The organism is Janthinobacterium sp. PC23-8 (genome assembly GCF_002250505.1).
Taxonomy (GTDB): domain Bacteria; phylum Pseudomonadota; class Gammaproteobacteria; order Burkholderiales; family Burkholderiaceae_D; genus Janthinobacterium.
This window is the reverse complement of the sequence record NZ_NJGY01000001.1, coordinates 2,948,095-3,002,985: the sequence shown is the minus strand read 5'-3', so window position 1 is coordinate 3,002,985 and position 54,891 is coordinate 2,948,095. Positions and strand designations below refer to the sequence as shown.

General features: G+C 60.1%; 63 protein-coding genes and 1 pseudogene (1 of these 64 only partly in view). 8 read left to right on the top strand and 56 right to left on the bottom strand.

Annotated features, from left to right (window positions below; all coding sequences use genetic code 11):
* Nucleotides 1-81: 81 nt before the first annotated feature.
* The 4 genes and pseudogenes from CD932_RS12910 to pilM all read right to left on the bottom strand — a co-directional run.
* Nucleotides 82-1,410, bottom strand: a pseudogene (locus CD932_RS12910) (type IV pilus secretin PilQ); the annotation flags it as partial.
* Between the two features lie 101 nt (nt 1,411-1,511).
* A complete protein-coding gene (locus tag CD932_RS12905) occupies nt 1,512-2,525 on the bottom strand; it encodes a pilus assembly protein PilP (RefSeq protein ID WP_094442976.1) in 1,014 nt (337 codons plus the stop codon).
* Between the two features lie 2 nt (nt 2,526-2,527).
* Nucleotides 2,528-3,115, bottom strand: coding sequence for a PilN domain-containing protein (locus tag CD932_RS12900; RefSeq protein ID WP_094442975.1), 588 nt, complete (start codon nt 3,113-3,115; stop codon nt 2,528-2,530).
* Nucleotides 3,112-3,738, bottom strand: a complete 627-nt coding sequence (gene pilM, locus CD932_RS12895) for a type IV pilus biogenesis protein PilM (protein WP_094442974.1) — start codon at nt 3,736-3,738, stop codon at nt 3,112-3,114. Before pilM ends, CD932_RS12900 begins: the two co-directional genes overlap by 4 nt.
* Nucleotides 3,739-4,008: 270 nt before the next feature.
* Between pilM and CD932_RS12890 the strand changes: the two genes are divergently transcribed.
* Entirely contained in the window at nt 4,009-6,354 is a 2,346-nt protein-coding gene (locus CD932_RS12890; RefSeq protein ID WP_094442973.1) for a penicillin-binding protein 1A, read from the top strand.
* A gap of 54 nt (nt 6,355-6,408) precedes the next feature.
* Here CD932_RS12890 and cyaY read toward each other — a convergent pair whose 3' ends face one another.
* Nucleotides 6,409-6,738 carry an iron donor protein CyaY gene (gene cyaY / locus CD932_RS12885; RefSeq protein WP_094442972.1) on the bottom strand — a complete coding sequence of 110 codons (330 nt, stop codon included), beginning with the start codon at nt 6,736-6,738 and terminating at the stop codon, nt 6,409-6,411.
* 40 nt (nt 6,739-6,778) lie between these two features.
* On the opposite strand from cyaY, the gene CD932_RS12880 reads away from it, so the two are divergent.
* Nucleotides 6,779-6,958 carry a lipoprotein gene (locus CD932_RS12880; RefSeq protein WP_094442971.1) on the top strand — a complete coding sequence of 60 codons (180 nt, stop codon included), beginning with the start codon at nt 6,779-6,781 and terminating at the stop codon, nt 6,956-6,958.
* Here the strand turns inward: CD932_RS12880 and CD932_RS12875 are convergent, their stop codons facing one another.
* The 5 genes from CD932_RS12875 to CD932_RS12855 form a co-directional block, all read right to left on the bottom strand.
* Nucleotides 6,959-7,588 carry a sulfite oxidase heme-binding subunit YedZ gene (locus CD932_RS12875; protein WP_094442970.1) on the bottom strand — a complete coding sequence of 210 codons (630 nt, stop codon included), beginning with the start codon at nt 7,586-7,588 and terminating at the stop codon, nt 6,959-6,961. It lies immediately after the preceding gene.
* A gap of 12 nt (nt 7,589-7,600) precedes the next feature.
* Nucleotides 7,601-8,578, bottom strand: coding sequence for a protein-methionine-sulfoxide reductase catalytic subunit MsrP (gene msrP, locus CD932_RS12870; RefSeq protein WP_094442969.1), 978 nt, complete (start codon nt 8,576-8,578; stop codon nt 7,601-7,603).
* Nucleotides 8,579-8,664: 86 nt separating this feature from the next.
* On the bottom strand, nt 8,665-9,816 hold the full coding sequence (gene ccsB / locus CD932_RS12865; protein WP_094442968.1) for a c-type cytochrome biogenesis protein CcsB: 1,152 nt from the start codon (nt 9,814-9,816) through the stop codon (nt 8,665-8,667).
* A gap of 46 nt (nt 9,817-9,862) precedes the next feature.
* Entirely contained in the window at nt 9,863-11,968 is a 2,106-nt protein-coding gene (locus tag CD932_RS12860) for a cytochrome c biogenesis protein ResB (RefSeq protein WP_094442967.1), read from the bottom strand.
* 175 nt (nt 11,969-12,143) lie between these two features.
* Nucleotides 12,144-12,815, bottom strand: a complete 672-nt coding sequence (locus CD932_RS12855) for a cytochrome c (protein ID WP_094442966.1) — start codon at nt 12,813-12,815, stop codon at nt 12,144-12,146.
* On the opposite strand from CD932_RS12855, the gene CD932_RS28815 reads away from it, so the two are divergent.
* Both CD932_RS28815 and yihA read left to right on the top strand, forming a co-directional pair.
* Complete coding sequence (locus tag CD932_RS28815; protein WP_176460819.1) at nt 12,781-13,053, top strand: hypothetical protein; 273 nt, start codon at nt 12,781-12,783, stop codon at nt 13,051-13,053. The two genes, CD932_RS12855 and CD932_RS28815, sit on opposite strands and share 35 nt — an antisense overlap.
* Nucleotides 13,001-13,750, top strand: coding sequence for a ribosome biogenesis GTP-binding protein YihA/YsxC (gene yihA / locus CD932_RS12850; protein ID WP_094442965.1), 750 nt, complete (start codon nt 13,001-13,003; stop codon nt 13,748-13,750). Before CD932_RS28815 ends, yihA begins: the two co-directional genes overlap by 53 nt.
* Before the next feature lie 57 nt (nt 13,751-13,807).
* Here yihA and CD932_RS12845 read toward each other — a convergent pair whose 3' ends face one another.
* The 5 genes from CD932_RS12845 to CD932_RS12825 all read right to left on the bottom strand — a co-directional run bounded on the left by CD932_RS12845 (nt 13,808) and on the right by CD932_RS12825 (nt 21,423).
* Nucleotides 13,808-14,719, bottom strand: a complete 912-nt coding sequence (locus CD932_RS12845) for a hypothetical protein (RefSeq protein WP_254926566.1) — start codon at nt 14,717-14,719, stop codon at nt 13,808-13,810.
* Between the two features lie 239 nt (nt 14,720-14,958).
* On the bottom strand, nt 14,959-18,069 hold the full coding sequence (locus CD932_RS12840) for an efflux RND transporter permease subunit (protein WP_094442964.1): 3,111 nt from the start codon (nt 18,067-18,069) through the stop codon (nt 14,959-14,961).
* Entirely contained in the window at nt 18,066-19,244 is a 1,179-nt protein-coding gene (locus CD932_RS12835) for an efflux RND transporter periplasmic adaptor subunit (RefSeq protein WP_094442963.1), read from the bottom strand. The genes CD932_RS12840 and CD932_RS12835 overlap by 4 nt, the downstream gene beginning before the upstream one ends.
* Nucleotides 19,245-19,342: 98 nt before the next feature.
* On the bottom strand, nt 19,343-20,698 hold the full coding sequence (locus CD932_RS12830) for an ATP-binding protein (protein WP_094442962.1): 1,356 nt from the start codon (nt 20,696-20,698) through the stop codon (nt 19,343-19,345).
* A complete protein-coding gene (locus tag CD932_RS12825) occupies nt 20,695-21,423 on the bottom strand; it encodes a response regulator (RefSeq protein ID WP_065310140.1) in 729 nt (242 codons plus the stop codon). The genes CD932_RS12830 and CD932_RS12825 overlap by 4 nt, the downstream gene beginning before the upstream one ends.
* Before the next feature lie 186 nt (nt 21,424-21,609).
* Between CD932_RS12825 and CD932_RS12820 the strand changes: the two genes are divergently transcribed.
* Nucleotides 21,610-22,161, top strand: coding sequence for a Spy/CpxP family protein refolding chaperone (locus CD932_RS12820; protein ID WP_094442961.1), 552 nt, complete (start codon nt 21,610-21,612; stop codon nt 22,159-22,161).
* A 67-nt stretch (nt 22,162-22,228) separates the two neighbouring features.
* Here the strand turns inward: CD932_RS12820 and dsbD are convergent, their stop codons facing one another.
* From dsbD to creB, 32 genes are all read right to left on the bottom strand, one after another.
* Complete coding sequence (gene dsbD, locus CD932_RS12815; RefSeq protein WP_094443618.1) at nt 22,229-24,154, bottom strand: protein-disulfide reductase DsbD; 1,926 nt, start codon at nt 24,152-24,154, stop codon at nt 22,229-22,231.
* Nucleotides 24,155-24,300: 146 nt separating this feature from the next.
* Nucleotides 24,301-24,693 (bottom strand): 50S ribosomal protein L17, encoded by a 393-nt coding sequence (gene rplQ / locus CD932_RS12810; RefSeq protein WP_094442960.1) that lies wholly within the window; start codon nt 24,691-24,693, stop codon nt 24,301-24,303.
* Between the two features lie 135 nt (nt 24,694-24,828).
* Nucleotides 24,829-25,806 (bottom strand): DNA-directed RNA polymerase subunit alpha, encoded by a 978-nt coding sequence (gene rpoA, locus CD932_RS12805; protein WP_008444343.1) that lies wholly within the window; start codon nt 25,804-25,806, stop codon nt 24,829-24,831.
* A 103-nt stretch (nt 25,807-25,909) separates the two neighbouring features.
* On the bottom strand, nt 25,910-26,533 hold the full coding sequence (gene rpsD / locus CD932_RS12800) for a 30S ribosomal protein S4 (RefSeq protein WP_038496998.1): 624 nt from the start codon (nt 26,531-26,533) through the stop codon (nt 25,910-25,912).
* 257 nt (nt 26,534-26,790) lie between these two features.
* Nucleotides 26,791-27,195, bottom strand: coding sequence for a 30S ribosomal protein S11 (gene rpsK / locus CD932_RS12795; RefSeq protein WP_010394475.1), 405 nt, complete (start codon nt 27,193-27,195; stop codon nt 26,791-26,793).
* 17 nt (nt 27,196-27,212) lie between these two features.
* Nucleotides 27,213-27,578 (bottom strand): 30S ribosomal protein S13, encoded by a 366-nt coding sequence (rpsM, locus tag CD932_RS12790; protein WP_094442959.1) that lies wholly within the window; start codon nt 27,576-27,578, stop codon nt 27,213-27,215.
* A gap of 14 nt (nt 27,579-27,592) precedes the next feature.
* On the bottom strand, nt 27,593-27,706 hold the full coding sequence (gene rpmJ, locus CD932_RS12785; protein ID WP_010394471.1) for a 50S ribosomal protein L36: 114 nt from the start codon (nt 27,704-27,706) through the stop codon (nt 27,593-27,595).
* A 42-nt stretch (nt 27,707-27,748) separates the two neighbouring features.
* Complete coding sequence (infA, locus tag CD932_RS12780) at nt 27,749-27,967, bottom strand: translation initiation factor IF-1 (RefSeq protein ID WP_005663428.1); 219 nt, start codon at nt 27,965-27,967, stop codon at nt 27,749-27,751.
* 18 nt (nt 27,968-27,985) lie between these two features.
* Complete coding sequence (secY, locus tag CD932_RS12775) at nt 27,986-29,320, bottom strand: preprotein translocase subunit SecY (protein ID WP_094442958.1); 1,335 nt, start codon at nt 29,318-29,320, stop codon at nt 27,986-27,988.
* A gap of 32 nt (nt 29,321-29,352) precedes the next feature.
* Complete coding sequence (gene rplO, locus CD932_RS12770) at nt 29,353-29,784, bottom strand: 50S ribosomal protein L15 (RefSeq protein WP_034753211.1); 432 nt, start codon at nt 29,782-29,784, stop codon at nt 29,353-29,355.
* Nucleotides 29,785-29,814: 30 nt separating this feature from the next.
* Nucleotides 29,815-29,994 (bottom strand): 50S ribosomal protein L30, encoded by a 180-nt coding sequence (gene rpmD, locus CD932_RS12765; protein ID WP_010394435.1) that lies wholly within the window; start codon nt 29,992-29,994, stop codon nt 29,815-29,817.
* A gap of 10 nt (nt 29,995-30,004) precedes the next feature.
* On the bottom strand, nt 30,005-30,523 hold the full coding sequence (gene rpsE, locus CD932_RS12760) for a 30S ribosomal protein S5 (protein ID WP_010394433.1): 519 nt from the start codon (nt 30,521-30,523) through the stop codon (nt 30,005-30,007).
* Between the two features lie 9 nt (nt 30,524-30,532).
* On the bottom strand, nt 30,533-30,895 hold the full coding sequence (gene rplR, locus CD932_RS12755) for a 50S ribosomal protein L18 (protein WP_010394431.1): 363 nt from the start codon (nt 30,893-30,895) through the stop codon (nt 30,533-30,535).
* A 13-nt stretch (nt 30,896-30,908) separates the two neighbouring features.
* Nucleotides 30,909-31,442, bottom strand: coding sequence for a 50S ribosomal protein L6 (gene rplF / locus CD932_RS12750; RefSeq protein WP_065310145.1), 534 nt, complete (start codon nt 31,440-31,442; stop codon nt 30,909-30,911).
* Nucleotides 31,443-31,452: 10 nt separating this feature from the next.
* Complete coding sequence (rpsH, locus tag CD932_RS12745; protein WP_094442957.1) at nt 31,453-31,848, bottom strand: 30S ribosomal protein S8; 396 nt, start codon at nt 31,846-31,848, stop codon at nt 31,453-31,455.
* 14 nt (nt 31,849-31,862) lie between these two features.
* Nucleotides 31,863-32,168, bottom strand: a complete 306-nt coding sequence (gene rpsN, locus CD932_RS12740) for a 30S ribosomal protein S14 (protein ID WP_010394423.1) — start codon at nt 32,166-32,168, stop codon at nt 31,863-31,865.
* 2 nt (nt 32,169-32,170) lie between these two features.
* Nucleotides 32,171-32,710, bottom strand: a complete 540-nt coding sequence (rplE, locus tag CD932_RS12735; RefSeq protein WP_010394421.1) for a 50S ribosomal protein L5 — start codon at nt 32,708-32,710, stop codon at nt 32,171-32,173.
* A 6-nt stretch (nt 32,711-32,716) separates the two neighbouring features.
* On the bottom strand, nt 32,717-33,031 hold the full coding sequence (gene rplX / locus CD932_RS12730; RefSeq protein ID WP_065310147.1) for a 50S ribosomal protein L24: 315 nt from the start codon (nt 33,029-33,031) through the stop codon (nt 32,717-32,719).
* Nucleotides 33,032-33,040: 9 nt separating this feature from the next.
* Nucleotides 33,041-33,409 carry a 50S ribosomal protein L14 gene (gene rplN, locus CD932_RS12725; RefSeq protein WP_008444317.1) on the bottom strand — a complete coding sequence of 123 codons (369 nt, stop codon included), beginning with the start codon at nt 33,407-33,409 and terminating at the stop codon, nt 33,041-33,043.
* 251 nt (nt 33,410-33,660) lie between these two features.
* Entirely contained in the window at nt 33,661-33,933 is a 273-nt protein-coding gene (gene rpsQ / locus CD932_RS12720; RefSeq protein WP_065310148.1) for a 30S ribosomal protein S17, read from the bottom strand.
* Nucleotides 33,930-34,121, bottom strand: coding sequence for a 50S ribosomal protein L29 (gene rpmC / locus CD932_RS12715; protein ID WP_065310321.1), 192 nt, complete (start codon nt 34,119-34,121; stop codon nt 33,930-33,932). The genes rpsQ and rpmC overlap by 4 nt, the downstream gene beginning before the upstream one ends.
* Before the next feature lie 12 nt (nt 34,122-34,133).
* Nucleotides 34,134-34,553 carry a 50S ribosomal protein L16 gene (gene rplP, locus CD932_RS12710; protein WP_010394411.1) on the bottom strand — a complete coding sequence of 140 codons (420 nt, stop codon included), beginning with the start codon at nt 34,551-34,553 and terminating at the stop codon, nt 34,134-34,136.
* Between the two features lie 2 nt (nt 34,554-34,555).
* Complete coding sequence (gene rpsC, locus CD932_RS12705) at nt 34,556-35,380, bottom strand: 30S ribosomal protein S3 (protein ID WP_094442956.1); 825 nt, start codon at nt 35,378-35,380, stop codon at nt 34,556-34,558.
* Nucleotides 35,381-35,389: 9 nt separating this feature from the next.
* Complete coding sequence (rplV, locus tag CD932_RS12700) at nt 35,390-35,722, bottom strand: 50S ribosomal protein L22 (RefSeq protein ID WP_170840583.1); 333 nt, start codon at nt 35,720-35,722, stop codon at nt 35,390-35,392.
* Nucleotides 35,719-35,994, bottom strand: a complete 276-nt coding sequence (rpsS, locus tag CD932_RS12695) for a 30S ribosomal protein S19 (RefSeq protein ID WP_008444295.1) — start codon at nt 35,992-35,994, stop codon at nt 35,719-35,721. Before rpsS ends, rplV begins: the two co-directional genes overlap by 4 nt.
* Before the next feature lie 10 nt (nt 35,995-36,004).
* Nucleotides 36,005-36,832, bottom strand: coding sequence for a 50S ribosomal protein L2 (gene rplB / locus CD932_RS12690; RefSeq protein ID WP_065310150.1), 828 nt, complete (start codon nt 36,830-36,832; stop codon nt 36,005-36,007).
* Nucleotides 36,832-37,149 (bottom strand): 50S ribosomal protein L23, encoded by a 318-nt coding sequence (gene rplW, locus CD932_RS12685; protein WP_010394398.1) that lies wholly within the window; start codon nt 37,147-37,149, stop codon nt 36,832-36,834. The genes rplB and rplW overlap by 1 nt, the downstream gene beginning before the upstream one ends.
* Nucleotides 37,146-37,766, bottom strand: coding sequence for a 50S ribosomal protein L4 (gene rplD, locus CD932_RS12680; RefSeq protein ID WP_065310151.1), 621 nt, complete (start codon nt 37,764-37,766; stop codon nt 37,146-37,148). Before rplD ends, rplW begins: the two co-directional genes overlap by 4 nt.
* A gap of 3 nt (nt 37,767-37,769) precedes the next feature.
* A complete protein-coding gene (gene rplC, locus CD932_RS12675) occupies nt 37,770-38,426 on the bottom strand; it encodes a 50S ribosomal protein L3 (RefSeq protein ID WP_071079769.1) in 657 nt (218 codons plus the stop codon).
* A gap of 212 nt (nt 38,427-38,638) precedes the next feature.
* A complete protein-coding gene (gene creD / locus CD932_RS12670) occupies nt 38,639-40,051 on the bottom strand; it encodes a cell envelope integrity protein CreD (protein WP_094442955.1) in 1,413 nt (470 codons plus the stop codon).
* Between the two features lie 82 nt (nt 40,052-40,133).
* Entirely contained in the window at nt 40,134-41,555 is a 1,422-nt protein-coding gene (creC, locus tag CD932_RS12665; RefSeq protein ID WP_094442954.1) for a two-component system sensor histidine kinase CreC, read from the bottom strand.
* Between the two features lies 1 nt (nt 41,556).
* A complete protein-coding gene (gene creB / locus CD932_RS12660) occupies nt 41,557-42,246 on the bottom strand; it encodes a two-component system response regulator CreB (protein ID WP_094442953.1) in 690 nt (229 codons plus the stop codon).
* A 176-nt stretch (nt 42,247-42,422) separates the two neighbouring features.
* Between creB and CD932_RS12655 the strand changes: the two genes are divergently transcribed.
* Entirely contained in the window at nt 42,423-42,992 is a 570-nt protein-coding gene (locus tag CD932_RS12655; RefSeq protein ID WP_094442952.1) for a tetratricopeptide repeat protein, read from the top strand.
* A 98-nt stretch (nt 42,993-43,090) separates the two neighbouring features.
* Here the strand turns inward: CD932_RS12655 and rpsJ are convergent, their stop codons facing one another.
* The 5 genes from rpsJ to rpsL form a co-directional block, all read right to left on the bottom strand.
* The gene (gene rpsJ, locus CD932_RS12650; protein ID WP_010394389.1) at nt 43,091-43,408 is read right to left on the bottom strand and encodes a 30S ribosomal protein S10; all 318 of its coding nucleotides are present in this window, start codon (nt 43,406-43,408) and stop codon (nt 43,091-43,093) included.
* A gap of 180 nt (nt 43,409-43,588) precedes the next feature.
* A complete protein-coding gene (tuf, locus tag CD932_RS12645) occupies nt 43,589-44,779 on the bottom strand; it encodes an elongation factor Tu (protein WP_094442951.1) in 1,191 nt (396 codons plus the stop codon).
* A 72-nt stretch (nt 44,780-44,851) separates the two neighbouring features.
* A complete protein-coding gene (gene fusA / locus CD932_RS12640; protein ID WP_094442950.1) occupies nt 44,852-46,957 on the bottom strand; it encodes an elongation factor G in 2,106 nt (701 codons plus the stop codon).
* Nucleotides 46,958-47,065: 108 nt separating this feature from the next.
* Nucleotides 47,066-47,536, bottom strand: coding sequence for a 30S ribosomal protein S7 (gene rpsG / locus CD932_RS12635; RefSeq protein WP_065310159.1), 471 nt, complete (start codon nt 47,534-47,536; stop codon nt 47,066-47,068).
* A 150-nt stretch (nt 47,537-47,686) separates the two neighbouring features.
* Nucleotides 47,687-48,070, bottom strand: coding sequence for a 30S ribosomal protein S12 (rpsL, locus tag CD932_RS12630; protein WP_010394376.1), 384 nt, complete (start codon nt 48,068-48,070; stop codon nt 47,687-47,689).
* Nucleotides 48,071-48,462: 392 nt separating this feature from the next.
* Here rpsL and CD932_RS12625 point away from each other — a divergent pair, with 392 nt between their 5' ends.
* A complete protein-coding gene (locus tag CD932_RS12625; RefSeq protein WP_094442949.1) occupies nt 48,463-50,319 on the top strand; it encodes a phosphoethanolamine transferase in 1,857 nt (618 codons plus the stop codon).
* Nucleotides 50,320-50,322: 3 nt separating this feature from the next.
* Here the strand turns inward: CD932_RS12625 and CD932_RS12620 are convergent, their stop codons facing one another.
* The 4 genes from CD932_RS12620 to CD932_RS12605 form a co-directional block, all read right to left on the bottom strand.
* Nucleotides 50,323-50,607, bottom strand: coding sequence for a hypothetical protein (locus CD932_RS12620; protein WP_094442948.1), 285 nt, complete (start codon nt 50,605-50,607; stop codon nt 50,323-50,325).
* Nucleotides 50,597-50,890, bottom strand: a complete 294-nt coding sequence (locus CD932_RS12615; protein ID WP_094442947.1) for a BrnT family toxin — start codon at nt 50,888-50,890, stop codon at nt 50,597-50,599. The genes CD932_RS12620 and CD932_RS12615 overlap by 11 nt, the downstream gene beginning before the upstream one ends.
* A gap of 25 nt (nt 50,891-50,915) precedes the next feature.
* Nucleotides 50,916-52,523, bottom strand: a complete 1,608-nt coding sequence (locus tag CD932_RS12610; RefSeq protein WP_094442946.1) for a DNA mismatch repair protein MutS — start codon at nt 52,521-52,523, stop codon at nt 50,916-50,918.
* Nucleotides 52,524-52,603: 80 nt separating this feature from the next.
* A complete protein-coding gene (locus CD932_RS12605; RefSeq protein WP_094442945.1) occupies nt 52,604-54,154 on the bottom strand; it encodes a methyl-accepting chemotaxis protein in 1,551 nt (516 codons plus the stop codon).
* Nucleotides 54,155-54,396: 242 nt separating this feature from the next.
* On the opposite strand from CD932_RS12605, the gene CD932_RS12600 reads away from it, so the two are divergent.
* Nucleotides 54,397-54,891, top strand: the start of a protein-coding gene (locus tag CD932_RS12600; RefSeq protein WP_094442944.1) for an efflux RND transporter periplasmic adaptor subunit. The gene runs 771 nt beyond the window's last position; 495 of the gene's 1,266 nt are visible here — the first part of the coding sequence; it begins with the start codon at nt 54,397-54,399; its stop codon lies beyond the right edge, outside the window.

The window sequence follows — 54,891 nt, the reverse complement described above, 5'->3', positions numbered from 1 at the left end:
GTGTTGCCTAAAGAAATATTCCGCATAGTCGCCATCAGTCCGCTTTCGTCAGCATTGTTACTTAAACGTAAAGATGTGACATTAACGCGTTGAGGCCCGTTCTGCCACTATTTTCGGTGTAATAAACACCATCAGCTCGGTTTTTTCTTGACTGCGGCCCGTGCTGCGAAAAAAAACACCGAGCAGCGGGATGTCGCCCAGCAGCGGCACCTTGGTCTGCGTACCCCGTTCCGACTGCTGATAAATGCCGCCCAGCACCACCGTGCCACCGTCCTCCACCATCACCTGCGTCCTGACGTGCTTGGTGTCGATGGCAAAGCCCGAGCGCGTTTCCTGGCCCACGCTGTCCTTGTTCACGTCCACTTCCAGCACCACGTTGCCGTCCGGCGTGATCTGCGGCGTCACTTCCAGGCGCAGATTGGCCTTGCGAAAAGTGATCGAGGTGGCGCCGCTGCTGGTGGCCACCTGGTAGGGCAATTCGATGCCCTGTTCGATCAGCGCCAGCACCTTGTCGGCAGTTACCACGCGCGGGCTGGAAATGATCTTGCCCTTGCCGTCCGCTTCCAGCGCAGACAGTTCCAGGTTCAGGAAGCGGTTGGCGGCCGCCGAAAACAGGCTCAGGGCAAAGCTGGCCGGCGGCAAGCCGTTGATGCTGGCCGCCGGCAGGTTGACGAACTGCGTGTTCGGCACATAGGCGCCGGCGCCAGGCACCGCCTGGCCGGTCGCCTCGCCCACGCCCTCGTAGGTGCCGCCCACCAGCGCGCGCCGTCCAGCGCCGATGCCAAAGCCGGGCTGGCCGCCCTGGGCCAGGCGCAGGTCGGCAAAGCCGAGGCGCGCGCCCAGGTTGCGGCTGAAACTGTCGTTGGCCTCGACGATGCGCGCCTCGATCAGCACCTGCCGCGTCGCCACGTCGGTTTTGGCAATCAACAGGCGGATCTGCTCCAGGCGCGCCGGCACGTCGCTGACGAACAGCTGGTTGGTGCGCGGCTCGATCAGCACGCTGCCGCGCCGCGACAGCAGCCGGCTGCGCCCTTCTCCCGCGTCCAGGCCAAACACGGTGCGAAACGCTTCGGCCTTCTGGTAGTTCAGCTGGAACACGGCGGACTGCAAGGGTTCGAGTTCGGCGATCTGCGCGCGCGTTTCGAGCTCCAGTTTTTCGCGCGCCAGGATTTCCTCGCGCGGCGCGATCCACAGCACATTGCCATTGCGCCGCAAGTCCAGGCCCCTGGCCTGCAGCACCACGTCGAGCGCCTGGTCCCACGGCAACTCACGCAGGCGCAAGGTGATATTGCCGGCCACGCTGTCGCTGGCAATGATGTTCTGCCCCGACGCGTCGGCCAGCATATGCAGCGCGGCGCGCACGGAGACGTTCTGGAAATCGATGGAAACCGGCTCGCCCGCATACGGGCGCGGCGCCGTCAGCGGCACCGGTACCTGCGCATCCTGCACATCCTGCGCGCCGCCGCCCGTGGGCCAGGCCAGCGCCAGCATCAACCAGCAGCAATGGGGCTTCATTTGTCCGCCTCCCTGGCCGCAGCCCCCGCCACCTGCAAGGCCAGGCTGGCGCGCCGCTCGCGCCAGGCGCCGCCGGCGTCCCGCGCCACTTCGCGCAATTGAATCGCCTGCTCGCTGATGGCCGTCACCAGACCGTAGTCAGGGCCCAGGTACTGGCCGGTGGCGATGCGGTACAGGCGACCGTTGGCCTGCAGCAAGGCGTCGAGCCGGCCGTGCTGGCGCAGGCTGCCGACCATTGCCATGCCGGACAAGGCCACGCTTTCGAGCGGCTCGCGCACGCGGCGCGGATCGGGCGCGGCCGCGCCGGCGGTGGCCGGCAGCTCCCTGGCGGCGCCGAACGGATCGGGCAAGTCGCTGGCGCTGTAGTCGCGTGGAACAAATGGAACAAACGGCCTGGCAGGACGCGGCGGCGTGGCCGCCCTGGCAGGCTTGCGCTGATCCATCGCCTGCCGCTCCTGCGCATCGGGCAGGCGGTAGGCGTGCAGTACGGCGTCCAGGGTCAGAGCGCCCTCCTTGTTCGCCTGGACGGCGAGCCCATGCACGGTGACGATGCGCGGCAGGTAGGCCAGGTCGGCCATGAAGGCGCCGAGGGCGTGGTAGCCGCCACGCACCCTGATGGCGATCGGCATGGCCACATAATGCGCTTGCGGCACGGGCGGGGCCGGCTTGAACAACTCGAACTGCAGGCCGCGCGCTAGTCCCGCCTGGTTGATATCGGACAGCAGGGAGGGCATCTCTTGCTGGAGCGGCAATTGCTGTTCCAGCGTGGCCAAGGTGGCCGCCACCTCGCTTTGGCGCGCGCGCAGCTGCGGCAATTGCCCGGCTTTTGCCTGCGCCTGGCCGTGCGCGGCGCGCAGCGTCGCGGTGTGCGCCTGCGCCGCCTGCCAGCGCGCCACCAGGGCGTCCAGTTGCGTCAGCCACGCCAGCGCCAGGCTCAAGCCCGCCAGCAGCGCGGCGCACCCAAGGCGGACAGAACTGGGCCACAAGGCCATCTGTTTCAGGCTAGGCATGGCTAGTCTCCCGGCAACACATCAACAGGCAAGGTCCAGTGCACGCTCAATTCCACGCCGTCCGATGCCGGCGCGGGCGAGCGTACTTCCTGCAGTTGCGGCGTGGAACCGGGCAAGGCTTGCGCCAGTGCCAGCAACAACGCCGAGACGGCCTGCTGCGACGGCGCCCTGCCCGCCAGCACCAGGCGCCCCCCTTCCTGGCGCAAGCTGTGCAGGCTGACGCCGGCCGGCACGGCGCGGGCCAGCGCGTCGAGCACCATCACGGCGTCGTTGCGCCGCGATTGCAACAGGTGGACGGCGTGCTGGCGCGCGGCCAGTGCGGCCGTTTCGCGCTGCGCCAGCCGGGCGGCCGCCAGCGCGCCCTCGCGCTCGTGCAAGGCCGCCTGCCAGGTGGCCTGCTGCCGCGCCTGGCCGTCGATGGCGATCAGAAGGGCCATGCCGGCCGCCAAGGCCAGCGCCGCGCCCAGCAGCACGCCGCCGGCCAGCTGGCGCAGCACGCCATGCTCGCGCTGGCGGCGCGCCGCCGGACGGTGCGGCAGCAGGTTGATGAACGCCGGCGCATTGGCGTCCGCGCTCGCACCCGCGTTCATCGGGAAAACCCGTGCAGGGCCAGGCCCCAGGCCAGCTGGAAGGCCGCGCCGTCGGACAAGGCCTGCCAGCCGCCGTGCGCCATGCCGGCACGCAAGGCCAGCGCTTCGCTGTCCATCACCACCGCCTGCAAGCCCGCCTGCGCCGCCACGTCGAGCCGGCGCTGCACGCTGGAGCGCCGCGCCGCCACCAGCAGCACATCGAGCTCGCCGCCGTCCTTTTCCAGGCCGCTGGGCGACGCCGGCCCCATGATGCGGAAATCAAGGTTGGCGTCCTCGACGGTAAACGGCATGTATTGCGCCGCTTCCAGTTCCACCAGGATTTCCAGTTGCTCCTCGGGCAAGCCGGCCGGCAGGCGCACGACCTGCGTGATCAGGCTGCTGGCGGGCATGGCCAGCGCCACCCGGAAACAGCGGCTGCCGCTGGCCTGGCAAGCCTGGCGCAGCAGCCTGGCCAGCGCCTCGACATCATCGACATTGCCATCAAACATCACACCGGGCGGCACGGCCGCCATGCCACGATGCCGGCACTGCAAAGCGCCACGGCGGCGCGCCAGTTCAAGCACGCGGATGGCGTCGTCGCCCATATCGACACCCAGCAAGCCCGGTTTATTCAAGGAAAACATGGCCACTCCCCTTCTTGCGCCCTCCAAAATGCTATTCCCTGCCCGGCCCGCCTGACAACCGCTTTTCCGCCTGCTTCTGCGCCACAGTGCACCTATTTGCCGGGGAGCTGATCTGGCGCAGGCCAATTGTTACCAAATCCTTGTTGCCAGCCAGCACAGACACGCTTATATAGAGTAGCGACAAGCATTCCGCAGCCCGCCTGGCGCGCCGTGCACCCGGCAAGCTCGCTTATAATTGGCCCGCATAATTAACTGAAAGACATAACGCGCATGACATCTTCCACCTCCGCTGGCAACGCTGGCTCGAAGCCGCCCAACAAGGGCGGCAAACCCAAACGCTTTTTGCTGATGACGCTGGTATCGCTGGTGGGCGCGGCCGTGGTCGGCGTCTTGCTGGTGGTGTTTGGCCTGGCGATGGCGTATCCGAACCTGCCGGCGCTCGACACCCTGACCGATTACCGGCCGAAAATGCCGCTGCGTATCTTTACCAGCGACGGCGTGCTGATCGGCGAGTTTGGCGAAGAACGGCGCAATATGGTGCACATCAAGGATATTCCCGATGTCATGAAGAAAGCCGTGCTGGCCATCGAGGATGACCGTTTCTATGAACACGGCGGCGTCGATTACCTGGGCATCACGCGCGCGGCGCTGCACAACCTGACGGGCGGCGCCAAGCAAGGCGCCTCGACCATCACGCAGCAGGTGGCGCGCAATTTCTTCCTGTCGAGCGAACAGACCTTGAAGCGCAAGGCCTATGAAGTGCTGCTGGCCTGGAAGATCGAGAAAAACCTCAGCAAGGACCAGATCCTGGAAGTCTATATGAACCAGATCTACCTGGGCCAGCGCGCCTATGGCTTTGCCTCGGCCGCGCAGATCTATTTCGGCAAGAATATCCGCGACCTGACCGTCGCCGAGGCGGCCATGCTGGCCGGCCTGCCGAAAGCGCCGTCGGCCTACAATCCAGTGGTCAACCCGAAACGCGCCCGCCTGCGCCAGCAATATATTTTGCAGCGCATGGCCCAGCTCGGCTACATCACGCCAGCCCAGTTCGAGGAAGCCAAGCATGAGGAACTGAAGGTCAAGACCGACAGCAGCGCCTTTGGCGTGCACGCGGAATATGTGTCGGAAATGGCGCGCCAGCTGGTCTACGAGCAATTCAAGGAAGACACCTACACGCGCGGCCTGAACGTCTACACCACCATTACCAAGGCCGACCAGGACGCTGCCTATATCGCCCTGCGCAAGGGCGTGATGGATTACGAGAAACGCCACGGCTACCGTGGCCCGGAAGCGTATATCGACATTCCGACCACCAAGGCCGAAGCGGACGACGCGATCGAAACGGAACTGGCCGACCATCCGGACAGCGACGACATCATCGCCGCCATGGTGCTGCAGGCCTCTCCCAAGTCCTTGCAGGCGGTCACCTCGGCCGGCGAGGAAATCAGCATTACCGGCCCGGGCCTGACCTTTGGCGCGGCCTGGCTGTCGGAAAAAGCGGCGCCGAACCGCCGCATCCGGCGCGGCGCCGTGATCCGCGTCATGCGCGAGGGCGACAGCTGGGTGATCACGCAAATGCCGGAAGTGCAGTCGGCGTTTGTCTCGGCCAGCACCACCGACGGGGCGATTCGCGCCATGGTGGGCGGCTTCGATTACAACCGCAACAAGTTCAACCACGTCACGCAGGCATGGCGCCAGCCGGGCTCGGCCTTCAAGCCCTTTATCTATTCCGCCTCGCTCGAACGCGGCCTGTCGCCATCGACCATCATCAACGACGCGCCGATCTCGTTCGACGCGGGCCAGACGGGCGGCCAGGCATGGGAGCCGAAGAACTACGACAGCAAGTACGACGGTCCGATGACCATGCGCAAGGGCTTGATGAAATCGAAAAACATGATTTCGATCCGCATCCTGCACAAGATCGGCGCCAAGTACGGCCAGGAATATGCGACCCGCTTCGGCTTTGACGCCGACAAGAATCCACCCTACCTGACGCTGGCGCTGGGTGCGGGCAATGTCACGCCGCTGCAGATGGCCGGCGCCTACGCCGTGTTCGCCAATGGCGGCTACAAGATCAATCCCTACCTGATCGCCAAGGTCACCGACAGCGACGGCAAGGTCCTGTCGGAAGCGAACCCCGACCAGGCCGGCGTGGAAGCGAACCGCGTGATCGACGAGCGCAACGCCTTCATGATGAACAGCATGCTCAACGACGTGGTGCGCTTCGGCACAGCCACCAAGGCGATGTCCCTGAAGCGCCCTGACCTGGCCGGCAAGACGGGCACCACCAACGATTCGATCGATGCCTGGTTCGCCGGCTACCAGGCCAAACTGGTGGGCATCGCCTGGATCGGCTACGACCAGCCGCGCAACCTGGGCAACCGCGAAACGGGCGGCGGCCTGGCCTTGCCGATCTGGATCAATTACATGGCGAAAGCCCTGAAAAGCATCCCGGTCGAGGAACGCGCGGTGCCCGATGGCCTGATCCGCGTGGGCGACGAGTACTACTACGCTGAAAATCCGCCGGGCACGGGCGTGGGTAGCCTGGAAGGCGCGGCGCGCGGCACGCCGGAGGAAGAAAAAGCCAAGGAAGCGGTCAAGAACGAGTTGTTCTGAAACAAAAGGGCAGACTTTGCAGTCTGCCCTTTTTTCATGTACCGATGGCGACGATTATTTCAACACCACCGCCGCGCCGGCCTGCTCGCTGGCCATGCTTGAAAGCGCCGCAAACAACTCCGAGCCGTCGCGCGTATTGACCCACTCGTCGCCGGCCCGCTTGTAGTGAAAGCCGCCCGAACGGGCCGCCACCCACATCTCGCGCATCGGCGCCTGGCTGTTGACGATGATTTTCGTGCCGTTGTCGATGAACTCGATTTCCAGCACATTGCCGCTGCGGCTGCATTCGACGTCGAGCACGTCTTCATCGTTGAGCCGGTCCAGCGCTGCCTCGATCTGGGTCAGGGTGGCTTCGGCCAGGGCCAGGAATTCCGATTCGCTCATGCTACACTCCAAAGATCTTAATCAAACCGTGATTCTAATCGTGAAGTCATCTCCAGCGTTTTATATCGGCATCGCCATTGTGGTTTCCAGCGTCCTGGCCGGCTGCGGCCAGCCCGGCGCCCTGTACCTGCCCAAGCCGCCAGCGGCCAAGCCGGCCCCCAAGGGGCCGCTCGAACCGGCCCCGGTGCCGCCGCCACCGGCCATCGTGCCGGCGAGCTGATCAGCTGGCAATCCTTGCGTTCTGGCGGCGCTTGTCCCAGGCGTAGTAGAGGCGGGTCAGGAGCAGCAGCGCAACGATGGCGCCAAACAGGATGGGCTGGGCAAAGTTGTTCTTGCCCGCCTTCATCCACCAGTAATGCAAAATCCCCAGCGGCGCGATGACATAGATCAGGCGGTGCAACCACTGCCAGCGCTTGCCGCCCAGGCGCCTGACCATGCCGTTGGTGCTGGTCACGGCCAGCGGGATCAACAGCACGAAGGCGATAAAGCCGACCGTGATGAACGGGCGTTTCAGCACATCCTTCCACATTTCCGCCAGATCGAAGAAATGGTCGAACCACAGAAACGTGGTGAAGTGCAAGGTTGCGTAAAAAAACGCGAACAGGCCCAGCATGCGGCGCAGCTTGATCAGCCAGTTCCACTGCATGAGGCGCCGCAACGGCGTGACGCCCAAGCCGATGCACAGGAAATACAGGGTCCAGTCACCGGTGCCGCGCGTAATGAATTCGAGCGGCTCGACCAACTGGCCGGTATACGTGAGCCATACCATGCGCGCGAACGGCAGCAGCGCCAGCACGAAGATGACGGCCTTGCTCAGCGACAGCTGCCGGGGCGTGGGTTGAAAAGCCATGTCTTGCCCTGGTTAAAAGAATTTCTTCAAATCCATGCCGGTGTACAGCGAGGCCACGTCGTTATAGCCGTTGTACATCAGGGTCTTGCGCTTGCGCGCCAGGAAACCGTCTTCGCCAATGCGGCGCTCGCTGGCCTGCGACCAGCGCGGATGGTCGACGTTCGGGTTCACGTTCGAATAAAAACCGTATTCGGACGGCGCCGACAGGTTCCATGAGGTGCGCGGCTGGTCCTTGACGAAGCGGATCTTGACGATCGACTTGGCTGATTTGAAGCCATATTTCCACGGCAGCACCATGCGTACCGGCGCGCCATTCTGGTTCGGCAGGGTTTCGCCATACATGCCCAAGGTCAACAGCGCCAGCGGGTGATTGGCTTCATCGATGCGCAAGCCTTCCGTGTAAGGCCAATGCAGCACGCGGCTGCTCACGCCCGGCATCTGCTTGTTGTCGGCCAGCGAAATGAATTCCACGTACTTGGCGTTGCCGGTCGGCTCGACCTTCTTGATGATTTCGGAGAAGGAATAACCGATCCACGGGATCACCATCGACCAGCCTTCCACGCAGCGCAGCCGGTAGACGCGCTCTTCGAGCGGCGCCAGTTTGAGCAAAGCGTCGAGGTCGAGCGTCATCGGCTTGTTGACTTCGCCCTCGATGGTGACCGTCCACGGCCGCGTGCGCAAGGTGCCGGCGTTTTGCGCCGGATCGCTCTTGTCGGTGCCGAACTCGTAGAAATTGTTGTAGGTGGTGGCATCTTTGTAGGCCGTCTGCTTGTCCAGCGCCGAATAGGCGGGATTCAATTTACCGGCCAGCTTGGGATGGGTGCCCTGGGCGAACGCTTCTCGATTCATCATTTCCAGCAGGGCCGCGCTGGAGACGGCGCCAATGGCCGCCTGCTTGATAAAGCTGCGGCGCGCTTCGAACACGGCGCGCGGCGTGATTTCGGATGAAAACGGCAATTCGATACCGTTGGGACTGCGCTTGATCAACATGGCGGCTCCGGAAAAGTGGTGATTGGAGGTACATTACACCAGTTTCCGAAGCCGTTCATGACGGTTGCGTCATCTACAAGAAGTCCTTAGAGCTTGCCGTAGGAATGCAGGCCGGACAGAAACATATTGACGCCCAAGAACGCAAACGTCGTCACCAGCAGGCCCACCAGCGCCCACCAGGCCGCCACTTTGCCACGCAAGCCCGTCATCAGGCGCATGTGCAGCCAGGCCGCATAGTTGAGCCAGACGATCAGGGCCCAGGTTTCCTTCGGATCCCACGACCAGTAGCCGCCCCATGCCTCGGCCGCCCACAGCGCACCGAGGATGGTCGCCACCGTGAAGAAAGCGAAGCCGACCGAAATGGCCTTGTACATCACATCGTCGAGCACTTCCAGCGACGGCAGGCGATCGACCAGGTAGCCGTGCGACTTGAGCAGATAGGCCGAGGCCACCATGGCCGACAGCGAGAAGGTGCCGTAGCCGATGAAGTTGGCCGGCACATGGATCTTCATCCACCAGCTTTGCAGGGCCGGCACCAGCGGCTGGATATCGGCCGCGTCGCGCGTGACGGTATACCACAGCAAAAACACCACGGCCGCCGAAATGACCAGCATGACGAAGGCGCCCAGCTGGCGCGTCGCATAGTGCTGCTCGTAATACAGATAGAACATGGCCGTGATCAGGGAAAACAGGATGAACACTTCATACAGGTTCGATACGGGAATATGGCCGACGTCGGCGCCGATCAGATAGGACTCATACCAGCGCACCAGCATGCCCGTCAGGCCCAGCACTACGCCGGCCCAGCACAGCAGCGAGCCGACGGACGAGCCAAAATCCGAGCGCGCCACCAGGCCGATCCAGTAGAACAGGGTCGACAGCACAAAAAAGGTGCCCATCCACAGAATCGCCGACTGGCTGGACAACATATATTTCAGGAAAAATTTCTGGTTTGCCATGTCCAACTGGTCACCGTAAAGGGTGATGGCAAACAGCGACAGGACGGCCGCCAGCGGGATCAGCCAGCGCACCGGTTTCCAGTACCAGCCCAGCCAGGCAAAGGTGGGCGCCGCCGCCAGCAAAATGACTTTTTCATAGATATCCATGAAGGCGCCAAAGTGCGCCAGGCCATACAGCGAGGCGGCCAGCAGGCCCGCGCCATACAGCCAGTCGAGCAGGCCCAGGCGCTTGAAAAAGCCCGGCTCCTGCGTATAGATCTGTTTATTTGCCAATTCCATGTTTTTCTCCAGTGCCTGCGCGGCGCGACGCCGGCTCAGGCGCAGCTTACGCCGATTGCGGCAATCTTGCCTTCAGGTTCTCAAATTCTTTTTCGAAGTCCAGCGTCTTGCGCTGGGTGCTCATGGCCATCAGGGCCGTGCTCTCGCCGGGCCGGTCCACATCATCCCTGATCCACACCCACAGGCGGCGCTCGCGGATATAGAACATGGAAAACACGCCGATCACCAGGAACAAACAGCCCAGGTAGACCACGCCCTTGCCGGGCGAGCGCGTCACTTGCAGCACGGACGCCTTGATTTCCGTAAATTCATCGAGCTGCAAATACACCGGCGCGCCATAGAAGAAACTATCGGACAGCGCATTGGTGGCCAGTTGCAGGAAACGGCCGTGCTTTTCATCGGCCTCGATGGCGCTCAAGCCAGCCTTGGCGCGCGCGGCCTGCCACAAGTCCCACAAGCTGCCGTTGAGGATCTTCATGAAAATGTCGGCCGCCTTTTCCTGCTCGGCCTTGGGCACTTTTTCCAGGAAACGCGAAATGGCCAGGAAACCGCCTTCTTGCCCGTGGCCGGCAAAGATGGCCAGGCTTTTCGCGGCCGATTCCTGCAACTGGCCGCGCAGCGCCTCGGCGTTGGCGTTCGGCATGGCGCGCTGCGCATAGCTGGCGGCGGCCTGCTCGCGCAGCTGCGGGTCCTGCAGCGCGGCGCGCAGGCGCATCCATTCCTTGACCGTGTAATTGTCATCGGCGGGAATGCGCAGATAGCTGAAGGCGTCGCTGGGGTTGATGCGCATGCCGGCCAAAAATATCAGCGCGCCGTCTACCGTAACCGGCTGCATGTAGTTCTGGTACTCGCGGGCCTGGCCCGTCTTGTCACGCAATTTATACAGCACGCTCGGACCGACGTTTTTCAGGTCCTTGTTATTGGCGTTTTTGGCGGCGGACCCCAGGCGTTTATCCAAACCGACGGCAAATTTCTCGTTGAAACTTTCCGCCTTGCTGACGGCCCGCACATCCTGGCCGGAACTCATGTTTTCCACGTTGAACGGACGGAAACCCGACCATTCGACCGTATACGAATTGCCGTCGCTACGCTCCAGAGGTGTGTTGCCGCCCACTTCGCCGCCGATATCGAAGCGTTTGTCGGTCTTGCCGGCCATCGGGAAACCGGTCAGCTTGAGCTTGCTGCCGCCATCTTCAAAGCTGGACTGGTACAAGGCCAGGCCTTTGTACAGCAGCGGCTGGTTGACCTTGATGGTGGCAGGGAAACTCTTGCCCGTTTCATGGTCGGTGATCACCACATCGCTGGCAAACAGCTTGGGCATGCCGGTGCTATAGAAATCGATATGGAATTTCTTGAGCAGGATGGTGATCGGCAGGTCCTGGATCAGCACGCCATCGGCTTGCGGGATAATGGCGGTGCTGCTGGTCGAGCCTTCCGGAATCATGGTGTTGCCACGGAAGGTAGGGTTGGACAGGCTTAAGCGGTGCTTGGCGGGAATCTCCGCGATCACACCGCTGCCGGCAAACGGCGTCTTGCCGAAGAACCATTGTTGCACCCTGATCGGCATTTCCGAGTCGAGCAAGCCGCCGACGCAGATAATGACGATGGCGCCATGGGCAAAGATATAGCCCCATTTGTTGGCCGCGCCGCGCTTGGCCGCCACCAGCGTGGCCTTGTCTTTTTCCACGATCCTGGCCTGGTAGCCGGCGTCTTTCAGGCGCATCACCATCTGCTGCGCCAGCGCGGTGCGCGGCAGGGCCGCCTGCCACTCCATCTTGTGGTGGAAATTGCGCAACGACTGTTCGCGCACGGTTTCACGCCAGCTGCGCATGTCCTTGAGCATCTTCGGCGCATTGCGCACGATGCATAGCGAGGTCGAGGCGACCAGGAAACCCATGATCAGCAGGAACCACCAGGCCGAATAGACCGAATACAGGCTCAGCTTGTCGAACACGGAAAACCAGAACGGGCCGAACTGGTTGATGTAATTGGGCATCGGCTCGTTCTGCTTGAGCACGGTGCCGATCACCGACGCCACGGCGATCAGGGTCAGGAGGCTGATGGCAAAACGCATCGACGAGACCAGCTCGACGAATTCGGCCAGGCTGCGGCGCTGCGTCTTGAGTTCGATGCCGGTGGTGCTGGTACTCATGCTGGGACTACTATCATGTTGATACTCATGCTGAATGACAATCTTAAAAGGCGGGAGGGTTTCATCTGCGCAAGGCGGCAGCATAACCCAGTTTGGCTGGCGCACATAAAAAAGGGCAGCCCCTCGCCATGGCTGCCCTCTTCCTCCGCACCGCAGTGATTGCCTTTACGAAAACTTACTTGAGGCCGGCAATGTAATCTGCCACGGCGGCGATTTCATCGTCCGACATGCGCGCAGCGATGGCATGCATCTGCTCGCTGTTCTTGCGCGCGTCGGCCTTGGTGCTGCGGAACAGGGTCAGTTGGGCCACCGTGTAGTCCTGGTGCTGGCCGGCGATGCGTGGATATTGCACGGGAATGCCATTGCCCGCCGCGCCATGACAGCTGGCGCAGGCCGCGACTTGCTTGGCGGCGATGCCGCCACGGTAAATCTTCTTGCCCAGTTCGACGGTGTTCTTGTTCTTGGCGGCGCCCGGTTTGGCCAGCTGCGCGCCCAGATAGGCGGCAACGTTTTTCTTGTCGGCGTCGCTGAGCATCTTGGCGTAAGTCGACATCACGGGCTGGTTGCGCTGCGGCGTGGTGAAGTCGACCAGCTGCTTGTAGAGATAGTTCTCGTGCTGGCCGGCCAGCTTGGGATTGACCGCAATGGTCGAATTGCCGGCCGCGCCATGGCAGGAGACGCAGGCGGGCAAGCCGCGTGCGGCGTCGCCCTCGGCGTACAGGGTGGCGCCCTTGCTGGCATCGGCTTTGACGGCGGCTTTCGGTGCTTCGGCGGCCGACACGGTGGCCGAGACGGCCAGCAAAGCGAGCAACATGGATTTGAACAACGGTGAAAATGCACGATTCATTCAGGCACCCTGGGACAGTGAGAAATTAGTGGTGGACATTGCCGCGCCCTGGGATTTTTGCATTATTTTCAGGGCCGCAAGCCGCATCGCTGCTACGCCGGCAACAATTAACAACTCCTTATTGTACAATAGCTTCTTGGCGTTATTGCTCTCTTATCGCTCCCTTTTCTTGCATCACTACTCCCATGTCAAAACTCTGGCAAGCCCGTTTCTTTACGACCGTCAATCAACTGCGTGACCTGCCCGATACCTCGGTGCCGGAAATCGCCTTTGCCGGCCGCTCCAATGCCGGCAAATCGACCGCCATCAATATCTTGTGCAACCAGAAAGGCCTGGCGTTCGCTTCCAAGACGCCTGGCCGTACCCAGCATATCAACTATTTCTCGATCGGCGGCGCCCATGTGGGCCAGCACCGCAAGGATGCCACCATTGTCGAGGAAATCGAATGCCTGCTGGTCGACTTGCCCGGTTATGGCTATGCGGAAGTATCGGGCTCGGCCAAGCTGCACTGGCAGCGCTTGCTGGGCGACTATGTGCAGCGCCGCGAACAACTGGCCGGCCTGGTGCTGATCATGGATTCGCGCCGCCCGTTTACGGATCTCGACATCCAGATGCTGGAATGGTTCGCGCCGACCGGCAAGCCGATCCACTGCATTCTGACGAAAGTCGACAAACTGAACCGCAACGAGTCGGTCAACGCTCTGCGCCAGGCCAAGGCCAAGCTCGACAGCTATGTCGATGAAGACGGCGTCGGCTTCCCGTTCACGGTGCAGCTGTTCTCGGCCCTGAAACGGGTCGGCATCGAGGAAGCCAATGACAAGATCATGGAACTGGCCGGCATCAGCGAAGACGGCGCCGCGCAGATGGTTGAACTGATCGAGATGGAAGACGACGTGGAACCGGAAGCGGGCGCCGAAGCGGACAAGCCGGCCTGATTGTCAATTCGGCGTGGCACGTGAAAAAGGCGGCTCACTTCGGTGCGCCGCCTTTTTTTAGCGCCGTCCCGGCCGTTTTTCGGAAAAGAATTCCTGGCGCAGGAAGGCGGTCAGCTCGGCCGTATCCTCGACGCGGGCGCTGAGGTTGACGTTGCGGCCCAGGCGGCGCGATTCCCATACAAAGTCGCCCGGCTTTTCGGCGCGGATCAGCTGGATCATCTTCTTGATGATGGCCGATTCGATATCGGGTTCGTTGCCAATTTCCACTTTTTCCTGCTTCAGCCAGTTGCGCTTGAAGTTGCCGTTCCAGCCCTTGAACTTGACCTCGGCGCTGAAGGAGGTCTGGTTGACGATGGAAAACACGCCACCCGAATCCTCGTTGTCGCTGCCCGAATTGCGGCCCTGGGCGCGCGCGATATTGGCCTTGGCCACGCGCATGGCGCGGTCGTTTTCGCTTTCCTCGGCCGGTGGCGACGGTTGCTGCGCCTGGCGCTGCTGGCGGCGCTGCTCGATCATGGCGCTCATGTCTTCGGCCGGCGGCGGCGGCAACGGCACTTTCGACACCAGCGGCGGCGTGTAGGTTTCCAGCTTCGGCTTGTCACGCGGCACGTTTTTCGTCACCACCGGCTTGCTGGCCCGTGGTGGCGGCGGCTTGACCTTGGCGACCTTGGTTTCCTTCGGCGTCGGCTTCGGGGTCGGCTTCGGCGTCGGCTTCGGCGTCGGCTTGTCCTTCATCGGCGCGATATACACCATCGCGCTTTCTTTCTTCGGCGGTGGAATTTTTTCGATCTTGTCAGTATGCAGCAAGGCATACGCGGCAATCAACACGTGCAGCAAGACGGACACGCCCAGTATCACCCTGCGGCGGGTGCCGGTCTTCGCGCCATACGTCAGGGGTGGCTGGATCAATTGCCCGCAGGTGGGGCAATAGCCGGTATCGGCCGCCATCGGGTGGGTCGTGTCATGCAAAATAAATCGTGCTTTCTTTGTAGCAACAAAGGTAATCTAACCGGGCAGTCATATTGCCAGAGCGGCGCGCTTTTGGGAACACTTGCGGCGTCCTTGCCACCCGAAGCGTACAGGATCGCCGCATTCCTTGCATCGACTGGCAGAGTAGCCGAAGCGGCCCTTGACGGTTGTTACCGTATGTATCACTCACCTTACAGCAATACAAAAACCGGGCGCGCCGGCAGTTCTTGCCCGACAGATCACGCCTTGTTATCAAGTGCCACCAGTTGCTCATCCGTCATGGGTCCCGTACCGCTGTATTTATCGAGGAACAGATAAATCACGGGCGTAATGAACAGGGTAATGACTTGCGAGAACAGCAGGCCGCCGACCACGGCCAGGCCCAGCGGCTGGCGCAGCTCGGCGCCCGCGCCCAGGCCCAGCGCGATCGGCAAGGCGCCCATCAGGGCCGCCGCCGAGGTCATCATGATGGGACGGAAACGCAAGATGCACGCCTGGCGTATCGCGTCAGCCGGCGCCAGGCCTTCGTTCCTCTGCGCATGCAGGGCGAAGTCGATCATCATGATGGCGTTTTTCTTGACGATGCCGATCAGCATCAGGATGCCGATAATCGCGATCATGGTCAGGTCCATGCCGAACAGGCGCAAGGTCAGCAGCGCGCCGACGGCCGCCGACGGCAGGCCGGCCAAAATGGTCAGCGGGTGGATATAGCTTTCGTACAAGACCCCCAGCAGCACATAGATGACGGCCAGCGCGGCGATGATCAGGATGATCTGGCTAGCCTGCGAATCCTGGAACACCGCCGCGTCGCCGCCGTAGCGGGTAATGATGGAAGCGGGCAGGTTCATGCCCTTGCTCATCACGTCGATCTTGCCGGTGGCAATGCCGAGCGGCACCTCCGGCGCCAGGTTGAAGGCGATGGTGACGGCCTGCAGCTGCCCCTGGTGGTTGACCGAGGTGGGGCCGATGGTGCGCTCGACCCGGGCGATGCTCGACAGTTTCACCAGCTCGCCCGTCTTGCTGCGCACCGACACGCGCGTCAGGGCGTCGTCATACTGGCGGTCCGGCGTGGCCGCCTCCAGGATCACGTAGTAGCTGGCGGCAGACGAATAAATGGTCGACACCTGCCGTTCGCCAAAGGCGCTGTAGAGCGCCGTGCGGATATCCGACATCTGCACGCCCAGCATATTGGCCTTGTCGCGGTCGATCTTCAACGATGCCTGCAGGCCCTTGATCTGCGAGTCGCTGGTGACGTCGCGGAAGGCCGGGTCGGCGCGCATGCCCGATAAAAACTTTTCTGCCCAGTCATTCAGGGCGTCGGGGCTGACGCTTTGCAAGGTGTATTGATAGCGGCTCTTGCTTTGGCGCCCGCCCAGCTGCAAGTTTTGCACCGGACGGAAATACACGGCCATGCCGGGCACGGCGCTCGTCGCCCGGCGCAGGTTTTCCAGCACCACCGGCATTTTCGGCCGTTCAGTACGCGGTTTGAGCACCAGGAACATGCGGCCCGTATTGCCGCCGCTGACGAACGAGGTCACGTCCTGCACGCTGGGGTCGGCCTTGATGACGGCCGCCATGCGCCCCTGCAAGGCCTGCAGCGCTGCCGACGAGATATCTTCCGACGCTTCCGTATTGACCTGGATCTGGCCCAGGTCTTCCTCGGGGAAAAAACCCTTCGGTATGGTGACATACAAGAGCACCGTCAGGGCAAAGGTGGCCACCGCAATCAGCAGCACCACGGTGCGGTGCGCCAGCGCCAGGTCGAGCACGCGCACATAGCCGTTGCGCACGCGCGTAAAACCGGCTTCGAAATGGCGGCCGATAAAGGTTTTTTCCTGGGTGTGGTCGTGCTCATTGTCGTGCCCCTGCGCGCCGGCCGGCAGGAAGCGGCTGGCCAGCATCGGCACCAGGGTCAGCGAGATGATGGCCGACACCAGGATGGCCAGCGACACCACCACGGCAAATTCATGGAACAGCAGGCCGATCACGCCCGGCATGAAGAAGATCGGAATGAACACGGCCACCAGCGAGACGGAAATCGAGATAATGGTAAAACCCATCTCTTTCGCGCCCACCAGCGCGGCCTGGATCGGCTTCTTGCCCATCTCGATATGGCGCACGATGTTTTCCAGCACCACGATGGCGTCATCGACCACCAGGCCGACGGCCAGGGTAATGCCCAGCAGCGAGATATTGTCGAGGCTGTAACCGAGCCAGTACAGCAGGGCCAGCGCGCCCAACAGCGAAATCGGCATGGTGACGGCGGGAATGAAGGTGGCGGCCGCGCGGTGCAGGAACAGGAAGATCACCAGCACCACCAGCACCACCGTCAGGGCCAGGGTCAGGTTGACGTCGTGGATCGCTTCGCGGATCGACAGCGAACGGTCGTTGACCAGGCTGATCTGGATCGACTGCGGCAGTTGCTCCTTGAAGCCTGGCAGCAGGCGGCGCACGCCATCGACCACCTGCACCGTATTGGCGTCGGGCTGGCGTTGCACCATCAGGCTGATCGAGCGTTCGCCATTGAAACTGCCGACCGACTTGATCGATTGAAAGCTGTCTTCCACCACGGCCACGTCTTTCAGGCGCACGGGCTGGCCGTTGCGGCTGGCGACGATCAGCTCGGCAAAATCGGCTGCTTTCATCATTTGCGGATTGCCCTGGATGGTCAGAGTCTGACTGGGGCCGTCAAGAATACCCAGCGGCGAATTGGTGTTCGAGGCGCGCAATGCCGCTGCCAGCTCGTCCATGGTCAGGTCGCGCGCATTCATCAGGTCGGCGCGCGCACGCACCCGCACCGCAAAGCGCTTCTGGCCGTTGACCACCACCTGCGCCACGCCGGGCAAGGTCGACAGGCTCGGGGCGATCAGGTTTTCCGCATAGTCGTTCAGATCCGACAGATTCAACGATGGCGACGTCATCTGGATGAACAGCACCGGCGCGTCGGCCGGGTTGACCTTGCGGTAGGACGGCAGGTCCGTCATTTCGGTCGGCAACTGGCGCTGCGCGCGCAGCAGCGCCGCCTGCACGTCGACGGCCGCCTCATTGACATTGATGCTCGCATCAAACTCCAAGGTCAGCGAAGTGTTGCCCAGGGTACTGGTGGAGGTGATCAGGTTCAGGCCGGAAATCGTGGAAAACTGCTTTTCCAGCGGCAAGGCCACCGAGGAGGCCATGGTTTCCGGGCTGGCGCCGGCCAGGTCGGCGCTGACGTTGATCACGGGCGTGTTATAGCTCGGCAAGGCCGCCACCGGAATGCGCAGATAGGCCAGCACGCCGGCCAGGATGATGGAGAGCGACAGCAGCACCACCATCACGGGGCGGCGGATGCTCAATTCGGACAGATTCATGCTGGCTTGCCCGCCGTGGTCGTGGCGGCAGCAGGTTCAAGCACCTCCGGGCGCTTTTCCGCCAGGCGCACCTTGCTGCCCGGACGCAGGTTCTGCTTGCCGTCGACAATCACTTGTTCATCACCGTTCAAGCCCGTCACGGCGGCATTGGGGCCGAACCCATGCACGCGCGTGACCTTGCGCGATTTGGCCGTATTGTCGGCCTCCATGGTGTAGACCAGGGTGCCGGCGGTGGTGGTGATAATGGCATTTTGCGGAATGACCAGTGCGTCCTTGAGGGTCTGCACCGTCATCTGCGTATTGATGTACTGCCCCGGCCACAGATCGGTTTGCGTATTGCCGAAGCGCGCCTTGACCTTGATCATGCCCGATGTCGCATCGACGGCATTGTCGATAAAGTTCAGCTTGCCCTGCACCTGCTTGCTGCCGGCGTCGGCCAGCAGCGCCGTGACCGGCACGTCGCCCGCTTTCTGCGCCGACAGCAAGGCCGACAGACTGCTTTCCGGCAAGGTGAACACCACGTCGATCGGGTCGAGCTGGGTAATGCTCGTCAGTGACGTGGTGGGCTGCACCAGGCTGCCCGGATAGACGCCGATGGCGCCCACGCGGCCGCTCAGGGGCGCGCGCAAGACGGTATAACTGGAGTCGACCTGGGCCGCGCGCAAGGCGGCCTGGTCGGCGGCAAGCAAGGCGCGCGCCGCATCTAACTGGCTTTGCAGGGTGTCGACAGCGCCCTGGGCGATGAAATTCTTGCTCAGCAAATCGTTGCTGCGCTTGAGCTGGCGTTCCAGGTCCTGCACCGAAGCGCGGTCGCGCAACACTTGCGCCTGGGCTTTTTCCACGTTCGCGCTGGCGGCACGCGCGTCCAGGGTAAACATCAGCTCGCCTTGCCTGACGAACTGGCCTTCGCGGATATGCACTTTGGCAATCGTGCTGGTGGTTTGCGGATGCAGCTCGACGCTGTTGATCGGCGTCACGCTGCCATTGGCCTGCAGCACGATGGGCACGTCCTGGCGCACCGGCCTGACCACGCTCACGCTGGTTGGCGCCTGGCCGCCACCCTTGCCCGCCGCCCCCGCCTTGGGCTTGTCGGCGCCCTGATGATTGAAATACCAGATGCCGCCACCGAGACACAGGGCGGCACCGACCAGGATTGCCAGGCTAGTTTTTTTCATTATTCGTCACGCTGTTTCGGCGCGGATTTTACAGGTTGAATTAATTGCCGAAAGGCATTAAGGGCAGTATTGTCGCATGAAAGCATCATGGGAAATTATCACTTTCCTGCATAATATTGTGGCACCACCAGCGTCACTTCCAGCCCGCCGTCCACATGATTGGACAGCAACACCGTGGCGCCGTGCTGTTCGGCGATATTGCGCGCGATCGTCAATCCCAGGCCAGTGCCGCCGGACTCGCGCGAGCGCGAGGTCTCGATGCGGTAGAACGGCTCGAACACCTTGGACAACTGGTCCGGCGCAATGCCGGGGCCGCCATCACGGATGCGGATGCGCGCCGCCCCCGCCAGGCGCTCGACCGTCACCTGCGCGTACTGGCCATATTTGACGGCATTGTCGATCAGGTTGACCAGGCAGCGCCGCATGGCGATCGGGCGGCCCATCAGGGCCATGCCGGCCTGGCCTTCCAGGGTCACGTTCTGGCCCGCATCGGCGGCGTCCGAACAGACGCTGTCGAGCAGCGAGTCGACATCGAGCGCCTGCATCGCTTCGGTGCTGTCCATCGAGCGCGCCAGGTCCAGTCCCTCCTTGACCATGCTTTGCATGGCCGACAAATCGCCGACCAGGCGTTCATGCAGGTCCGAATCGGCCACTTTTTCCAGCCGCAGGCGCAATCGCGTGAGCGGGGTTTGCAGATCATGGGTGATGGCGGCCAGCATCTGCGTGCGCTGGAAAATATGCTGGCGGATGCGCGCCTGCATGGCGTTGAAGGCCGCGCTCGCCTGGCGGATTTCGCTCGCACCCGTCAGGGCCAGCGGCGGATGGTTGATATCGTTGCCCAGATCTTTCGCCGCCTGCGCCAGCTGTTTCAACGGGCGCATGGTCATGCGCGTGACCAGGTAAGCAAGGATGGCGATGCTGATCAGGAAAGGCAGCAGGGTCATCCAGTCGTTGTGTTCGGCGAAAGCGGGCTGGCGCGGCGGCAGCACCAGCAGGCGCAGCATGTGGCCGTCCTGCATGCGCACGTCCAGGCTTTCGCAGGTGCCGCCCCAGTGCTTGGGCGAAAACAGGTCCGGTGATTTTTGCGGCTTGACGCAGGCGTCCGGCCGCTGGGCCAGTGCGGTGACCTTGAAGGCCTCGCCCAGCTTGGCTTGCAGCGCGGTGGAAAACTCGGTCGGCGTACCGATCGCGTGTTGCGCGTCCGGCCGCAGTTCAAGCCGCACGCTGCCCTTGTTGGCCACCTTCAGGTAGGCGGCGCGCGAGGCCAGCGGCACCATGTCGGTCGACATCACCAGTTGTTCGGCGCGCTCGACGGCGTGATAGTCGCGATACTGCGCGATGGCGCGCTGGCGTTCGCCCACGGCCAGCCACTGCGTCAGCGCGGCCGAGGCCACCACGCCCAGCAGCAGCACCATGAAGACGCGCCCCGTCATCGAACCAAGAAAGGCCTTCACGCGTGCGGCTCCACATTGACCTGGCCGGCCAGCACATAGCCGCCGTTGCGCACGGTCTTGATGATTTGCGGCAAGCGCGCATCCTCGCCGAGCTTTTGCCGCAGCCGGCTGATCTGGATATCGATCGAGCGGTCGAACGGATCGGCGTCGCGCCCCTGCGTGAGGTTGAGCAACTGGTCGCGGTTGAGCACGCGGTTGGGATGCTCGAGGAACACGCGCAGCAGGCGGAATTCCGCGCCCGACAGCATGATCACCACGCCGGTCGGGTTGAGCAGGTGGCGTGCCGTCAGGTCCAGGGTCCAGCCGGAAAAGCGGATCTGCTGCGCCTTGTCCGACGGCGCGTTCGACGGCATCGCATGGCTGCGGCGCAGCACGCTGCGTATGCGCGCCAGCAACTCGCGCGGCTCGAACGGTTTCGGCAGGTAATCGTCGGCGCCCATCTCCAGGCCCAGGATGCGGTCCAGCGGTTCGTTGCGGGCCGTCAGCATGATCACCGGCACGGTCGACTGCGCGCGCAGCTTGCGGCACAGGGTCAGGCCGTCGTCGCCGGGCAAGTTCAGGTCGAGCACGATCAGGTCGGGCCGGGTTTCATCCAACACCTTCCACATGGCAGTGCCATCGGCCGCGCCCAGGGTGCGGTAGGCGTTGGTTTCCAGGTAATCCGCCAGCAGGCTGCGGATATCGCGGTCGTCGTCGACGATCAGTATTGTAGAAGTGGTTTCCATGCCTGAATTATCCCCACTTCACAGGGCTGTGCACAGCGCATTTGTATCGTCTTGTATATAGACCATGTGACGAAACATACAGATACAATCTGTCGGACAGCGGACACTTCGTGGAAACATGGCGGCGCCACACTGGATTCATGTGCACAGACATGTACATGCTTTTTCACTTATAAAGGAATCCAGATGAACACCTCATTTCACTCCGTACGCAAACACCTGATCATCGCGCTGAGCGTACTCGGCATGGGTGCCGCATCGCTGACCGTCCACGCCCAGCAAGAGCCCGCCAGCGCACCGGCCGCCAGCAGCAACCCGAAGGCCATCCACGATGGCCCGCGCACTCATAGGGCCGAGCGCGGCAACCCGGCCGAACGCATGGCCAGGTACCAGGCGCGCCTGCATGACAAGCTGAAACTGACTACTGCACAAGAACCGGCCTGGGCCACCTTCACGGCCGCCAATGCGCCGAAAAAACCCACCGGCGACTGGAAGGCCAAGCGCGAAGCGTTCGCCAGGCTGTCGGCGCCCGAGCGCATGGAGCAATGGATCGCCATGTCGAAGGAGCACCTCGCCGGCCAGGAAAGCCGCCTGGCGTCATTGAAAACGTTTTATGCCGTACTGACGCCGGAACAACAGAAAGTGTTCGATGACAGCGTGCCGGGCGGCAAACATGGTGGCAAGGGTGGCTACCATGGTCATCATGGCGGCCATGGACCACAGCCTAAAGCCGGCTGAACCGGTTGAAGTCAAACAAAAGGCCTGCAATGCAGGCCTTTTTCGTCGTTACAGCGCGAGTAAACGCTTACTTGACATCGAGCCTGGCGAGCGATGCCAGGAACGTTTCGGCATTCTGGAAGCCGATCACGCGCGAGTGGGCGATCTCCTGGCCCTGGCGGTCAAACATGATGATGCCCGGCGGGCCGAACAGCTGGAAGCGTTTCAGCATGGCCTTGTCGTCGGCGTCATTGGCCGTCACGTCGACCTGCAGCAGCACCGATTGTCCCATCTTCTCGCGCACGGCCGGCGCCACGAAGGTCAGCTTTTCCATCTCCTTGCAGGACACGCACCAGTCGGCGTAAAAATCGAGCAAGGCTGTTTTGCCGTTCAGCTGCGCCAGCGCCGCGTCGAGCTGGGCCACGGTTTTTACGCGCACGAACGGCTGCGCGTGGACCTGGCCACCGCCAAGATGGGCCAATGGCGCCAGCGGATCGCGCCCGCCACTGGCAGCTCCCACCAGCTGCACCGCACCGAGGATGGCAAACACCAGGCCGAAGGCTCTTGGTACCCAGGCGTTTTTCGAGCTGCTTTTGCCGACCAGCAGATACATGCCGTAGCCGATCAAGAGCGCCGTCCAGCCCAGCATCTGCAGCGCACCCGGCAGCACCGGCGACACCAGCCACCAGGCCACGCCCAGCAGCAATACGCCAAAGAAACGTTTGACGGCATCCATCCAGGCGCCTGCCCGCGGCAGCAAGGCGCCGGCCGACACGCCCACCAGGATCAAGGGCACGCTCATGCCGACCGCCATGGCAAACAGCGCGCTGCCGCCGATCACGACGTCGCGCGTCTGGCTGATGTACAGCAAGGCCCCGGCCAGCGGCGCGGCCACGCAGGGACCGACGATCAGGGCGGAAATCGCGCCCATCACGAACACGCCGGCAAGGCGGCCCGACGACTGCTGGTTCGACACGGTGGTCAGCTTGCCCTGCAAGAAGGCCGGCACCTGCAATTCGTAAAAACCGAACATCGACAGCGACAGGCCCGCCATCAGCAGCGCAAAGAAACCGAGTACCCAGGGATTCTGCAGCTTGGCCGCCAGTCCTTCGCCGGCCAGGCCGGCCGCCACGCCCAGCGCCGTATAGACGATGGCCATGCCCAGCGCATAGGTCAGCGACAGCAGCAAGCCGCGCGAACGGCTGACCTTGCCGCCATCGCCGACGATAATCGACGACAGGATCGGCACCATCGGCAGCACGCACGGCGTAAATGCCAGCCCCAGGCCCAGCAACATGAACAATGGCACGATCACCAGCAGCTTGCCGCCTTTTAAGGCAGACTCGATGCTGCCCATCTGCGTGGGCGCGGGCGCTGCGGCCGGGGCCGCTAGTGGCGCCGGCGCAGCAGCGACCGGAACCGGGACCGGGACCGGGTCCGGGTCCGGTGTGCTGGTGATATCAGCCTGTGGAATACTCATCACGGAAACGCCCGGCGAGGCTTGCGCCAGCGGACCGTTGACGGCGGGCGCGGCCGGCAGCGCGACTGTCGAGGCGGCGGCGCCCACCAACCGGGCCGTCGCATCCTGCGGCGCGTAGCACAAGCCCTTGTCGGAGCAGCCTTGCCCCGTGGCCTTGAGCGTAAAGGCGCCGGCGGCCTCGACGGGAATGCTGATGGTCAGCGTATGGCGGAAGGTTTCGACGTTCTTCTGGAACGTTTCATCGAACTTGACCTTGCCCTTCGGGAACACTGGCGTGCCCAGCCTGGCGCCGGTGGCCTCGAACTTGAAGCGCTCGTGGTACATATAGTAGCCGTCGGCGATGACGTAGGTGACGGCGATGGTGGACGGGTCCTGCATGCGCGCGGAGAACTTGAACGCCAGTTCGGGGTCCAGAAATTCATCGTCGGCGCGGGCGTGCGCAACGCCGAATATGGCAATCAACAAGAACAGAAAGCCCGCAAACCAGCGGGATACTTGATGCAGCGGCGTGGCGCCGGAGGAGAAACGAAACATGACGACCTTTTTGACCATTCGACCAGGAGCCGCGCGGGCATGCAGGGCCGGCGCGAAAGAAGAATAGTACACCGCGGCGTAGCCGGTTGCAGCAGAAAGCAAAAAAGCCAGGCTAGGCCTGGCTTTTCCTGATGCAGTGACTGGGATTACTCGCCAGCGACTTCAACTGCTTCGGTCGTATCTGGACGATCCATCAGTTCAACGAATGCCATAGGAGCATTGTCGCCGACGCGGAAGCCCATTTTCAGGATACGCACATAACCACCGTTACGGTTGGCATAACGCGGGCCCAGTTCAGCGAACAGCTTGACGACCATTTCACGGTCGCGCAGGCGGTTGAAGGCCAGACGCTTGTTTGCCAGGGTATCGGTTTTGCCGATGGTCAGAATTGGCTCGACAACGCGGCGCAGTTCTTTTGCTTTTGGCAGGGTGGTTTTGATCGCTTCGTGACGCAGCAGCGATACTGTCATGTTGCGCAGCATAGCCAGACGGTGGGACGAGGTACGATTCAGTTTACGGAGGCCGTGACCGTGACGCATGGTAAATCCTTTCGGTAGTGAGTTTAAATCCAGTTCTTCGATCAATGAAGCAAGCGCTTCATCGCGGACCGGTTTGGCACTTCAAAAATAAAAGCCTGGGACACCTGTCCCAGGCAGTTTGCTGCAAATTTCAGATTACTTTTCCAGACCGGCAGGCGGCCAGTTTTCCAGCTTCATGCCCAAGGTCAGGCCTCGCGACGCCAGCACTTCCTTGATTTCATTCAGGGACTTGCGGCCCAGGTTTGGCGTTTTCAGCAGCTCGTTTTCCGAACGCTGGATCAGGTCGCCGATGTAGTAGATGTTTTCCGCTTTCAGGCAGTTGGCCGAACGCACGGTCAATTCCAGATCGTCGACTGGACGCAGCAGGATAGGATCGACCAGCGGCGCGCGCGATGGTGCTTCCGCAGCCGCTTCCGTGCCTTCCAGGGCGGCGAACACATTCAACTGGTCCACCAGGACGCGGGCCGACTGGCGGATCGCTTCTTCCGGCGAGATCACGCCGTTGGTTTCGATGTTGATGATCAGCTTGTCCAGGTCGGTACGCTGTTCGACGCGTGCCGATTCAACGAAGTACGACACGCGGCGCACTGGCGAGAACGAAGCGTCCAGGATGATGCGGCCGATGGTTTTATTGGTGTCTTCCGACAGGCGACGCACGTTGCCAGGAACGTAGCCGCGGCCTTTTTCAACCTTGATCTGCATGTCCAGCTTGCCACCGGCGGTCAGGTGGGCGATCACGTGATCAGGGTTGATCAGTTCGACGTCATGCGGCAGGTCGATATCGGAGGCCAGGATCGCGCCTTCGCCTTCTTTTTTCAGGGTCAGGGTTACCGAATCGCGGTTGTGGACTTTGAAGACCACACCCTTCAAGTTCAGCAACAGATCGACGACGTCTTCTTGCACGCCATCGAGGGAGGAATATTCGTGGACGACGCCGGCGATCGTCACTTCGGTCGGCGCGTAGCCCACCATCGACGACAGCAGAACGCGGCGCAACGCGTTACCCAATGTGTGGCCATAGCCGCGCTCGAACGGTTCCATCACGACCTTGGCGTGACCTGCACCGAGAGCTTCAACATCGATAATACGTGGCTTCAACAAACTGTTTTGCATGAAATGTCCTTTTCAATACCCTCGGCTCGTTACGCCGATAAGGCTGATGGCATATTGGTAAAACGCCCACTCAGTGAGTGGGCGATGGTGGTGCTAACTGCTATTAACGCGAGTACAGCTCGACGATCAGCGATTCGTTGACGTCGTTGGCGATTTCGTTACGTTCTGGCAGGGACTTGAAAGTACCTTCCATTTTCTTGGCATCAACCGAAACCCAGCTAGGCATGCCAACTTGTTCGGCCAGCGACAGCGCTTCGACGATACGCACTTGCTTTTTCGATTTTTCACGAACAGCGATGATGTCGCCGACTTTGACCGAGTACGAAGCGATGTTGACAACGATACCGTTCACGGTGAATGCTTTGTGGCTGACCAGTTGACGCGCTTCAGCGCGGGTCGAGCCAAAGCCCATGCGGTAGCAAACGTTGTCCAGACGCGTTTCCAGCAACTTCAACAGCGTTTCGCCGGTGTTGCCTTTACGACGGTCTGCTTCAGCGAAGTAGCGACGGAATTGACGTTCCAGCACGCCGTACATGCGCTTGACTTTTTGCTTTTCGCGCAGTTGGTTACCGTAGTCCGAGGTGCGGGCGCCGGATTTGACACCGTGCTGGCCTGGTTTGACGTCCAGTTTGCACTTGCTGTCGAGCGAGCGACGTGCGCTCTTCAGGAACAGGTCAGTACCTTCACGGCGGGAGAGTTTTGCTTTAGGTCCGATATAACGTGCCACGAGACTTCCTTTTTTTAAATGATAACGCCCCAGCCACATGCATGATCAAACACACTGATGCGGTTAGGCGCTAGTCTGATTCACTTGCGATCAGACGGTGGCTGAAAACGAAAAACCCGTCAAATACAATTTGACAGGCAAGAACAGCCGGGCAGTATAACCGTTTCCGGCTCCCTGCTCCAGCGTTTTCACACAACTGTACTCAATACAACAAACAAGACAGCAGCTGGCGCCGAAGCGCCCTCTGCGGCACTGTCTTAGATACGACGGCGTTTCGGTGGACGGCAACCGTTGTGCGGTACCGGCGTCACGTCCTGGATCTCGGTGATCTTGATGCCCAGGTTGTTCAGCGCGCGAACAGCGGATTCACGACCAGGACCTGGGCCCTTGATACGCACTTCCAGGTTCTTCACGCCACACTCGACAGCCACTTTACCAGCGGCTTCCGCGGCGACCTGCGCTGCGAACGGGGTCGATTTACGCGAACCCTTGAAGCCTGCACCGCCGGAAGTAGCCCACGACAAGGCATTGCCTTGACGATCGGTGATGGTAATGATGGTGTTATTGAACGAAGCGTGGACATGTGCAATGCCTTCAGCGACGTTCTTTTTAACTTTTTTACGCACGCGTGCTGATGCGGCGTTATTTTGCGACTTGGCCATAATTATTCCCTAACGGATTATTTTTTCAGCGATTGAGCGGCTTTACGCGGTCCCTTGCGGGTACGTGCGTTCGTACGCGTACGCTGGCCACGGCAAGGAAGACCCTTGCGATGACGCATGCCACGGTAGCAACCCAGATCCATCAAACGCTTGATGTTCATGGACAGTTCACGACGCAGATCGCCTTCGACGATGAATTTACCTACTTCATCGCGCAGTTTTTCCAGTTCGCTGTCATCCAGATCTTTGATCTTTTTGTTGGTTGCCACACCGGTCGATGCACAGATTTTCTGTGCACGTGGACGGCCTACACCGTAGATGGCGGTCAGGCCGATAACGGTATGCTGATGATTTGGGATATTAACCCCTGCAATACGTGCCATTTGTTATTCCTCGATTAACCTTGACGCTGCTTGTGACGTGGTTCCACGCAGATTACGCGGACTACGCCTTTGCGCTTGATGATCTTGCAGTTGCGGCAGATCCGCTTGACTGATGCGAGAACTTTCATTTTGGGGCTCTTTCTTTCGCTTCTTTGGTTTGATTCAGTGTGTTACTTGGTACGGAACACAATGCGGGCTCGGCTCAGGTCATACGGCGTCAACTCCACCGTCACCTTGTCTCCAGGGAGAATGCGAATATAATTCATCCGCATTTTACCTGAAATATGCCCGAGCACCACGTGTCCGTTCTCCAGCTTCACTCGAAATGTTGCATTTGGGAGATTCTCAAGAATCTCGCCCTGCATCTGTATGACGTCGTCTTTTGCCATTCGGTATGTTTACCGCGCTTAACGCGTCGGAATTCCGCCCTTGAAATTTGCTTTGCGCAGCAGTGAATCATATTGCTGCGACATCACGTAGTTCTGTACTTGCGCCATGAAATCCATGGTGACAACTACAATAATCAATAAAGAAGTACCGCCGAAATAGAATGGTACTTTCCACTGGGCCTGCATAAATTCCGGCAATAAACACACCAAGGTGATGTAGACTGCGCCGGCAAGTGTCAAGCGTGTCAGGATCTTGTCGATGTAACGGGCTGTCTGCTCGCCTGGACGAATCCCGGGAATGAACGCACCGCTTTTCTTCAAGTTATCCGCTGTTTCCTTGCTGTTGAATACCAGCGCCGTATAGAAGAAACAGAAAAACACGATGGCCACTGCGTACAACAGCGCATGGATAGGCTCACCAGGCCCCATCGATGCTGCCAAATCTTTCAAGAACCGCACCGCAGGGTTAGCGTTGTCGGCGCCCTTTGAAAACCAGTCCACGATAGTGGCCGGAAACAAGATGATCGAAGAAGCAAAGATCGGCGGGATCACGCCGGCCATGTTCAGCTTCAACGGCAAATGGCTGGTTTGACCGCCATAAATCTTGTTGCCTACCTGGCGCTTCGCGTAATTGACCAATATTTTGCGCTGGCCGCGTTCGACAAATACCACGAAGAACGTTACCAGGGCTACCAGCAGGACGATGAAAATCGCGCCCAGGCTGCCGATCGAACCATTCGATACCAGGCTGAACAAACCACCCAGTGCGGAAGGCAGACCTGCTGCGATACCGGCAAAAATGATGATCGAGATGCCGTTACCCAAGCCACGCTCGGTAATCTGCTCACCCAACCACATCAAAAACATTGTTCCGGTCAACAAAGTGACGACCGTCACGAAGCGGAATGCAAGACCAGGTTCCAACACCAGACCAGCTTGCGACTCCAGTGCGACTGCAATACCCAACGCCTGAAACAGGGCCAGTGCCACCGTGAAATACCGGGTGTACTGGGTGATCTTGCGACGGCCTGCTTCGCCTTCTTTTTTCAACGCTTCCATCTGCGGTGACACGATCGACAGCAATTGCATGATGATCGAGGCCGAGATATAAGGCATGATACCCAGCGCAAACACTGTAAAACGAGACAAGGCACCGCCCGAGAACATGTTGAACATGCCCAGAACGCCGCCTTCGTGCTCCTTGAACAGCGAGGCTAATTGTGTCGGGTCAATCCCGGGAACCGGGACGTGAGCACCGATACGATAAACCACCAATGCGCCAAGCAAAAACCAGAGCCGTCCCCAAGGGAAACCAGCCGCTGCACTTTTAGCAAGTTGTGGATTAGTCGCCAATTTTCGCTCCGATCAAGCTGTTAGCGGTCAACTCAGGCTACCGAGCCGCCGGCTGCTTCGATGGCGGCTTTCGCGCCAGCGGACACTTTCAAGCCCTTCAAATTCACCGCTTTGGTGATTTCGCCGGACAAGATCACGCGCACGTCACGGGCCAACACGCCCAGAACGCCAGCTTGCTTCAAGACCAGAATGTCGACATCGCCAACAGCCAGGTTGTTCAGATCGGACAGGCGCACTTCAGCTTTGAAGGTGGCGTGCATCGATTTGAAACCGCGCTTGGGCAGACGGCGTTGCAGAGGCATCTGACCGCCTTCGAAACCGACTTTATGAAAGCCGCCCGAACGCGATTTCTGACCTTTGTGACCACGACCCGAGGTTTTACCCAGGCCGGAGCCGATACCGCGACCGACGCGACGCTTGTAGTGCTTGGCGCCTTCGGCTGGTGCAATAGTATTCAATTCCATGATTTGCTCCGTTCGTGTAAGCCCGAAGGCTTACCCGACAACTTTAACGAGATACGATACTTTATTGATCATGCCGCGTACGGATGGGGTGTCTTGCAGTTCGGAAACCGAATTTACACGACGCAGACCCAGACCGCGCACGGTAGCGCGATGCGATTCGCGCGTACCGATCAAGCCCTTGACCAATTGCACTTTGACTGTGTTTGTCATTTTGTCCACCTTAAGCCAGAATGTCTTCAACCGACTTGCCGCGTTTGGCAGCGATATCGGAAGCAGTACTCATTTTCGACAGGCCGTCCAGCGTAGCGCGCACCAGGTTGTAAGGGTTGTTCGAACCGGTGGATTTCGCCACCACGTCCGTCACGCCCATTACTTCGAAGATCGCGCGCATTGCGCCACCAGCGATCACGCCGGTACCAGGCTTGGCTGGGTTCATCAGAACCTTCGACGCGCCGTGACGACCCACTACCGTATGATGCAAGGTACCGTTTTTGAGCGGTACTTTGATCAGGTTGCGGCGAGCTTCTTCCATTGCTTTTTGCACGCCAACTGGCACTTCTTTCGATTTGCCCTTGCCCATGCCGACGCGGCCATCGCCATCACCAACTACGGTCAGCGCGGCGAAACCCATGATACGACCACCCTTGACCACTTTGGTCACGCGGTTGATCGCGATCATTTTTTCGCGCATGCCATCATCCGGCTTGTCGCTTTGCATTTTTGCTTGCATTTTTGCCATGATTGATCCTTAGAACTTCAGACCGGCTTCGCGTGCGGCTTCTGCCAACGCTTTCACACGGCCGTGGTAACGGAAACCGGAGCGGTCAAACGCAACTTCGGTAATCCCTGCTTTCAACGCTTTTTCAGCGACGCGCTTGCCGATCAAGGCTGCAGCAGCGGCATTGCCGCCTTTGCCGGACTGGCCTGCCAGTTCAGCGCGAACTTCCGCTTCAGCCGTCGAGGCCGAAACCAGGACTTTAGCGTCCGGGCTGATCAGGTTGGCGTAAATGTGCAGGTTGGTGCGGTGCACCGACAAGCGATTTACTTTCAATTCCGCAATCTTGATGCGGGTTTGGCGTCCGCGGCGAAGCCGTGATTCTTTCTTATCCATCGTCAGCCCCTAATTACTTCTTCTTGGTTTCTTTAAGCTTGACCACTTCGTCCGCATAGCGAACGCCCTTGCCCTTGTAAGGCTCAGGGGAGCGGTAAGCACGAACTTCAGCGGCGACCTGGCCAACCTGTTGACGGTCGATACCCTTGATCAGGATCTCGGTCGGGGTTGGTGTTGCGCAGGTCACGCCGGCTGGCATGTCATGCACTACAGGGTGCGAGAAGCCCAGGGACAGATTCAACTTGTCGCCTTGTGCTTGCGCCTTGTAACCCACGCCTACCAGGTTCAGCTTTTTCTCGAAACCCTTGGTGACGCCGACGACCATGTTGTTGACCAGTGCGCGCAGCGTGCCGGACATGGCATTGGCTTCGCGGCTGTCATTGGCCACGTCGAAACTCAGGGTTCCTGCATTGTTTTCTACTTTGACCTGGCCGGTCAGGGCCTGGGAAAGCACGCCCAGCGGGCCTTTTACGGTGATCGCTTGTGCGGAGATGGCGACTTCAGCGCCAGCTGGCACAACGATAGGCATTTTAGCTACTCGAGACATGTGTAACTCCTTAAGCCACGTAGCAAATAACTTCGCCGCCGACACCGGTAGCGCGTGCTTTGCGGTCAGTCATGACGCCTTGCGGAGTCGACACGATCGCCACACCCAAGCCATTCATCACAACAGGGATCTCGTCTTTGCCTTTGTAGACGCGCAGGCCCGGACGGGACACGCGCTCCAAGCGCTCAATGACGGGACGGCCAACATAATACTTCAAACCGATCTTCAGTTCCGCCTTGCCACCAGCTTCGGTAACAGCGAAATCTTCAATGTAACCCTCGTCCTTCAGGACGTTGGCAATCGCAATTTTGACTTTCGACGATGGCATGGCCACGGTCGTTTTTTGCACGCCCTGGGCGTTACGAATGCGGGTCAGCATATCGGCGATAGGATCGCTCATACTCATTGCATATTCTCCTATTACCAGCTTGCTTTAGTCATACCCGGAATTTCACCACGCATGGCGAATTCACGGAGCTTGATACGACCCAGACCGAATTTACGGAATGTGCCGCGCGGACGACCGGTGATGGCGCAACGGTTACGTTGACGCGTCGGGTTCGAGTTACGTGGCAGCGCCTGCAATTTCAGGCGAGCTTCGTAGCGCTCTTCTTCCGATTTCGATTGGTCATCCACGATGGCCTTGAGAGCTTCGCGCTTAGGGGCGAATTTCGCCACCAGGTCAGCACGCTTGATCTCACGATTAATCAGTGACAGTTTGGCCATGATCAGTTCCTGAAAGGGAATTTAAAGGCGGCGAGCAAAGCTTTGGCTTCGTCATCGGTCTTAGCGGTTGTCGTGATGCTGATATTCATACCGCGCAACGCGTCAATCTTGTCGTATTCGATTTCAGGGAAAATGATCTGTTCCTTGACACCGATGTTGTAGTTGCCACGACCATCGAATGCACGACCGTTCACACCACGGAAATCGCGTACGCGCGGCAGAGCCACGGTAATGAAGCGATCCAGGAACTCGTACATGCGAGCGCCGCGCAGGGTGACCATCGTACCGATCGGGTAACCTTCACGGATTTTGAAGCCTGCGATCGCTTTGCGGGACTTGGTGGTCACTGGCTTCTGGCCGGCGATCTTGGTCAAGTCAGCAACTGCGTGCTCGAGAACTTTTTTATCCGCGATAGCCTCACCAACACCCATGTTCAGGGTGATCTTGGTCAGGCGTGGAACTTCCATTACCGACTTGTAACCAAACTTGCTGGTCAGGTCGGCAACGACTTTTTCTTTATAGAATTCTTGGAGACGTGCCATGATTTCTTAAGCCTTCACTACTTCGCCGGAGGATTTAAAGATGCGGACTTTCTTGCCGTCCACTTCTTTGAAACCCACGCGATCTGCCTTGCCAGTCGCTGCATTGAACAATGCAACGTTGGACACGTGAATTGGCATGGTCTTGTCGACGATACCACCAGTTACGCCAGTCATCGGGTTTGGCTTGGTCGCTTTTTTAGCGACGTTGATGCCATCAACCACGATATGTTCAGCATCGATACGTTGCTGCACCACACCACGTTTGCCCTTGTCTTTCCCGGTCAGAACGATGACTTCGTCGTTTTTACGAATCTTATCCATTACGACTCCTTACAGGACTTCCGGTGCCAGGGACACGATTTTCATGAACTTCTCAGTGCGCAGTTCGCGCGTGACAGGTCCAAAAATACGGGTACCGATCGGCTCCAGCTTGGCGTTCAACAGAACGGCGGCGTTGCCGTCGAACTTCACCAGGGAACCGTCTTGGCGGCGAACACCTTTAGCGGTGCGCACAACCACGGCGTTATAAATTTCACCTTTTTTGACACGGCCACGTGGCGCAGCAACCTTGACGGTCACCTTGATCACATCGCCAATGCCAGCATAACGGCGCTTGGAGCCACCCAATACCTTGATGCACATAACTTCCTTGGCACCGGTATTGTCAGCCACTTCGAGCCGGCTTTCAGTTTGAATCATAGTATTCTCTTTCCCAACTTAAGCCGAAGAATCCACACAATGTAGACCCGCGGTCAGTCTTGGTCCCGCCAGAGCCGCCCTGCTGGGCTTCACTGTTTGGGTGCATGACCTTCATACATCAACTGACCGCGGAGCTATGTCTGTGGCCAGACACTTTGCGGCGTTACATGAACGAAGCCCGCAAGTATTACATACAATTTGCGGGCCTGCAAGTACTAATTAAAAACCACCGCCGAAACGGTGGATTTTATTTAAACGATGGGTGCGGCTTGAACCACACGTGTCACCGTCCATGCCTTCGTTTTGGAGATCGGACGACCTTCCTGGATCTCTACCGTGTCACCGGCTTTGACCTGGTTGGTTTCGTCATGCGCGTGATACTTGTTCGAACGCATGATGATCTTGCCATACAAAGGATGTTTTACGTGGCGCTCGATCAGAACGGTAACGGTCTTGTCCATCTTGTCGGATACCACTTTACCGATCAGCGTGCGCTTGAGCGACTGTTTCACTGGTTCGTTCATTTGGCTTCCTTCAGATTCATTACCGTCTTCACACGCGCGATATCGCGGCGTACCTTCTTGAGCTGCGAAGTGTTGCTCAGCTGTTGCGTAGCGATTTGCATACGCAGGCCGAACTGTGCCTTCAACAAGTCATTCAGCTCTTTTTGCAGAGCTGCCTGGTCTTTGCCGCGGAGTTCAGTTGCTTTCATATTCAACTCCAATTATTGGCCGACTTGGCGAATGACAAACGTCGTCGCCAGTGGCAGTTTAGAGGCGGCAAGACGGAAGGCTTCCCGTGCCAGCGCTTCATCAACGCCATCCATTTCGTACAGTACTTTGCCTGGCTGAATTTCAGCGACGTAGTACTCAGGATTACCTTTACCGTTACCCATACGGACTTCAGCCGGTTTGTTCGAAATCGGTTTGTCCGGGAAAATACGGATCCAGATACGGCCACCGCGCTTGATGTGACGCGTCATTGCACGACGCGCCGCTTCAATTTGACGTGCAGTGATACGACCGCGCGCAACTGCCTTCAGACCGAATTCGCCAAACGACACGGCGGTGCCGCGGCTGTGCGAAATACCGGTGTTACGGCCTTTCTGCTCTTTACGATACTTTCTGCGTGCTGGTTGCAGCATGATTATTCTCCTGCTTTCTCAGCTGGTGCTGCTGCGGCGGCCGGTTTAGCGGCGGTACGCACACGTGCACCTGGTGCTGTGGATGGTTTCGCACCGGCGCCTGCTGGACGTGGGCGGCCGCTTGGCTTGCCATCGTCACGGCGTGGACCGCGGCTCTTCTTCTCGTCAGCCGGGGTATCGATGACTGGTGCATCGCCGTTAGGCGCGCGGTCACCTTTGTATACCCACACCTTGACACCGATGATGCCGTAGGTGGTCGATGCTTCGCTGGTACCGTAGTCGATATCGGCGCGCAGGGTATGCAGAGGCACGCGGCCTTCGCGGTACCACTCTTTACGGGCGATTTCGATACCGTTCAGACGGCCGGACGACATGATCTTGATACCGAGTGCACCCAGGCGCATTGCATTTTGCATTGCACGCTTCATGGCGCGGCGGAACATGATCCGTTTTTCCAGCTGCTGCGAGATCGAATCGGCGATCAGTTGCGAATCGATTTCCGGTTTGCGGATTTCTTCGATGTTCACGTGAACAGGTACGCCCATGATCTTGGTCAGCGCCGACTTCAGTACTTCGATGTCTTCGCCTTTTTTACCAATGACCACGCCTGGACGCGAGCTGTAGATCGTGAAGCGCGCGTTCTTGGCCGGACGCTCGATAACGATGCGGCCGACGGAAGCGTTCTTCAGTTTCTTTTTCAGGTAAGCACGTGCTTTCAAGTCTTCGTTCAGCATGGCAGCGAAATTACCGTTGCCTGCATACCAGCGCGAAGCCCAGTTACGGGTGACCGCCAGACGGAAACCGGTTGGATGAATTTTCTGACCCATCGTGGCTCCTTAGTTACCGACAGTCACGTAAACGTGACAGGATTGTTTCGAAATACGGTCGCCACGGCCTTTTGCACGCGCGGTGAAGCGCTTCAGGACCGGGCCCTTTTCGACGTAGATCGTTTTCACGAACAATTCGTCGATGTCCGCGCCGTCATTGTGTTCCGCATTGGCGATTGCCGATTCCAGAACACGCTTGATGATCGCAGCACCTTTTTTCGGGCTGAATTGCAAGATGTTGAGTGCTGCGTCAACTTTCTTGCCACGAATCAGGTCAGCAACCAGGCGACCTTTTTGGTCGGACAGGCGCACACCTTTGAGGATAGCTTTGGTTTCCATTATTTCTTAGCCTTTTTGTCAGCTGCATGACCCTTGAACGTACGGGTCAGTGCGAATTCGCCGAGCTTGTGACCAACCATGTTTTCGGAAACATAAACCGGCACGTGCAGCTTGCCGTTATGAACCGCGATCGTCAGGCCGATAAAGTCAGGCATGATTGTCGAACGACGCGACCAGGTTTTGATTGGCTTTTTGTCTTTGGCAGCTTGCGCAGCTTCAACTTTTTTCACCAGGTGGGCGTCACAGAACGGCCCTTTTTTCAATGAACGTGTCATGTGCTACCCCTTATTTCTTGCCGCGGCGCGAGACGATCATGGAAGTAGTACGCTTGTTGCTGCGTGTCTTCTTACCTTTAGTCTGTTGGCCCCAAGGCGAAACTGGATGACGACCAGCTGCTGTTTTACCTTCACCACCACCGTGCGGGTGATCGACCGGGTTCATGACCACACCGCGAACGGTAGGACGAACACCGCGCCAGCGCATCGCGCCAGCTTTACCGATTTTACGCAGGCTGTGTTCGGCATTGCCGACTTCACCCACGGTTGCACGGCACTCGATATGCACGCGACGTACCTCACCCGAGCGCAGGCGCACTTGAGCGTAGGTACCTTCACGGGCCATCAGCACGACGCCGGCGCCGGCGGTACGGGCCATCTGGGCACCTTTACCTGGCAGCATTTCGACGCAATGCATCACGGTACCGACTGGGATGTTACGGATTGGCAAGCAGTTACCCGATTTGATCGGCGCTTCCGAACCGTTCATCACGCTGTCGCCAACGGACATGCCCTTGGTGGCGATGATGTAATGACGCTCGCCGTCGGCGTAGCACAGCAGAGCGATATTCGCGGTGCGGTTTGGATCGTATTCGATACGTTCCACTTTCGCTGGAATACCATCTTTGGTGCGCTTGAAGTCGATCAGGCGATAGTGTTGCTTGTGACCACCACCGATATGACGGGTGGTGATATGACCGTTGTTGTTACGACCAGCGGTCTTGGATTTCTTTTCAACCAGGGCAGCGAACGGACGACCTTTGTACAGGTCCGGGTTCACCACCTTTACCATGCCGCGACGGCCTGGCGAGGTTGGTTTCATCTTAACGAGTGCCATTATGCAGCCTCCTCGGAGAAGTTGATTTCCTGGCCAGGCTTCAGGCACACGAAAGCACGCTTGGTATGATTACGACGACCGTTGAACTTGCCGGTGCGCTTTTGCTTGCCTTCGCGGTTTGCAGTTTGCACGGACAGAACTTCGACCTTGAACAGCAGTTCGACTGCTGCCTTGATTTCAGGCTTGGTTGCATCCGGCAGTACGCGGAATACAATTTGCTCGTTCTTTTCCGCGACCATGGTGGCCTTTTCGGAAATCACGGGCGCCAACAGCACCTTCATCAAGCGTTCTTCGCTATGTTTCAAAATCGCGCTCATGCCAGCATCTCCTCAATCTTGGCCAGTGCAGCTTTGGTGACCAGGATCTTCTTGTAGAACACCAGGGACATCGGGTCTGCGTGACGTGGCTCAACGACGAGTACGTTAGGCAGGTTGCGCGACGCCAGTTCCAGGTTTTCGTTCAGAACGTCGGTGATGATCAGAACCGAATCAAAGCCCAGGCCGTTCAATTTTTGCGACAGCAGCTTGGTTTTTGGCGCGTCGATCGTCAGATCGTCGATGACGATCAGGCGCTCTTCGCGAGCCAGCTGCGACAGGATCGAGCAGACACCTGCGCGATACATTTTTTTGTTCACTTTGTGGGTGAAGTTTTCGTCAGGCGAGTTCGGGAAAATCCGACCACCGCCGCGCCACAGTGGCGACGACGACATACCGGCACGAGCGCGGCCGGTACCTTTTTGGCGCCATGGCTTTTTCGTCGTGTGGTGAACTTCTTCACGGTCTTTTTGCTTGCGGTTACCGCTACGTGCATTCGCCTGATAGGCGATCACGACTTGGTGGATCAGCGCTTCATTGTAATCACGGCCGAAAATTTCATCAGCAGCGACGACGTTGGAGCCGGCTTGACCTTGCGCATTCAGAAGCTTGAGTTCCATCGTTTAAGCTCCCTTCTTGGCTTTGGTTTTGATGGCTGGCGAGACAACTACCTGGCCATTTTTCGCGCCTGGAATCGCGCCTTTGACCAGCAGCAGCTGACGGTCGGCATCGATACGGGCGATCACGAGGTTCTGGATCGTACGGTTAACGTCACCCAGATGACCGGTCATGCGCTTACCAGGAAAAACACGACCTGGATCTTGCGCCATACCGATGGAACCTGGAACGTTGTGCGAACGCGAGTTACCGTGCGTGGCGCGGCCAGAAGAGAAGTGGTAACGTTTGATAACGCCTGCATAGCCTTTACCGATGGTAACGCCTTGCACGTCGATCTTTTGACCGACTTCGAACAGGGAAGCGGCGACGACATCGCCAGCTTTCAATTCGGCGGCTTTAGCAGCATCAACGCGGAACTCTTTCAACAGAGTACCGGCTTCAACGCCAGCTTTAGCATGATGACCAGCAACAGCTTTGGTCACGCGGGAAGCGCGACGTTGACCGAATGCGACCTGAACAGCAGAGTAACCATCTGTTTCAGGGGTTTTGATTTGCGCAACACGGTTGTTCGATACGTCCAGCACGGTGACAGGAATCGAATCCCCTTCGTCCGTGAAAATGCGCATCATACCAACCTTGCGACCGAGAAGGCCTAGGCTCATTTTTTCTCCATTCCCACCTGCGATTGGGCGGGGCTTGTTTAACTACAAATAACGTAGGACTCTAAAAAGGACGAATCCATACCGAAGCCGGCTAGTATATAGCACAAAAACCCTTGACGCAACAAGTTAACACGAGGTATGTCAAAGTGTTGTTGCGCGCTTCGCGGCAAGTTGCCGGCATCGCCGCGAAGGAGCGCCAAGGTAACACAAATCTACTGTTCATGCGCCTTTGCGGGCGCCACAACAACACCCTTGCCCACCTGATACCAGTCAACCTTGCGCGTCACCACCATCACGGCGGCCAGCACGGCAAACAGCAGGATGCTGCCCAGCACCAGCGCATTGCTTTCCGAATTGAGCAGGCCGTACAGGGCGCCGTACAGCAGGGTCAAGGCCACGCCGAAGCCGATCGCCCTGCCCGCGCTGCCGAGCACGCAGCTGAGATAAAAGCTGGTCAGCACGATACAGGCGCCGCTGGCGATCAGATACGCCACCCTGAAGGCGATATGTTCGGCCAGGCCCACCAGCAGCAGGAAGAAGAGCACCAGGGCCAGCCCCACCAGCAGATATTGCACCGGGTGGATCGGCAGGCTTTTCAGGATTTCAAAGATGAAGAAGGCGGCAAACGTCAGCGCCACGAACAGCAGGCCATATTTGGTGGCGCGGTCCGATTGCGAATATATATTGACGGGCTCGATGAAGCCCACGCTGAAACGGTCGACCTGCCCCAGCGGCGCGCTGTCGGGCACCTTGAATTCGGCTTCGATGCCGGACAGCTGCGTCTGCGCATTGGTGGCCAGCGACGAGATATTCCACGTCACATTGAAACCGCTGGCGTCGATCTGGCGGTTCTTCGGCGACGGCAAAAAGCGCCCGCCAAACTGCGGATGGGGCCAGTTCGACCTGATGCTGATCTGGCTGTTTTTCGCCACCGGCACGAAGTGCTGGCGTTCGATGCCATCAAGGCCCAGGTCAAAGCTGAAGGCGACCTGCTGCGGGGCGGCCAGTGGCATGGCGCCCAGCGGCGCATGCAGGCCGCTGCGGAAGGCGAACAGCCCGGTGCCCTGCTCGAACTCGATCCGGCGCCCGCCCCAGTCGATTGCCGGTATATTGCGGATGCCGCGCACATCCTCGATCGACAGCGCAATGAAGGGCGCGCCAGGCGTAATGCGCGCTTCCGGCACCTTGCGCGGCAGCTGCGCCAGAGACGGCACCGTGAAGTCGCCCTTGAAGGCATGCTGGCCGCTGTAGACCAGCACCTGGTGGATGCCGCGGTAGCGGCGGTCGGTCTCGATGGCGCCGTTCTGCTGCAGCTTGTCCGGATACACCAGCAGGCGGCGCTGCATCACGCGGTGCCGCACTTCGGTACGCGCCGGCACGCTGCTTTTCTGATCCTTGTCGGCGGCGATGTCGACCCGCTCGTCATACTGTTCCACATACGGAATCACCAGGATCGGCCCGATGATGGTTTGCTCGCGCACGGAATCGGCGGCGATGCTGTCGACGGCCGCCTGGCGAAACTGCATGCGCTCCTTGATGGTCTCCTGGATCATCAGCAGGGGCAGGCCGATCAGCAGCATCAGGGCGAACACGATCAGCGCCTTGATCAATAACGTTTTTTGCATGGTGCCTCCGAATGGTAAGGAGGCCAGTCTAGAAAACCCGTATGCGCTGATGATGCGTTGCGTGTGAAGTCGAACGCTATATTTATGCCACAGGAAGCCACAAGCTTGCCAATGCGCCACCCTCATCATGGTTGCCCACATTGACCGTGCCGCCATGCAGCAGGGCCACCTCGCGCACGAACGGCAGGCCCAGGCCGGTGCTTTTTCCCGCCTGCGGGCGCGGCAAGGAGTAAAACCGCTCGAACACGCGCTCCAGGGCATACGGCGGAATGCCGTCGCCGCGGTCGCGCACGCTGATGGCGATGCCCTTCCCGCTGCCGGCGGCCTGCAGGTCGATGCGGCTGCCCTGTGGTGCAAAGCCGATCGCATTGTCCAGCAGATTGCCCAGCGCCTGGCGCAGCAGCAAGGCGTCGCCGGCCACCTGCGCATCGATGGCGGACACGTCCAGCAGCAGGCCGCGCGCCGCCAGCGAGGCGGCCGCATCCTGCGCCACCTGCGCCAGCAAGGGCGCCACCGCGATCGGCTCGGGCGCATCGAGGCGCTGCTGCTTTTCCACCCGCACCAGGGCCAGCAATCTGTCGATCAGCTGCCGCTGGCGCGCATTCTGTTCCAGGATATTGCCGAGAAAACGCGTGCGTTCCGCCGCCGGCATGTCTTCCTGCAGCAGCTCGGCCGAGGCCTGGATGGCGGCGATCGGGCTTTTCAATTCATGCGTCAAGGTATGCATCAGCTGCTCGACGTATTCCTTGCCTTCCAGGCGCGTGCGCATGGCCTCCAATGCCCGCCCCAGAATGCCGATCTCGCTGTTGCCGAGCAGTGGCAGCGCCACCTTGCGCCCCGCTTCCACCGCGCCGATATAGGCCATCAGTTTGCCCAGCGCCTGGTGCAACCACCACGCAAAGGCCAGGCCGATCAGGAGCGACAGCAGCAGCAGGATCGCGCCGCGCTGCAAAATGATGCGCTGGCTGCGTTCAACGAAGGCCTGCACGCTGGCATTGGGCTTGGCCACCGTCAACACGCCAATGATCTCGCTGCCGTCGCGTATCGGCGCGGCCACATGCATCACGGTCGACATCTCGTCGTCGGGGTCCGAACGGGTGCTGCGCGCGCCGTATTTGCCCTGCAAGGTCAGATACACGTCGTTCCAGCGCGAATAGTCGCGCCCCACGTCGCGCCCGCTCGAATCGAACAGCACCAGGCCATGGCGGTCGGTGATGGTGATGCGGTAGTCGAGCGAGCGCTTGCGCACGCCGTTGATATTGACGTCGATGGCGCGCTGCGCGTCATGCCGCATGCGCTGCAGCACGACGGAGTCGTCGAGACGGCCGTCGCGGATATCGGTCGCCACCAGCGCGGCCAGCAATTGCGAGGTGTCGACCAGGGTGTCTTCCAGGGTCGAACGCACGCCGGGCTTGACCTGCGCCATGAACACATTGAGCAGGAACCAGGCGGCCAGCCCCACCACCAGGAAGTAGCCGCACAGGATGCGCAGGCCGATCTTCATGTCAGGCGCGCGCCAGGCTGTAGCCCAGACCCCGGTGCGTCTGGATCGGTTCAACGCCGGCATCGATGGCGCGCAGCTTGGCGCGCAACGATTTCACGTGGGCGTCAACCGTGCGCTCGAGCGTATCGGGCGCACCGCTCCAGACGCGCTCCATCAGCTGCGCGCGCGACAGCACGTGGCCCGGATGCTCGAGCAGGGTTTTGAGCAGCAGGTATTCGTAGCGGGTCAGCTCCAGCGGCTGGCCGTGGAACAGCACGCGCGCTTCGAGGGCGCGCAGTTCGAAGCGCGCGGCATCGGTGGGCGCCGTTGGCGGCGGCTGCGCCACGCTGGCGCGGCGCAGGATGACGCGAATGCGCGCCACCAGTTCGCGCGGCGAAAACGGTTTTGTCACGTAATCGTCGGCGCCGATTTCCAGGCCGACGATGCGGTCGATTTCATCGCTGCGGGCGGTGAGAAAAATCACCGGCACGTCGGAGAACTGGCGCAGCCGGCGGCACGCTTCCAGGCCGCTCATGTCGGGCAGGCCGATGTCGAGCACCACCAGCTGCGGCGCGTCGTCATGACGCAGCAGGGCAAGCGCCTGCTCGCCGAGCATCACATGGCGCGGCGTGAAACCATCGGTGCGCAGCGCGTAGGCGATGCTGTCGGCGATCGCCTGTTCATCTTCAACGATCAGGATGGTACGGGTCATGGCGGCGCCGCAGGTAAGGAGGAAAGACGGAGTATCCCTGACGCGGACAAGCAGCGTCAATCGTGCCGCCGGCGCGCGCAAGCACGCGAAAAATGCTCACAGTCAATTAGTTATAGTATAGTCATCAGGGCCTTCCAACGAGATGCACCTGCATCGACTGCCCGCACGAGGAAATCATGAAGACATCCACTATCAGCCTGTTATGCGCCGCCAGCCTGCTGGCCGGCTGCGCCACCACGTCCGATCCCGCCGCTTCTTCCCCGGGTCTGGCCGCCTCCAGCGCGCAGCACGACGCCTGCAATGCTGCCGAACTCAAGGGGCAGCTGGCCGAAGCGGAACTGGCCTGCACCCGGGCGCTCGACAGCGCCATCAAGGCTGGCGCCAAAGACGAGCTGCTGTCGCAGCGCCAGTACAACCTGGGCCGCGTCAAGCGCCTGCTGGGCAAGCATGTGGAAGCCGAAGCGCTGTACAAGCAGGCGCTGGCGACCGAAGAGGCGGCCCTGCCGCGCAGCGACGCGCGCATCGGCCGGCGCCTGGTGGAACTGGCCTCGGCCCTGTCGGCGCAAGGCAAATGGCAGGAGGGCGCGGCCTATCTGGAACGCTCGCTGCCAGTGCTGCACAAGCTGCCCGACACCTCGCGCGCCTATGCGGCCGAAGTGCTGCAGCAGTACGCGAAACAGCTGCAGGGCGGAGCGCAGGCGGCGCTGGGCAGGCGCTTCATGGAAACGGCCGCCATCCTGAAATAAGGGATGCGGACATAAAAAAACCGGGCCGGTTCGATCACGAACAGGCCCGGCTTTTACAGACTGGCGTTCAGGGAACCCTGGCCGCCGCCTTGAATCGATTATTGCAGTTTGATTTCGACATCAACACCGGCTGGCAGGTCCAGCTTCATCAGTGCGTCAACGGTTTTGTCCGTTGGGTCAACGATGTCCATCAGGCGTTGGTGCGTACGGATCTCGAACTGATCGCGCGAAGTTTTGTTGACGTGCGGGGAACGCAGCACATCGAAACGCTGAATACGGGTAGGCAGTGGTACTGGGCCTTTGACGACAGCGCCGGTGCGCTTCGCGGTTTCAACGATTTCCAGAGCCGACTGGTCGATCAGTTTGTAATCGAAAGCCTTCAGGCGGATACGGATTTTCTGGTTTGGTGCCGACATGATATTTCCTTAAAAGAACGAACCGCGCGGTCTGCACGGCAATGAGGTGATACGGGAATTTCTGACGCTACAACCGTCAGGGTCGACATGATAGCACCAAAATGCTTGCCAACCCCGGCAGTTGATCAAAAAGAAGGGCGCCGGGCGACGACGCGTCTTCTCTTTTAGCAGGCTGAAGAATTAAGCCAGGATTTTTGCAACAACACCAGCACCAACGGTACGGCCGCCTTCGCGGATAGCGAAGCGCAGACCTTCTTCCATCGCGATCGGGTTGATCAGCTTGACGGTGATCGACACGTTATCGCCTGGCATGACCATTTCTTTGTCTGCTGGCAACTCGATCGAACCGGTCACGTCCGTCGTACGGAAGTAGAACTGTGGACGATAGTTGTTGAAGAATGGCGTGTGACGGCCGCCTTCGTCTTTCGACAGGACATAGATCTCGCCGGTGAAGTGAGCGTGTGGCTTGATCGAGCCTGGTTTTGCCAGCACTTGACCACGTTGCACGTCTTCACGCTTGGTGCCGCGCAGCAGCAGACCAACGTTGTCGCCTGCCTGACCCTGGTCCAGCAGCTTGCGGAACATTTCCACGCCGGTGCAAGTCGTTTTGACGGTATCGGTGATGCCGACGATTTCGATCTCTTCGCCGACCTTGATGATGCCGCGTTCGATACGACCGGTTACCACGGTACCGCGACCCGAGATCGAGAACACGTCTTCCACTGGCATCAGGAACGCACCGTCAACTGCGCGCTCTGGCGTCGGGATGTACGAGTCCAGCGCATCGGCCAGACGCAGCACTGCGTCCACGCCCATTTCGCCTTCTTTGCCTTCCAGCGCCATACGGGCCGAACCTTTGATGATAGGCACGTCGTCGCCTGGGAATTCATATTTCGACAACAGCTCGCGCACTTCCATTTCAACCAGTTCCAGCAGCTCTGCGTCGTCGACCAGGTCGCACTTGTTCAGGAACACGATGATGTATGGAACGCCAACTTGACGGGCCAGCAGGATGTGTTCGCGGGTCTGTGGCATCGGGCCGTCAGCTGCCGAGCAAACCAGGATCGCGCCGTCCATCTGTGCTGCACCGGTAATCATGTTCTTGATGTAATCGGCGTGGCCCGGGCAGTCAACGTGCGCGTAGTGACGCGCAGCCGTTTCGTACTCGACGTGAGCGGTGTTGATGGTAATGCCGCGTGCTTTTTCTTCTGGAGCCGCATCGATCTGGTCGTATGCTTTGGCTTCGCCGCCGAATTTCTTCGACAGAACCGTTGCGATTGCAGCGGTCAGCGTGGTTTTACCGTGGTCGACGTGGCCGATGGTGCCGACGTTGACGTGCGGCTTGGTCCGTTCGAATTTACCTTTTGCCATTTTATTCTTCCTTAGAACAATGATTTAAATGTAGGGGCCGGCATTCTCGTGAAAGCCGGCCCGGCACAACAATTACTTAGCTTTCGAGCTTACGATTGCTTCAGTCACGTGTTTCGGAGCTTCCGAATAGTGCTTGAATTCCATCGAGTAAGTCGCACGGCCTTGCGTTGCGGAGCGCAGCGAGGTCGAGTAGCCGAACATTTCCGACAGCGGTACTTCGGCCTTGATGATCTTGCCGCCACCGCCAGCAATCTCGTCCATACCTTGCACCATGCCGCGACGCGACGACAGATCGCCCATCACGGTACCGGCGTAATCTTCCGGCGTTTCCACTTCCACCGACATCATCGGCTCCAGGATAACTGGCGATGCTTTGCGGCAGCCATCTTTGAATGCCATCGAAGCGGCCATGCGGAATGCATTTTCGTTCGAGTCGACATCATGGTAGGAACCGAAGAACAGCGTGACCTTGACGTCAACGACCGGGTAGCCAGCCATCACGCCCGAAGTCAGCGTGTCGCGCACACCTTTTTCAACTGCAGGGATGTATTCGCGAGGAACGGTACCGCCCTTGATCGCGTCAACGAATTCGAAACCCTTGCCTGGTTCTTGCGGTTCGATCTTCAGAACCACGTGACCGTATTGACCACGACCACCCGATTGCTTGACGAATTTGCCTTCCGACTCTTCGCAAGTTTTGCGGATCGTTTCGCGGTAAGCCACTTGTGGCTTGCCGACGGTCGCTTCGACGTTGAATTCACGTTTCATGCGGTCAACGATAATTTCCAGGTGCAACTCGCCCATACCACCGATGATGGTCTGGCCCGATTCTTCATCGGTCTTCACGCGGAACGAAGGATCTTCCTGCGCCAGGCGGTTCAGCGCCAGGCCCATTTTTTCCTGGTCAGCCTTGGTCTTCGGCTCGACGGCCTGCGAGATCACTGGCTCAGGGAAAACCATTTTTTCCAGGGTGATGATGGCCGATGGATCGCACAGGGTTTCGCCCGTGGTTGCATCTTTCAGGCCAACGGCGGCGGCGATATCGCCAGCGTGCACTTCCTTGATTTCTTCGCGCTGGTTCGCATGCATCTGCAAAATACGGCCAAGACGTTCTTTCTTGTTCTTGATCGGATTGTAGACGGTGTCGCCCGACTTGATCGTGCCCGAATAGACGCGGAAGAAAATCAGCTGGCCGACGAACGGGTCGGTCATGATCTTGAATGCCAGCGCAGCGAATTTCTCGTTGTCGTCGGCTTTACGGAAGATCGGCTGGTCGTCTTCATCCATGCCCTGCACTGGCTTGATGTCCAGTGGCGATGGCAGGTATTCGATCACGCCGTCCAGCATGGCTTGCACGCCCTTGTTTTTAAAGGCGGTGCCGCACATCATTGGCACGATTTCCGAGGCCAGCGTACGCATGCGCAGAGCAGCCTTGATTTCAGCTTCCGACAGGTCGCCTTCTTCCAGGTACTTGTTCATCAGCTCTTCGGACGCTTCGGCAGCGGCTTCGACCATCTTCTCGCGCCACTCGGCGGCTTGATCAGCCAGCTCTGCAGGGATATCACGGTAGTCGAACTTCATGCCTTGCGACGCGTCGTCCCAATACACTGCCTTCATCTTGACCAGATCGACCACGCCCAGGAAGTTCTCTTCGGCGCCGATAGGAATCTGCAGCGGAATCGGGTTCGCTTTCAGGCGAGCACGCATCTGCTCGTAGACCTTGAAGAAGTTGGCGCCGGTACGGTCCATCTTGTTCACGAAGGCCAGACGTGGCACTTTGTACTTGTTAGCCTGACGCCATACCGTTTCCGATTGTGGCTGCACGCCGCCGACCGCACAGTAAACCATGCAGGCGCCATCCAACACGCGCATCGAGCGTTCAACTTCAATGGTGAAGTCAACGTGGCCCGGGGTGTCGATGATGTTGATGTGGTGCTCAGGGAAATTGTTAGCCATCCCTTTCCAGAAACAGGTGGTCGCTGCGGACGTAATCGTGATGCCGCGCTCTTGCTCTTGCTCCATCCAGTCCATGGTGGCGGCGCCATCATGCACTTCGCCAATCTTGTGATTGACGCCGGTGTAGAACAGCACGCGTTCGGTGGTGGTCGTCTTACCTGCATCGATGTGAGCGGAGATACCGATATTGCGGTAGCGCTCAATGGGGGTCTTGCGGGCCATAATTAATCCTAAATGAATGGACAAAACCGAGCAGCATTTTTTTGCAAAAATGAGCCCGGCCTCGAACAACAGATACTTGACAGCCACCCTGCGGCAGCTGGCTTTTTATTAGAAGCGGAAATGCGAGAACGCTTTGTTCGCTTCAGCCATGCGATGGACTTCGTCGCGTTTTTTCATCGCGCCGCCGCGGCTTTCAGCCGCTTCCATCAGCTCACCGCCGAGGCGTTGTGGCATCGATTTTTCGCTGCGTTTGTTAGCAGCTTCGCGCAACCAACGCATGGACAGCGCCATACGACGCACTGGGCGAACTTCGACCGGCACCTGGTAGTTTGCACCACCGACGCGACGGGATTTCACCTCAACGAGCGGCTTGGCGTTGTTGATTGCGGTAACAAAAACTTCGAGTGGATCTTTACCCGATTTTGCTGCGATGTGCTCGAAAGCACCGTAGATGATGTTTTCTGCAACCGATTTCTTACCGGACAGCATCAGAACGTTCACAAATTTGGCGACATCAGTGTTGCCGAATTTTGGATCTGGCAAAATTTCGCGCTTGGGTACTTCACGACGACGTGGCATATCAATTCCTTTCAATCTTCAGTTGAGCGCGCGTTCTTCGCACACTCGCGGACGACCATCATAGTCACCCACTTACTCGACCAGATGCGGTCGACTACATTCACTTAGCTAGTTGCCACTGAGCGAAACTTGGGTTTGCTGCTACAACTATTACTTCTTGCCTGCTTTAGCGCGCTTGGTACCGTATTTCGAACGCGATTGCTTACGGTCTTTGACGCCTTGGGTATCCAGAGCACCGCGAACCATGTGGTAACGAACACCTGGCAAATCTTTTACACGACCGCCGCGCAGCAGAACAACGCTGTGCTCTTGCAGGTTGTGGCCTTCACCGCCGATGTACGAAATGACTTCGAAACCGTTGGTCAGACGCACTTTGGCGACTTTACGCAGAGCCGAGTTAGGCTTTTTTGGCGTCGTGGTGTAAACACGTGTGCAAACGCCACGTTTTTGCGGGCTGTTTTCCAGCGCCGGCGATTTGCTCTTCACGGTCAAGGCGACGCGTGGATTGCGAATCAATTGATTGATGGTTGGCATCGTTATAAATCCAACAAAAAACTACGATTAATAACCCGGACATTGCTGCCCGGCGACTAAAACCTCGTCCCGCCTTATCGTTCCACACCGCAGGCACCCGCAGCCACTCGACGAGGAGCGGCCAGCAAATGCCAGGTAACACGTAAACGATGTGCAGAATAAAATCGAGAACTCGCTAGTTTAGACCTTGTGTTACAGGGGGTCAATCAGTTTACGGCTTTTTGCTATAAAAAAGAGCAAAGTAAACGCACGTTCGTGGCATTTACGCCAATTTTTCCTGCGCAGGCCCTGATCGCACCGTGCTGGCGGGCCCCGTGTTGAACGACCGCAAGACAGCAAAAGGAATGATAATAGCGGACATTTTTTCGCCGCCGCCTCGCCGCCCACCCTTTATGCGCTCCTTGTTTCGCCCAGCCGGTACCAGCCTGGCCACCGCCTTCTTGCTGCTGACCTACGCCCTGCTCACGGCCGTGCCCTTCCTGCCCGCGCTGCTGGGACGCGCGCCCGAGCATCCGTGGCAACTGCTCAGCTTTGAGCTGCTGGCCTGGCTGGCCGTATGGAGCATCTTCCAGCGCCCGGCCTGGTTTCACTGGCTGCTGGCGCCGGCCTTCCTGGCGCTGCCGACCGAGATTTACCTGTTCGTGTTCTACGGCCAGGGCATTTCCACACACCACCTGGGCATCATCTTCGAGACCAGCCCCAAGGAAGCGATGGAGTTCCTGGGCCAGAAAGTATGGCTGATGGGCGCCGTCATGCTGGCCGTGGTCGCATGGTGCCTGCTCAGCTGGTATGCGGCCACGCGCACGCACAGCCTGCACTGGCGCGGCAGGAGCCGGCCCATCGTTTTCGTGCTGCTGCTGCTGCTGGGCGCAAGCTGGCTGTATGGCCAGGAATTCGGCTTTGCCGCCAGCGCGCCGGCGGCCAGCGCAGCGTCCGCCAGCGCCGACGCCGGCAGCGTGCTTGAGGTGGCCGGCATCGAGGGCGCCGACGAGACCGGGCTGGACTGGCCCAGCCTGCCACACTGGATGCATCTGCCATACGGCTTTGCCACCGTCAGCGGCGCCTGGCCCTTCGGTCTGATGGCGCGCGGTGTCGATTTCTACAAGGAACGCCAGTACCTGGCCGAACTGGGCAAGAAAAACAGCAACTTCACCTTCGGCGCCCACCAGCAGGAGCCGGACACGCAGCCGGAAGTGGTGCTGATGGTGATCGGCGAATCGTCGCGCTACGACCGCTGGAGCCTGAACGGCTACGCACGCGAGACCAATCCCCTGCTCAAGCAGGAAACAAACCTGGTGCCGCTCGCCGATGTCATCACGGCCGTCTCGGCCACGCGTTTGTCGGTGCCCGTCATCGTGTCGCGTAAAAAGGCCACGGAAAGCCTGAAGGCCGGCTTTTCGGAAAAATCGTTCCTGTCCGCCTACAAGGAAGCGGGCTTCAAGACCTACTGGCTGTCGAACCAGATCTCGTTCGGCAAGTTCGACACGCCCGTCTCGGTGTTTGCCAAGGAAGCCGACGTGGTGCAGTTCTTGAACCTGGGCGGCTTTACCAACAACTCGAACTTCGACCAGATTTTATTGGACCCGTTGAAAAACGCGCTGGCCGACCCGGCGCCGAAAAAACTGATCGTGCTGCACACCCTGGGCAGCCACTGGAACTACAGCCAGCGCTACCCGAAGGAGTTCGACAAGTGGCAGCCCTCGCTGTTCGGCGTCGACAAGCCCGTCTATACCGACACGGCCATCAAGCCGCAACTGAACAACAGCTACGACAGCTCGATCCTGTACACCGACTGGTTCTTGTCCAGCGTGATCGGCATGCTGAAGGACGACGGCGAGCGCACGGCACTGCGCAGCTCGCTCCTGTATGTGTCCGACCACGGCCAGACCCTGTACGACGGCAGCTGCCGCCTGGCCTTCCACGGCCACAACACGCAGTTCGAATTCCACGTGCCGTCGTTTGTCTGGTATTCGCCGCAATTTGCGCAGCGCTACCCGGACAAGGTAAAACAGGTGCGCCGCCATCAAAAGTCGAAACTGTCGACCGAAAACATGTTCCACACCCTGCTCGACCTGGGCGACATCCGCTACGCCGGCGAACAACCCGAATGGAGCATTGCCAACGCCCGCTTCAGGCAGCACAAGCGCTACGTCGACAGCTATGGCTGGACCAACTACGACAACGCCACCATCCGCGGCGACTGCCATGAAGTGATCGACAGGAGCACGCCGCAGAAGCAGGAAAAATAAAGGCTAGGCAGCTGCCGATTCGCGCTCGGCGTCGCGCAGCAGCGCCTCGGGCACGCCGCGTTTTCTCAGGGCCTCGATCAGGCGCGCCGTCGAGCCCTGCGCAAACTGCGTCTCGTCGCGGCGCAGGCCTTCGCTCAGATAGGACTTGAGCAAGGTCTGGTAGCCGGCGAAACCGCGCAGCGGGGCGATCTCTTTCATGGCGTCGACCACGTCGACCGGGATGCGCAAGGTGATCGACGTCATGGGACGGTCTTTCGCCAGGCGGGTTTTCAAGCGTTCAGACAACATATTGCATTTCCTCCTTCTGCTCCGCCAGGCGGGCGGAAATAATACGGATGGCGACGTCCTCGATCTCGACATGCACCACGAACAGCAAGCGTGCGCTGGCATCGAAGCCGATGGCCGCGTCGCGCGCCTCATCCTTGCGCGACGCCTCGACCAGCACAAAGAACGGATCGCCAAATACCTGGGCCGCCTCTTCGAACCGGACGCCATGCTTGCGCTGGTTCAGCTGCGCTTTGGCAACATCCCAGACAAACGCATCGGCCCCGAGGGTAAAGTGGACGTCCATGCAGCAAGACTAGCACACGTATTGACTATGTCAATACATTTTGCTTGTCATTTTGCTTGTCATCCTCCAGCACGCCGCTGCAATCGGCCGGCTGCGCCATATGGCCGCTGAGCCAGTCGAACACCCTGCCCGCCTTGTCTTCGATCTGGCTGCCGAAGCCGCGCTCGGCCAGCAGCGCGATGCCGTTGGTGGCCTGCAGCACGCCGGGCGCCAGCAGCAAGGCGCCGGCAGCATCGCGCTGCACGCACCACGGCGCCAGGCAGTCTTCCAGCAGCGGCGCGAGCACCAGGTTGTGCGAGGACACGATCACCAGATGGCGCGCGGCCAGCGTATGCAGCACGGCGGCGGCGGCCGAGATCGATTCGAGGTGATTGGTGCCGCGAAAGATCTCGTCGATGATGAACAGGGCCGCGCCTTCTCCCTCGGCATCGCTGTCGGCCAGCGCCAGCAGTTCGCGCGCGCGGCGCAGTTCGGCCAGATATAAACTTTCGCCGCCGGCCAGCGAGTCTTCGCTCTGCATGCTCGAGTACAGCCGCAGCAGCGGCACATGGGCTGACTGCGCATGGCAAAAGCCGAAGGCGCGGGCGCAGACCAGGTTCAGGCCCACGGTACGCAGCAAGGTGCTCTTGCCGATGCCGTTCTGGCCTGAAATGAAACTGCCCCGGTCCTGCAGGCGAAACGACAAGGGCACCGCACCAGGCAACAGCGGGTGGACCATGCCCTGCAATGCCAGTTCGCGCGGTCCCGCCACGCCGGCCCGGCAGAAGACAGGTACCTCGCGCAAGTGCCGCGCCAGTGCCAGGTCCGCTTCCAGGGCAGCGACCTGGCTGAAACTGTCACGCAAAAAGTCGATCTGCGCCGCCACCAGCTGGCGCGTGCGGAAATAGCGCGTGATATTTTTCAGCAGCAGCCAGTCGCCGTATTCGGCTACCACCGTATCGACCATGGGCAGGTAGCGCAGCAGCGAGCGTTCGATGCCGCGCACTATTTTTTTGGCCTGCGTGCCGCTGCCCCGGAAGTGCGCGGTTGCCGGCACATCGAGGCGCGCCAGCGCCGCATGGGCCTTGAGCAGATGGCGCAAGCTGTCGAGCGTGCGCTCCCATTGTTTGCTCACTTCGTAATAGCGCGACTGTATCGCCATCAGCGCGACACAGACGGCCAGCACGCCAAACAGGGCCGGCCAGCCCACCAGCCAGGTAGAGGCAATCGCCAGCAACAAGGCCAGCGGCAGCAGCCACAGCCAGGAGCGCCACCACGGCGCTGGCGCCAGCACGGCGCCGTACAAGGTGCCAGCAATTTCGGTATCGGTCTGGCGCAAGCCACGGCAGGCGCGCTGCAGGCTGGTCGCCAACGGCGCATCGTCCATCAGCACCAGGGTGCGTTCGATGGCGTCGTCGCTGGCCTGGCTGCTGCACAGACGGCGATGCAGTTCCTGCTGGCCGAAGATGCTGCTGCCCTGCGCCAGGCGGTCGGTATATGGATCGAGCAGCAGATCGTTCCAGGTCTGCCGGTCGATCTGCTGCGCGCCACCGGCCAGCGTCTGCAACATGGCCACATCGCTGCGTGCAAACGGATAATCGAGTACCGGCGCGAGCACGCCGGCAGGAAACAATGGCTGTAGAAAGCTGAACATGGCGCCTGATCAAAGTTACAGGAAGGAACGCCGCCTACATGCTTCCAGTTATCAATTTTTCAAGACCTGTTCAGCACCTTTCAATTGAGTTTGAATAGGCTCACCGTCTGCGCCAGTTCGCCCGCCTGGTCCTGCAGCGACTGGGTGGCGGCGGCAGCCTCTTCCACCAGCGCCGCGTTCTGCTGTGTCACCTGGTCCATCTGGGCGATCGCCTGGTTGACCTGGTCGATGCCATCGCTCTGCTCGCGGCTGGCGGTGGCGATCTCGCCGACGATCTGCGTCACTTGGCGCACGTCGCCGACCAGGGTGTTCATGGTGACGCCAGCGCGCTCAACGAGGTCGGTGCCGAGCGCGATCTTGCCGACCGAATCGTCGATCAGCAGCTTGATCTCGCGCGCAGCCTGGCTCGAGCGCTGCGCCAGGCTGCGCACCTCGGTGGCGACGACGGCAAAGCCGCGTCCCTGCTCGCCGGCGCGCGCCGCCTCGACGGCCGCGTTCAGCGCCAGGATATTGGTCTGGAAGGCGATGCCATCGATCACGCCGATAATGTCGACGATTTTCTTCGACGAGTCATTGATCGCGTTCATGGTGCTGACCACGTCCAGCATCACTTCGCCGCCCTGCGCCGCCGTGCTCGAAGCGCCATCGACCAGGCCGCGCGCATGCTGGGCGTTTGCCGAATTCTGCTTCACGGTGCCGGTCAGCTCCTCGATTGACGCGGCCGTCTGTTCCAGCGAACTGGCCTGCGTTTCGGTGCGCGCCGACAGTTCCATATTGCCGGCCGCCAGTTCCTGCGAGCCGCGGTTGATCGCCTCGGCGCCGCCGCGCACCCGCGCCACCGTCGACAGCAGATCTTGCTGCATGCGCCGGATAGCGGTGAGCAGGCGCCCGATCTCGTTGTCGCCGCCGGTGTCGATGCGCGCCGTCAGGTCGCCGTGCGCCACCTGGTCGAGCAGTTCCACGGCGCGCGCCAGCGGTGCGATCACCACCTGGCGCAGCATGTAGTGCACACCGGCCACCAGGCCCAGCGCCAGCAGCAGGCCCAGGGCGACGAGCCACTTGACGATGGCGTATTCCAGTTCGCGCGTGGCCATCAGCGCGGTATTCTGCGTGTCGCTCAACTTCTGAAATTTTTCCAGCTGCGTCGAAAAGGCGGCGCCGGCCGGCGTCAGCTCACGCGCGTTGATCGCCGTGTAGGCGTCGGCGTCATTGCCGACCAGCGCCGCGCTGGCCCGCTCCAGCGCCTGCATCAGCGTGCGCGCCGCCGCAATCAGCGCGTCCTTGAGCGCCGCATCCTGGCCTTCATAGGCCGGCGCGCTGGCGTATTTGTCGATGAATTCCAGCGCGCGACGCTGCGATTTTGCGGCGCTGGCCAGCGCGCTGTCGCGATCGGCCGCGGCGGCGCCATCGCGCACGCTGGTATAAGCACGCGTCAGGGCAGCGCGCACGCGCGTGGTGTCCTTGTAGGCGTCATTGATGACGATCACCTGCGACGTCACCTGGTACATGGTGGACATCGAACGGGTTGACTGGTTCAGGGCGTAGATGCCCAGCGCGGCGCCGACCACCAGCATCGCGGCAAACAGCAGCAGCACACCCAGCAAACTGGCGCGCACGGTGATATTTTTCATGTCGTTTCCATTATATTATCATTTGAACATTCTAATTGAGCAATACTTCTTCGGCGACTATAACAAGAACACCTGCCTGCAAGCCAGCAAAAAGCGCGTCCGCAGCGCGCTGGGCGGACAGCGCGGACACGCCCGGACAGCGGACAGCAGCGCCACAAGCAAGCGAAATCAATCACTTGCGCATCAGATAAAGCTGGCACGATTTATGCAGCAGATCCCTTATCCTTCTTTCTGCCACCACCATGATCCGCGACACTTCCCAACAAGACGCCGTTATCGCCGCCCCCAGGGGCCAGTTCGCCAGGCGCCGCCTGCTGATCGCCGCCGGCACCCTGGCCTTGCTCGCCTGCGCGTATGCCGCCTTCCACAGCTGGCGCGCCAGCGAACACTCGGTCAACGCCAGCCGGCTGCGCATCGCGGAAGTGACGCGTGGCACGCTGGTGCGCGACGCCGCCGTCACCGGCCGCGTGGTCGCCTCGATCAGCCCCACCCTGTATTCGACCACGGTGGCCACCGTCACGCTGAAAGCGAAGGCCGGCGACACGGTGAAAAAAGGCGACATCCTGGCCGTGCTGGAATCGCCGGACCTGTCCGACGCGCTCAAGCGCGAACAATCGAGCGTGCAGCAGCTCGAAGCGGAAGTGGCGCGCCAGCAAATCCTGGCCAAGAAGCAGAGGCTGCTGGCACGGCGCGACGCCGACACGGCCGAAATCGAACGCCTGTCGGCGCAGCGCACG

Bases quoted from the DNA above. Each gene is read 5' to 3' on its own strand.
- CD932_RS12905 (WP_094442976.1), bottom strand. From the start codon at position 2,525: ATGCCTAGCCTGAAACAGATGGCCTTGTGGCCCAGTTCTGTCCGCCTT.
- CD932_RS12900 (WP_094442975.1), bottom strand. From the start codon at position 3,115: ATGAACGCGGGTGCGAGCGCGGACGCCAATGCGCCGGCGTTCATCAAC.
- pilM (WP_094442974.1), bottom strand. From the start codon at position 3,738: ATGTTTTCCTTGAATAAACCGGGCTTGCTGGGTGTCGATATGGGCGAC.
- CD932_RS12890 (WP_094442973.1), top strand. From the start codon at position 4,009: ATGACATCTTCCACCTCCGCTGGCAACGCTGGCTCGAAGCCGCCCAAC.
- cyaY (WP_094442972.1), bottom strand. From the start codon at position 6,738: ATGAGCGAATCGGAATTCCTGGCCCTGGCCGAAGCCACCCTGACCCAG.
- CD932_RS12875 (WP_094442970.1), bottom strand. From the start codon at position 7,588: ATGGCTTTTCAACCCACGCCCCGGCAGCTGTCGCTGAGCAAGGCCGTC.
- msrP (WP_094442969.1), bottom strand. From the start codon at position 8,578: ATGTTGATCAAGCGCAGTCCCAACGGTATCGAATTGCCGTTTTCATCC.
- ccsB (WP_094442968.1), bottom strand. From the start codon at position 9,816: ATGGAATTGGCAAATAAACAGATCTATACGCAGGAGCCGGGCTTTTTC.
- CD932_RS12860 (WP_094442967.1), bottom strand. From the start codon at position 11,968: ATGAGTACCAGCACCACCGGCATCGAACTCAAGACGCAGCGCCGCAGC.
- CD932_RS28815 (WP_176460819.1), top strand. From the start codon at position 12,781: ATGGATTTGAACAACGGTGAAAATGCACGATTCATTCAGGCACCCTGG.
- CD932_RS12855 (WP_094442966.1), bottom strand. From the start codon at position 12,815: ATGAATCGTGCATTTTCACCGTTGTTCAAATCCATGTTGCTCGCTTTG.
- yihA (WP_094442965.1), top strand. From the start codon at position 13,001: ATGTCAAAACTCTGGCAAGCCCGTTTCTTTACGACCGTCAATCAACTG.
- CD932_RS12840 (WP_094442964.1), bottom strand. From the start codon at position 18,069: ATGAATCTGTCCGAATTGAGCATCCGCCGCCCCGTGATGGTGGTGCTG.
- CD932_RS12835 (WP_094442963.1), bottom strand. From the start codon at position 19,244: ATGAAAAAAACTAGCCTGGCAATCCTGGTCGGTGCCGCCCTGTGTCTC.
- CD932_RS12825 (WP_065310140.1), bottom strand. From the start codon at position 21,423: ATGGAAACCACTTCTACAATACTGATCGTCGACGACGACCGCGATATC.
- CD932_RS12820 (WP_094442961.1), top strand. From the start codon at position 21,610: ATGAACACCTCATTTCACTCCGTACGCAAACACCTGATCATCGCGCTG.
- dsbD (WP_094443618.1), bottom strand. From the start codon at position 24,154: ATGTTTCGTTTCTCCTCCGGCGCCACGCCGCTGCATCAAGTATCCCGC.
- rplQ (WP_094442960.1), bottom strand. From the start codon at position 24,693: ATGCGTCACGGTCACGGCCTCCGTAAACTGAATCGTACCTCGTCCCAC.
- rpoA (WP_008444343.1), bottom strand. From the start codon at position 25,806: ATGCAAAACAGTTTGTTGAAGCCACGTATTATCGATGTTGAAGCTCTC.
- rpsK (WP_010394475.1), bottom strand. From the start codon at position 27,195: ATGGCCAAGTCGCAAAATAACGCCGCATCAGCACGCGTGCGTAAAAAA.
- rpsM (WP_094442959.1), bottom strand. From the start codon at position 27,578: ATGGCACGTATTGCAGGGGTTAATATCCCAAATCATCAGCATACCGTT.
- rpmJ (WP_010394471.1), bottom strand. From the start codon at position 27,706: ATGAAAGTTCTCGCATCAGTCAAGCGGATCTGCCGCAACTGCAAGATC.
- infA (WP_005663428.1), bottom strand. From the start codon at position 27,967: ATGGCAAAAGACGACGTCATACAGATGCAGGGCGAGATTCTTGAGAAT.
- rplO (WP_034753211.1), bottom strand. From the start codon at position 29,784: ATGGAATTGAATACTATTGCACCAGCCGAAGGCGCCAAGCACTACAAG.
- rpmD (WP_010394435.1), bottom strand. From the start codon at position 29,994: ATGACAAACACAGTCAAAGTGCAATTGGTCAAGGGCTTGATCGGTACG.
- rpsE (WP_010394433.1), bottom strand. From the start codon at position 30,523: ATGGCAAAAATGCAAGCAAAAATGCAAAGCGACAAGCCGGATGATGGC.
- rplR (WP_010394431.1), bottom strand. From the start codon at position 30,895: ATGGATAAGAAAGAATCACGGCTTCGCCGCGGACGCCAAACCCGCATC.
- rplF (WP_065310145.1), bottom strand. From the start codon at position 31,442: ATGTCTCGAGTAGCTAAAATGCCTATCGTTGTGCCAGCTGGCGCTGAA.
- rpsH (WP_094442957.1), bottom strand. From the start codon at position 31,848: ATGAGTATGAGCGATCCTATCGCCGATATGCTGACCCGCATTCGTAAC.
- rpsN (WP_010394423.1), bottom strand. From the start codon at position 32,168: ATGGCCAAACTGTCACTGATTAATCGTGAGATCAAGCGTGCTGACCTG.
- rplE (WP_010394421.1), bottom strand. From the start codon at position 32,710: ATGGCACGTCTCCAAGAATTCTATAAAGAAAAAGTCGTTGCCGACCTG.
- rplX (WP_065310147.1), bottom strand. From the start codon at position 33,031: ATGGATAAGATTCGTAAAAACGACGAAGTCATCGTTCTGACCGGGAAA.
- rplN (WP_008444317.1), bottom strand. From the start codon at position 33,409: ATGATTCAAACTGAAAGCCGGCTCGAAGTGGCTGACAATACCGGTGCC.
- rpsQ (WP_065310148.1), bottom strand. From the start codon at position 33,933: ATGAACGAACCAGTGAAACAGTCGCTCAAGCGCACGCTGATCGGTAAA.
- rpmC (WP_065310321.1), bottom strand. From the start codon at position 34,121: ATGAAAGCAACTGAACTCCGCGGCAAAGACCAGGCAGCTCTGCAAAAA.
- rplP (WP_010394411.1), bottom strand. From the start codon at position 34,553: ATGCTGCAACCAGCACGCAGAAAGTATCGTAAAGAGCAGAAAGGCCGT.
- rpsC (WP_094442956.1), bottom strand. From the start codon at position 35,380: ATGGGTCAGAAAATTCATCCAACCGGTTTCCGTCTGGCGGTCACCCGT.
- rpsS (WP_008444295.1), bottom strand. From the start codon at position 35,994: ATGACACGTTCATTGAAAAAAGGGCCGTTCTGTGACGCCCACCTGGTG.
- rplB (WP_065310150.1), bottom strand. From the start codon at position 36,832: ATGGCACTCGTTAAGATGAAACCAACCTCGCCAGGCCGTCGCGGCATG.
- rplW (WP_010394398.1), bottom strand. From the start codon at position 37,149: ATGAGCGCGATTTTGAAACATAGCGAAGAACGCTTGATGAAGGTGCTG.
- rplD (WP_065310151.1), bottom strand. From the start codon at position 37,766: ATGGAACTCAAGCTTCTGAATGCGCAAGGTCAAGCCGGCTCCAACGTC.
- rplC (WP_071079769.1), bottom strand. From the start codon at position 38,426: ATGAGCCTAGGCCTTCTCGGTCGCAAGGTTGGTATGATGCGCATTTTC.
- creD (WP_094442955.1), bottom strand. From the start codon at position 40,051: ATGCAAAAAACGTTATTGATCAAGGCGCTGATCGTGTTCGCCCTGATG.
- creC (WP_094442954.1), bottom strand. From the start codon at position 41,555: ATGAAGATCGGCCTGCGCATCCTGTGCGGCTACTTCCTGGTGGTGGGG.
- creB (WP_094442953.1), bottom strand. From the start codon at position 42,246: ATGACCCGTACCATCCTGATCGTTGAAGATGAACAGGCGATCGCCGAC.
- CD932_RS12655 (WP_094442952.1), top strand. From the start codon at position 42,423: ATGAAGACATCCACTATCAGCCTGTTATGCGCCGCCAGCCTGCTGGCC.
- rpsJ (WP_010394389.1), bottom strand. From the start codon at position 43,408: ATGTCGGCACCAAACCAGAAAATCCGTATCCGCCTGAAGGCTTTCGAT.
- tuf (WP_094442951.1), bottom strand. From the start codon at position 44,779: ATGGCAAAAGGTAAATTCGAACGGACCAAGCCGCACGTCAACGTCGGC.
- fusA (WP_094442950.1), bottom strand. From the start codon at position 46,957: ATGGCCCGCAAGACCCCCATTGAGCGCTACCGCAATATCGGTATCTCC.
- rpsG (WP_065310159.1), bottom strand. From the start codon at position 47,536: ATGCCACGTCGTCGTGAAGTACCCAAGCGCGAAATTTTGCCAGATCCA.
- rpsL (WP_010394376.1), bottom strand. From the start codon at position 48,070: ATGCCAACCATCAATCAATTGATTCGCAATCCACGCGTCGCCTTGACC.
- CD932_RS12625 (WP_094442949.1), top strand. From the start codon at position 48,463: ATGCGCTCCTTGTTTCGCCCAGCCGGTACCAGCCTGGCCACCGCCTTC.
- CD932_RS12620 (WP_094442948.1), bottom strand. From the start codon at position 50,607: ATGTTGTCTGAACGCTTGAAAACCCGCCTGGCGAAAGACCGTCCCATG.
- CD932_RS12615 (WP_094442947.1), bottom strand. From the start codon at position 50,890: ATGGACGTCCACTTTACCCTCGGGGCCGATGCGTTTGTCTGGGATGTT.
- CD932_RS12610 (WP_094442946.1), bottom strand. From the start codon at position 52,523: ATGTTCAGCTTTCTACAGCCATTGTTTCCTGCCGGCGTGCTCGCGCCG.
- CD932_RS12605 (WP_094442945.1), bottom strand. From the start codon at position 54,154: ATGAAAAATATCACCGTGCGCGCCAGTTTGCTGGGTGTGCTGCTGCTG.